Origin of the sequence: Brevundimonas sp. UBA5936, assembly GCA_002430835.1 — a bacterium.
Classification (GTDB): domain Bacteria; phylum Pseudomonadota; class Alphaproteobacteria; order Caulobacterales; family Caulobacteraceae; genus Brevundimonas.
Genome location: DJDA01000043.1, coordinates 1 through 42,610 on the forward strand (window position 1 = coordinate 1; position 42,610 = coordinate 42,610).

At 67.8% G+C, this 42,610-nt stretch carries 40 protein-coding genes; 20 read left to right on the forward strand and 20 right to left on the reverse strand.

Annotated elements, in window-relative coordinates:
- The 11 genes from B2Y21_RS04275 to B2Y21_RS04325 all read left to right on the forward strand — a co-directional run.
- On the forward strand, positions 1-1,266 hold a 1,266-nt coding region (locus B2Y21_RS04275), incomplete at its 5' end, for a purple acid phosphatase family protein (RefSeq protein ID WP_292057309.1).
- A gap of 77 nt (positions 1,267-1,343) precedes the next feature.
- The gene (locus B2Y21_RS04280; protein ID WP_292057311.1) at positions 1,344-1,712 is read left to right on the forward strand and encodes a hypothetical protein; all 369 of its coding nucleotides are present in this window, start codon (positions 1,344-1,346) and stop codon (positions 1,710-1,712) included.
- Positions 1,713-1,890: 178 nt separating this feature from the next.
- Positions 1,891-2,838, forward strand: coding sequence for an ACP S-malonyltransferase (gene fabD / locus B2Y21_RS04285; RefSeq protein WP_292057314.1), 948 nt, complete (start codon positions 1,891-1,893; stop codon positions 2,836-2,838).
- A 5-nt stretch (positions 2,839-2,843) separates the two neighbouring features.
- Positions 2,844-3,458, forward strand: a complete 615-nt coding sequence (locus B2Y21_RS04290; RefSeq protein ID WP_292057316.1) for a rhomboid family intramembrane serine protease — start codon at positions 2,844-2,846, stop codon at positions 3,456-3,458.
- The gene (fabG, locus tag B2Y21_RS04295) at positions 3,445-4,185 is read left to right on the forward strand and encodes a 3-oxoacyl-[acyl-carrier-protein] reductase (protein WP_292057318.1); all 741 of its coding nucleotides are present in this window, start codon (positions 3,445-3,447) and stop codon (positions 4,183-4,185) included. The genes B2Y21_RS04290 and fabG overlap by 14 nt, the downstream gene beginning before the upstream one ends.
- Positions 4,186-4,370: 185 nt before the next feature.
- Positions 4,371-4,610, forward strand: coding sequence for an acyl carrier protein (locus B2Y21_RS04300; protein ID WP_003165440.1), 240 nt, complete (start codon positions 4,371-4,373; stop codon positions 4,608-4,610).
- A 118-nt stretch (positions 4,611-4,728) separates the two neighbouring features.
- Positions 4,729-6,009 (forward strand): beta-ketoacyl-ACP synthase II, encoded by a 1,281-nt coding sequence (gene fabF / locus B2Y21_RS04305; protein ID WP_292057321.1) that lies wholly within the window; start codon positions 4,729-4,731, stop codon positions 6,007-6,009.
- 1 nt (position 6,010) lies between these two features.
- Positions 6,011-7,207, forward strand: a complete 1,197-nt coding sequence (gene mltG / locus B2Y21_RS04310; RefSeq protein WP_292057322.1) for an endolytic transglycosylase MltG — start codon at positions 6,011-6,013, stop codon at positions 7,205-7,207.
- Entirely contained in the window at positions 7,204-8,088 is an 885-nt protein-coding gene (locus B2Y21_RS04315) for a YicC/YloC family endoribonuclease (protein ID WP_292057324.1), read from the forward strand. Before mltG ends, B2Y21_RS04315 begins: the two co-directional genes overlap by 4 nt.
- Complete coding sequence (gmk, locus tag B2Y21_RS04320) at positions 8,078-8,719, forward strand: guanylate kinase (protein WP_200166821.1); 642 nt, start codon at positions 8,078-8,080, stop codon at positions 8,717-8,719. Before B2Y21_RS04315 ends, gmk begins: the two co-directional genes overlap by 11 nt.
- Before the next feature lie 5 nt (positions 8,720-8,724).
- Positions 8,725-9,177 carry a nucleoside deaminase gene (locus B2Y21_RS04325; RefSeq protein WP_292057327.1) on the forward strand — a complete coding sequence of 151 codons (453 nt, stop codon included), beginning with the start codon at positions 8,725-8,727 and terminating at the stop codon, positions 9,175-9,177.
- A 131-nt stretch (positions 9,178-9,308) separates the two neighbouring features.
- Here the strand turns inward: B2Y21_RS04325 and B2Y21_RS04330 are convergent, their stop codons facing one another.
- From B2Y21_RS04330 to B2Y21_RS04365, 8 genes are all read right to left on the reverse strand, one after another.
- Positions 9,309-10,457, reverse strand: coding sequence for a pyridoxal phosphate-dependent aminotransferase (locus B2Y21_RS04330; RefSeq protein WP_292057330.1), 1,149 nt, complete (start codon positions 10,455-10,457; stop codon positions 9,309-9,311).
- On the reverse strand, positions 10,454-11,260 hold the full coding sequence (rsmA, locus tag B2Y21_RS04335) for a 16S rRNA (adenine(1518)-N(6)/adenine(1519)-N(6))-dimethyltransferase RsmA (protein ID WP_292057332.1): 807 nt from the start codon (positions 11,258-11,260) through the stop codon (positions 10,454-10,456). Before rsmA ends, B2Y21_RS04330 begins: the two co-directional genes overlap by 4 nt.
- The gene (locus B2Y21_RS04340; RefSeq protein WP_292057334.1) at positions 11,257-11,667 is read right to left on the reverse strand and encodes an endonuclease domain-containing protein; all 411 of its coding nucleotides are present in this window, start codon (positions 11,665-11,667) and stop codon (positions 11,257-11,259) included. Before B2Y21_RS04340 ends, rsmA begins: the two co-directional genes overlap by 4 nt.
- A 61-nt stretch (positions 11,668-11,728) precedes the next feature.
- Positions 11,729-12,748, reverse strand: coding sequence for a 4-hydroxythreonine-4-phosphate dehydrogenase PdxA (pdxA, locus tag B2Y21_RS04345; RefSeq protein WP_292057336.1), 1,020 nt, complete (start codon positions 12,746-12,748; stop codon positions 11,729-11,731).
- Positions 12,745-14,106 carry a peptidylprolyl isomerase gene (locus B2Y21_RS04350; protein WP_292057338.1) on the reverse strand — a complete coding sequence of 454 codons (1,362 nt, stop codon included), beginning with the start codon at positions 14,104-14,106 and terminating at the stop codon, positions 12,745-12,747. The genes pdxA and B2Y21_RS04350 overlap by 4 nt, the downstream gene beginning before the upstream one ends.
- Positions 14,107-14,217: 111 nt before the next feature.
- Positions 14,218-16,713, reverse strand: coding sequence for an LPS-assembly protein LptD (locus B2Y21_RS04355; RefSeq protein ID WP_292057340.1), 2,496 nt, complete (start codon positions 16,711-16,713; stop codon positions 14,218-14,220).
- Between the two features lie 40 nt (positions 16,714-16,753).
- On the reverse strand, positions 16,754-17,857 hold the full coding sequence (gene lptG, locus B2Y21_RS04360) for an LPS export ABC transporter permease LptG (protein ID WP_292057343.1): 1,104 nt from the start codon (positions 17,855-17,857) through the stop codon (positions 16,754-16,756).
- Positions 17,854-18,987, reverse strand: a complete 1,134-nt coding sequence (locus B2Y21_RS04365) for an LptF/LptG family permease (protein ID WP_292057345.1) — start codon at positions 18,985-18,987, stop codon at positions 17,854-17,856. Before B2Y21_RS04365 ends, lptG begins: the two co-directional genes overlap by 4 nt.
- A gap of 157 nt (positions 18,988-19,144) precedes the next feature.
- On the opposite strand from B2Y21_RS04365, the gene B2Y21_RS04370 reads away from it, so the two are divergent.
- Genes B2Y21_RS04370 through B2Y21_RS04385 form a run of 4 tightly spaced genes read left to right on the forward strand, consistent with a single transcriptional unit; the run spans position 19,145 to position 21,764 of the window.
- Positions 19,145-20,620: a leucyl aminopeptidase gene (locus B2Y21_RS04370; RefSeq protein ID WP_292057347.1), complete on the forward strand. Its 1,476-nt coding sequence runs from the start codon at positions 19,145-19,147 to the stop codon at positions 20,618-20,620.
- Between the two features lie 27 nt (positions 20,621-20,647).
- The gene (locus B2Y21_RS04375) at positions 20,648-21,109 is read left to right on the forward strand and encodes a DNA polymerase III subunit chi (RefSeq protein WP_119411811.1); all 462 of its coding nucleotides are present in this window, start codon (positions 20,648-20,650) and stop codon (positions 21,107-21,109) included.
- Between the two features lie 8 nt (positions 21,110-21,117).
- Complete coding sequence (locus B2Y21_RS04380) at positions 21,118-21,447, forward strand: hypothetical protein (RefSeq protein ID WP_292057351.1); 330 nt, start codon at positions 21,118-21,120, stop codon at positions 21,445-21,447.
- 17 nt (positions 21,448-21,464) lie between these two features.
- Positions 21,465-21,764, forward strand: coding sequence for a hemolysin (locus tag B2Y21_RS04385; protein WP_292057352.1), 300 nt, complete (start codon positions 21,465-21,467; stop codon positions 21,762-21,764).
- 124 nt (positions 21,765-21,888) lie between these two features.
- Here the strand turns inward: B2Y21_RS04385 and B2Y21_RS04390 are convergent, their stop codons facing one another.
- Together B2Y21_RS04390 and B2Y21_RS04395 are read right to left on the reverse strand one after the other, a co-directional pair.
- The gene (locus B2Y21_RS04390) at positions 21,889-22,131 is read right to left on the reverse strand and encodes a DUF2164 family protein (protein WP_292057355.1); all 243 of its coding nucleotides are present in this window, start codon (positions 22,129-22,131) and stop codon (positions 21,889-21,891) included.
- On the reverse strand, positions 22,131-24,017 hold the full coding sequence (locus B2Y21_RS04395; protein ID WP_292057357.1) for an ABC-F family ATP-binding cassette domain-containing protein: 1,887 nt from the start codon (positions 24,015-24,017) through the stop codon (positions 22,131-22,133). The genes B2Y21_RS04390 and B2Y21_RS04395 overlap by 1 nt, the downstream gene beginning before the upstream one ends.
- 103 nt (positions 24,018-24,120) lie before the next feature.
- Here B2Y21_RS04395 and ndk point away from each other — a divergent pair, with 103 nt between their 5' ends.
- Positions 24,121-24,540: a nucleoside-diphosphate kinase gene (ndk, locus tag B2Y21_RS04400; RefSeq protein ID WP_087139197.1), complete on the forward strand. Its 420-nt coding sequence runs from the start codon at positions 24,121-24,123 to the stop codon at positions 24,538-24,540.
- 125 nt (positions 24,541-24,665) lie between these two features.
- Positions 24,666-24,878 carry a hypothetical protein gene (locus B2Y21_RS04405; RefSeq protein ID WP_040346808.1) on the forward strand — a complete coding sequence of 71 codons (213 nt, stop codon included), beginning with the start codon at positions 24,666-24,668 and terminating at the stop codon, positions 24,876-24,878.
- An 83-nt stretch (positions 24,879-24,961) separates the two neighbouring features.
- Here the strand turns inward: B2Y21_RS04405 and B2Y21_RS04410 are convergent, their stop codons facing one another.
- Both B2Y21_RS04410 and purN read right to left on the reverse strand, forming a co-directional pair.
- Positions 24,962-27,019: a M13 family metallopeptidase gene (locus B2Y21_RS04410; RefSeq protein ID WP_292057360.1), complete on the reverse strand. Its 2,058-nt coding sequence runs from the start codon at positions 27,017-27,019 to the stop codon at positions 24,962-24,964.
- Positions 27,020-27,134: 115 nt separating this feature from the next.
- Positions 27,135-27,719: a phosphoribosylglycinamide formyltransferase gene (gene purN, locus B2Y21_RS04415; RefSeq protein ID WP_292057362.1), complete on the reverse strand. Its 585-nt coding sequence runs from the start codon at positions 27,717-27,719 to the stop codon at positions 27,135-27,137.
- A 203-nt stretch (positions 27,720-27,922) separates the two neighbouring features.
- Between purN and B2Y21_RS04420 the strand changes: the two genes are divergently transcribed.
- Positions 27,923-29,515 (forward strand): S10 family peptidase, encoded by a 1,593-nt coding sequence (locus tag B2Y21_RS04420; protein WP_292057364.1) that lies wholly within the window; start codon positions 27,923-27,925, stop codon positions 29,513-29,515.
- Between the two features lie 243 nt (positions 29,516-29,758).
- On the opposite strand, the gene purM is transcribed toward B2Y21_RS04420, so the two are convergent.
- Positions 29,759-30,796 carry a phosphoribosylformylglycinamidine cyclo-ligase gene (purM, locus tag B2Y21_RS04425; protein ID WP_292057366.1) on the reverse strand — a complete coding sequence of 346 codons (1,038 nt, stop codon included), beginning with the start codon at positions 30,794-30,796 and terminating at the stop codon, positions 29,759-29,761.
- Between the two features lie 81 nt (positions 30,797-30,877).
- Between purM and rnd the strand changes: the two genes are divergently transcribed.
- Complete coding sequence (gene rnd / locus B2Y21_RS04430) at positions 30,878-32,032, forward strand: ribonuclease D (RefSeq protein WP_125899783.1); 1,155 nt, start codon at positions 30,878-30,880, stop codon at positions 32,030-32,032.
- Positions 32,033-32,038: 6 nt separating this feature from the next.
- Here the strand turns inward: rnd and B2Y21_RS04435 are convergent, their stop codons facing one another.
- From B2Y21_RS04435 to B2Y21_RS04450, 4 genes are all read right to left on the reverse strand, one after another.
- On the reverse strand, positions 32,039-32,407 hold the full coding sequence (locus tag B2Y21_RS04435) for a VOC family protein (protein WP_292057367.1): 369 nt from the start codon (positions 32,405-32,407) through the stop codon (positions 32,039-32,041).
- Between the two features lie 12 nt (positions 32,408-32,419).
- On the reverse strand, positions 32,420-33,910 hold the full coding sequence (locus tag B2Y21_RS04440) for a Ppx/GppA phosphatase family protein (RefSeq protein WP_292057369.1): 1,491 nt from the start codon (positions 33,908-33,910) through the stop codon (positions 32,420-32,422).
- A complete protein-coding gene (locus B2Y21_RS04445) occupies positions 33,910-36,141 on the reverse strand; it encodes an RNA degradosome polyphosphate kinase (RefSeq protein ID WP_292057371.1) in 2,232 nt (743 codons plus the stop codon). The genes B2Y21_RS04440 and B2Y21_RS04445 overlap by 1 nt, the downstream gene beginning before the upstream one ends.
- Before the next feature lie 128 nt (positions 36,142-36,269).
- Positions 36,270-36,929 carry a DnaA ATPase domain-containing protein gene (locus B2Y21_RS04450; protein WP_292057372.1) on the reverse strand — a complete coding sequence of 220 codons (660 nt, stop codon included), beginning with the start codon at positions 36,927-36,929 and terminating at the stop codon, positions 36,270-36,272.
- A 196-nt stretch (positions 36,930-37,125) separates the two neighbouring features.
- On the opposite strand from B2Y21_RS04450, the gene aspS reads away from it, so the two are divergent.
- A complete protein-coding gene (aspS, locus tag B2Y21_RS04455; RefSeq protein ID WP_292057375.1) occupies positions 37,126-38,958 on the forward strand; it encodes an aspartate--tRNA ligase in 1,833 nt (610 codons plus the stop codon).
- Between the two features lie 64 nt (positions 38,959-39,022).
- Here the strand turns inward: aspS and B2Y21_RS04460 are convergent, their stop codons facing one another.
- From B2Y21_RS04460 to B2Y21_RS04470, 3 genes are all read right to left on the reverse strand, one after another.
- Positions 39,023-39,931 carry a pentapeptide repeat-containing protein gene (locus B2Y21_RS04460; RefSeq protein ID WP_292057377.1) on the reverse strand — a complete coding sequence of 303 codons (909 nt, stop codon included), beginning with the start codon at positions 39,929-39,931 and terminating at the stop codon, positions 39,023-39,025.
- 65 nt (positions 39,932-39,996) lie between these two features.
- Entirely contained in the window at positions 39,997-40,491 is a 495-nt protein-coding gene (locus tag B2Y21_RS04465) for a pentapeptide repeat-containing protein (protein WP_292057379.1), read from the reverse strand.
- An 85-nt stretch (positions 40,492-40,576) separates the two neighbouring features.
- A partial coding sequence (locus tag B2Y21_RS04470) for a TSCPD domain-containing protein (protein WP_292057381.1) occupies positions 40,577-42,610 on the reverse strand: 2,034 nt, incomplete at its 5' end.

The following is a 42,610-nucleotide window of genomic DNA, read 5'->3' on the forward strand; positions in this document are numbered from 1 at the left end:
CCGGCCGCCGACGCCGCACGCGGCGCCGCCGTCGCCTGGCGCACTGATGCGCGCCAGACCGCCGCCGAGGCCCAGATCGCCGAGGAGATCGACGGCCCCCTGTTGGGCTTCGCAGCCCGCACCGTGGCCGGGACCACGGCGCCGATCGAGAACGAGAACGGCCGCGCCCTCTATCATCAGGCGCGCTTTGACGGGCTGAAGCCGGACACGCGCTATGTCTATCGCGTGCGCGCCGCCGACGGCTGGAGCGAATGGCTGCCGTTCCGTACGGCCAAGGCCGAGTTCGCGCCCTTCCGTTTCATCTATCTGGGGGACACCCAGAACGACATTCTGGAGATCGGCTCGCGCGTGATCCGTTCGGCCTTCAAGGAAGCTGGACCGGCGGCCCTGGTCGTCCACGCAGGCGATCTGGTGGCCCAGCGCGAGGTCAAGGTTCACGACGACGAGTGGGGCGAATGGACCGAGGCGGGCGGTCGCGCCTTCGCCATGACGCCGCAACTGCCCGCCAGCGGCAACCATGAATACGTCGACCATGTGCTGCCGAACGGCGAGGAATCGCGCGTTCTCGGCCCGCACTGGCCGCTGCAGTTCGCCTTGCCGGACAACGGCGCCGAGGGGGCCAAGGCGACCAGTTACTACGTGGACTATCAGGGCGTGCGCTTCATCGTGCTGGACGGCACGGCGGCGATCGACCTGGGGGCTGGGGAAAGCCAGACGCGCTGGCTGGACAAGGTGCTGGCCGAAAGCCCGGCACGCTGGAACGTCGCCCTGTTCCACCAGCCGATCTACACCTGCGCCCGACCCGAAGACACCGAAGAGCTGAAGGCCGCCTGGAAGCCGATCTTTGACGCCCGCAACATCGATCTGGTGCTGCAGGGGCACGACCATTGCTACGGCCGCGTCTCCAACCCGGTCGGGGCCGAGGCGTCGCGCGCTGACAGCGCGGCGGGGCGTCCGCAGGGGCCGGTCTATGTCGTCTCCGTCACCGGCTCCAAGATGTATGGGCTGAACGACCGGGCAGACACGCAGCCCGTGCGCGCGGCCGAGAATACAGAGCTGTATCAGCTGATCGACGTCGAGGCGGACCGTCTGTCGTTCCGCGCCTTTACGGCGACGGGCGGGCTGTATGACGCCTTCACGCTGGAGCGGCAGGCCGATGGAACGAAGCGATTGGTCGAGACAGAGGACACCCTGCTGGCCCTGCGTCGTTGCGACGGCGCGGCGGGCCCGGACGACCGACCCTGCACGGCGGAAATCAAGGACTGAGGGGGAACTTCGACGCGAACAGCGGCATTGGCTTGATCAACGGCGACGCCTGTCGCCTTAACGCTCAAGGGGGATTTGTGCGTATCACCATCCTGGCCTGCATGGCCGCCTTCGTCGCTCTGGCCGCTTGCGGCAACGCCGCCCAAAGTCAGAACGATCCAGGTCGCTCTCCTAGCGGAACCTACAAGGTCACGATGATGGACGGGACTGCAGTCGACGTCGATCTGAAGGCCGACGGCTCCTTCACCATGTCGGAACCCGGCGGTCCGGTGGCGCGTGAAGGAACGTGGCGTCGCGCCGATGGGCAGTTCTGCCTGAATGATACGGCGCGCCCGCGCGAGGTCTGCATGGATGAAGCGCCTGTGGGCGACAATGGCGGCTTCGATCTCAGCGGGCGAGGCAAGGTGGTGATGCAGTTCCGTCCCATGGCGGCTGCAAGCCGCTGATTGAGATAGAGCGCCTGGCCCGAGCCGTGTCTGTCGGCCTCAGCGCCTTGCAGCCAAAGCGCTGGATCCCGGCGTCCGTCGGGATGAGCGGGGGTGAAACGGTGGCGTTCTTCTTGCCGTAGGGGAGGGATTCGCCTACCCCTCGCGGCTTGATTCAACGGATGACGGACGATCCCGGATGAGCCTCGCGCTTCTCTTTCCCGGTCAGGGCAGCCAGTCGGTCGGCATGGGCGTCGCCCTGTCTGACGCCTTCGCCAGCGCGCGCGAGGTCTTCGCCGAGGTGGACGACGCCCTGAACCAGAAGCTGTTCGAGCTGATGCGCGAAGGGCCGGACGATCAGCTGACCCTGACCGAGAACGCCCAGCCCGCCCTGATGGCCGTCTCGGTCGCCACGGCGCGGGTGCTGAAGGTCGAGTTCGGCGTCGACGTGGCGCGCGCCGCCTACGTCGCCGGTCACTCGCTGGGCGAATATTCGGCCTTGGCCGCTGCGGGCGCGATCAGCCTGTCGGACACCGCGCGCCTGTTGAAGCTGCGCGGTCAGGCCATGCAGCGCGCCGTGCCGGTGGGCAAGGGCGCGATGGCCTCGCTGATCGGCCCCAAGACCGATCTGGCGCTGGCTGAAGAAGCGGCCAGGGCCGGTTCGGCGGCGGGCGTCTGCGTCGTCGCCAACGACAACAACAAGGGCAACGTCGTCATCTCGGGCGACAAGGCCGCCGTGGATCTGGCCATCGAAAAGGCCAAGGAATTGGGCGCGCGCGCCATCCCGCTGAACGTCTCGGCGCCCTTCCACTGCCCGCTGATGCAGCCTGCGGCCGATGAAATGGCCGCCGCGCTTGCTGATGCCAAGATCATCGCGCCCGTCGTGCCGGTGGTCGCCAACGTCACCGCCCGCCCGGAAACCGACGCCGAGGTCATCCGTCGCCTGCTGGTCGAGCAGGTCACGGGCCGTGTGCGCTGGCGCGAGAGCATGGAGTGGATGGCGAGTGAAGGCGGCGTGACCCGCTTCGTCGAGGTCGGCTCGGGCAAGGTGCTGACCGGCATGGCCAAGCGTATCGCCCCCGACGCCGAGGCCCTGGCGCTGAACACGGCCGAAGAGCTGGAAGCTTTCGCGAAGTCGCTGGTCTGAGCGATTTGACGCGGGGGGCTGCGATCATCTGGGCTTGGGCGGCGAGCATCGTCGTCGTCTGGATCGTTGTGGCCGCTGATCTGGGGCAGCCGCTCTGGATGCGCCAGCATTCGATCGCGCTGACCGTCTATGGCGCGTTCGAGGGACAGACGCTGACCTTGGCTGGCAGTTGGAAGCTGCTGGCCTCGCAATGGCTGCATGTGAAGTTTCCGCACATGCTGTTCAACGTCGTGATCATCGGCCTCGTCGGCGCCGCGCTGGCGCGCCGATGGCCCTGGCCGCTGGTTCTGGCGCTTGGCTTGGTCGGCGGCGCCTGCGGGCAACTTACAGCGGCCTTGCTGCAGCCGACCGCCTATGTGTCGGGCGCTTCCCAAGCCTACCTAGCTCTATGTGGGGCGGGGCTTTTGCTGCTGGAGCGGAAGAGCATCGGTTGGTGGGCGGCGGTCGCCGGGGTGGCGGTCAGTGTTGGGCTGGACCTGTTCGTCAGCAGCCATACGGGTGTAAAGCCCGGTCATTTGGTATCTTTCGTCGTCGGCTTGGTTGTCGGCGGCGCGTCTCTATTCTTGAATAAATATCGCGCTGAAACGGCGATGCTCGGAGAATCTGATGTTCAACCTTAGCGGCAAGACCGCCCTCGTGACCGGCGCCACCGGCGGCATCGGCGGGGCCATCGCCCGCGCCCTGCACGCGCAAGGGGCTACTGTCGTCCTGTCCGGCACGCGCGAAGCCGTGCTGGCCGATTTGGCCAAGGAACTGGGCGAGCGCGCCCACTTCGCCACCGCCAACCTGTCGGATCCGGAATCGGTCGATAATCTGGTGAACGCGGCCGAGACGGCGGCGGGCGCGCCGCTGGACATCCTGGTCGCCAACGCGGGCATCACCAAGGACGGCCTGCTGATGCGGATGAAGGACGAGGACTTCCAGTCGGTCGTCCAGATCAATCTTGAGAGCTATTTCCGGCTGACCCGCGCGGCGGTGAAGGGGATGATGAAGCGCCGTTCGGGCCGCATCATCGGCATCACTTCGGTGGTCGGCGTCACCGGCAACCCCGGCCAGACCAACTATTCCGCCTCCAAGGCCGGGATGATCGGCTTCTCCAAGTCGCTGGCGCAGGAAGTCGGCTCGCGCGGGATCACGGTTAACTGCATCGCGCCGGGTTTCATCGCTTCGCCGATGACGGACGTGCTGAACGACCAGCAGCGCGAGGCCATTCTGTCCAAGATTCCGGCCGGACGTCTGGGCGCGGGCGACGAAATCGCCTCGGCCGCCGTCTATCTGTCGTCGGATGAAGCGGCCTACGTCACCGGCCAAACGTTGCACGTCAACGGCGGCATGGCGATGATCTGAACCCGTTGTGCGGCGTCATCACGACGCGCAACAGACTATTTCCACGCCGTCACCCTGTGCTAAAGGGCACGGACGTCTTTCGGGGGTGAGTCTCATTGAGGCTTGATCCCGGCAGGCAGCCGTGACACGGCGAAACAACCCAAGACCCGCCTTCACGGCGATTTCAAACAGGCAGAGAGACACTCATGTCCGACACCCTCGAACGCGTCCGCAAGATCGTGATCGACCACCTGGACGCCGATCCGGACAAGGTCACCGAGAAGGCTTCCTTCATCGACGACCTGGGCGCCGACTCGCTCGACAACGTCGAACTGGTCATGGCCTTCGAAGAAGAATTCGACGTCGAAATCCCGGATGACGCCGCTGAGCACATCCAGACCGTCGGCGACGCGGTGAAGTTCATCGACGAGAAGCTGGCCGCCTGATCCGGCTGCGATTCGTCGCACTTACCAGCTGATGGCCGCTGTGACGGACCCCTAGCGGGACCGTCCGGCGGCCATTAGTGTTTCTGGTTACTATTCTGACCAAGAAGGAGCGCGAACCATGCGCCGCGTCGTCATCACGGGCCTTGGCCTGGTCACTCCGCTCGGTTCGGGCGTCGAGCACGTCTGGCAGGGCATTCTGGACGGCCGGTCGGGCATCCGCCCGATCACCGCTTTCGACACCGAAGGTTACGGCTGCACTATCGCCGGCGAAGTCCCCAGCGTCGACGGACGCGGCGGCGGCGAGGCCGGTCAGCCCGGCGTCTTCGATCCCGATCAGGTCATGTCGGCCAAGGACCGCAAGCGCGTCGACGACTTCATCCTGTACGCCATCGCGGCGGCGGACGAGGCGCTGGCCGACGCGAACTGGAAGCCGGAATCCGAAGACGACAAGGAAGCCACCGGCGTCATGGTCGGTTCGGGCATCGGCGGCCTGGGCCCCATCGCCGACACCGCCATCGTGCTGAAGGAACAAGGCGTCCGCCGGGTCAGCCCCTTCTTCATCCCCTCGGCCCTGATCAATCTGGCGTCGGGCCAGATCTCGATCCGCCACGGCCTGAAGGGCCCGAACCACTCGGTGGTCACGGCCTGCGCCACGGGCGCACACGCCATCGGCGACGCGGCCCGGATGATCGCCCTGGGCGACGCCGACGTCATGGTGGCGGGCGGCGCCGAAAGCTCGGTCGTGCCGATCGGCATCGCGGGCTTCCTGGCCTGCAAGGCGCTGTGCACCGCCTATAACGACACGCCCGAGAAGGCGTCGCGCCCCTATGACCGCGGCCACGCGGGCTTCGTCATGGGCGAGGGCGCGGGCGTCATGATTCTGGAAGAATACGAACACGCCAAGGCGCGCGGCGCCAAGATCTACGCCGAGGTCGTCGGCTACGGCATGAGCGGCGACGCCTATCACATCACCGCCCCGTCGGAAGACGGCGACGGCGGCCTGCGGGCCATGAAGGCGGCGCTGAAGCGCGCCGGGATGCAGCCGTCGGACCTCGACTACGTCAACACCCACGGCACCTCGACCATGGCCGACTGGATCGAGCTGAAGGCGGTCGAACGGCTGGTCGGCGACCACGCCAAGGATCTGGCCGTGTCGTCCACCAAGTCGATGACGGGCCACCTGCTGGGCGCCGCCGGGGCGATCGAGAGCATCTTCTCGGTCCTGGCCATCCGCGACCAGATGGCGCCGCCGACCATCAACCTGGACGACCCGGAGATGGAGACGCCGATCGACCTGATCCCGCACAAGGGCAAGGCCAAGAAGATCGATGTCGCCATGTCCAACAGCTTCGGCTTCGGCGGCACCAATGCGGCCGTGATCTTCAAGAAGGTCGACTGACTTGGCCAAGGCTCCGTCCCCCCGCACCCCCAAGGTTCGCATTCCCAAGTCGCGCGTTCCGAAAAAGGGCGGCGGGGGCGGGGCGGGGCGTTCCGGCCTCGGCGTCGGCCTGATCACCGCCGCCGGGACGCTGGGCCTGTTCCTGGTCGCGGCTCTGGTAGCGTTGTGGGCTATCTATTGGGGACCGGGGCCGAAGGCGGCGGAAGGGGAGGCGACCATCGTCACCCTGCAGTCCGGGGCGGGCGTTCCGGCTATCGCGGCCAATCTGAAATCGGCGGGGGTGATCCGCTCCACCGACCTGTTCCGCGCGGCGATCAGCCTGACGGGCGCCGACCGCAAGATCCGCGCGGGCGAGTATGAGGTGCCGTCGGGCGCCTCTCTGGCGACGGTGGTGGGCCTGCTGGTCGACGGCAAGGCGGTGCGCCACTACGTGACCCTGCCCGAGGGCTGGTCCAGCGCCCAGGCGGTCGACATCCTGATGAAGCAGCCGGTCCTGACCGGCGAGGTCGAGGTTCCGCCCGAGGGCAGCCTGTGGCCGGAAACCTATGAGGTCACGCGCGGCGAGACCCGCGCCGCCGTCGTCGCCCGGATGCAGCGCGCCGCCAAGACCAAGCTGGAGACCCTGTGGGCCGCCCGCTCGCCCGCCACAGTGGTCACGACGCCGGAAGAGGCCGTTATCCTGGCCTCCATCGTCGAGAAGGAGACGGGCATCGCCTCCGAACGCCCCGAGGTGGCGGCCGTCTTCACCAACCGCCTGCGTCTGGGAATGCGGCTGGAGAGCGATCCGACCATCGTCTACGGCGTGACCAAGGGGCGGCCGCTGGGGCGCGGCATCCTGCTGTCGGAACTGCGCAATCCGACGCCGTGGAACACCTATCTGATCGACGGCCTGCCGCCGACGCCCATCGCCAATCCGGGCGAGGAGGCGCTGAAGGCTGTGCTGAACCCGCCGCGCTCGGAATATGTCTTCTTCGTCGCCGACGGCACGGGCGGCCACGTCTTCGCCCGCACCTATCAGGAGCATCTGCTGAACGTGGCCCGCTGGCGCGAGATCGAGCGTCGCAAGGCCGGTCTGGCGGCGGGTGAGAGCGCGCCGGAAACCTCGCCTGCGCCGATGACGGATGAGGCCGCCGGCCCGGCCATCGCCATCCCGCCGGGCGCCAAGGTCATTCGCGTGCCGACGGAGGCCGGACGATGAGTCAGATTTCAGGCATGACGGGCTTCGGCCGGGCGGACGGTGCGCTGGACGGCTGGACCTGGACGGTCGAGGCGCGCTCGGTCAACGGGCGCTCGCTGGAGACGCGCTTTCGCGGTCCGCATGGCTTCGACAACCTTGAGCGGCTGGCCAAGGCGGCGGCTCAGGCGCGGCTGAACCGGGGGCAGGTGACGCTGGGCCTGCAAGCCAAGCGCGCCGAGGGAACCGAGCCCGCGCCGCGCGTCAATGAGGCGGTGCTGGCGACCTATCTGCGGCTGGCGAACCAGTTGGCGGAGGAAGGGGCGACCCCGCCCTCGGCCGACGGCCTGCTGGCCCTGCGTGGCGTGATCGAGGTCGCCGAAGAGGACGAGGACGCGGAAGGCCGCGCCGCCCTTGAGGCCGCCATGGCCGCCACGGTCGAACAGGCGCTGGATGCGCTGAAGGCCTCGCGTCAGCGCGAGGGCGAGCAACTGACGCCGGTCATTCATGACTTCGTCGGAACCATCGAGGCGCTGGTCGCCCGCGCTGAGCTTGAGGCGTCGGCGCAGGTCGAGGCTATCCGCGAGCGCTTCACCCGCCGCATCAGCGAACTGGCGCCCGACGCGCCCGGTCTGGATGAGCGCGTCTTCCTTGAGGCGGCGGCGTTGGCGACCAAGGCCGACGTGCGCGAGGAGCTCGACCGGCTGACGGCCCACGTCGCCTCGGCCCGCGCACTGTTGCAGCAACCCCCCGCCGGTCGAAAACTCGACTTCCTGATGCAGGAATTCATGCGTGAGGCGAACACCCTCTGTTCGAAATCCGCTACGACCGCGCTCACCGGAATCGGCCTGGAGTTGAAGGCCGTCATCGAGCAGCTTCGAGAACAAGTTCAGAATGTCGAATAACCGCACCCCCCGCCGTGGCGTCCTGCTGATCGTGGCCAGTCCGTCGGGGGCCGGAAAGACCTCGCTGTGCCGCCGCCTGATGGCCGACCACAAGGGGCTGGAGCTGTCCGTCTCCATGACCACCCGCGACATCCGTCCGGGCGAGGTGGACGGCCGCGACTACAACTTCGTCAGCAAGGAGCAATTCCAGCGCCTGGTCGACGCCGACGCCTTCCTGGAATGGGCGGATGTGCACGGCAATCGCTACGGCAGCCCGGCCGCTCCGGTCGAGCGCGCTCTGGCCGAAGGGCGCGACGTCCTGTTCGACATCGACTGGCAGGGCGCCCGCGACGTGGCCGCCAAATGCCCTGGCGACGCCGTGCGGGTCTTCATCCTGCCGCCCAGCCTTGAGGAGCTTCGCCGCCGTCTGGTGACGCGCTCTCAGGACGCCGAGGACGTGATCGAGCGCCGCGTCGCCAACGCCAAGGGCGAGATCGAGCACTGCGACGACTTCGACTATGTGCTGGTCAACGAGGACTTCGACCGGTCCTACGCCGAACTGGCCCACATTTATCACGCCGAGCGCAGCCGCCGTCACCGCAACCTGTGGGTCGACGGCTACAAGAGCGCGCTGCTGAAGGAAGTGGTCTGACGCCCATGGGCGAGGCTGAACACCGCTTCTGGTTGGCTCAGGCTGTCGATCTGGCGTTGGAGAACGTCAGGGCGGGCGGTCGGCCGTTCGGGGCGGTGCTGGTCAAGGACGGCGTCCTGATCGCTAGAGGCGTCAACCGGATGCTGGCGACCAACGATCCCAGCTCTCATGCCGAGATGGAGGCCCTGCGTCAGGCAGGACCGGCGCTGGGCGGCGTCGACCTGTCGGGCGCGGTGCTCTACGCCAGCGGGCACCCGTGCCCCATGTGTCTGGCGGCGGCGGTGATGACGCGGGTCAGCGCGGTCTACTACGCCTTCAGCAATGCGGACGCCGAGCCCTACGGCTTCTCCAGCGCGGCGACCTATCAGGCGCTGGGCGTGACGCTGGACCCGCCGCCCTTGCCGCTGACGCAACTGGACGCGCCCGGTCGGACAGCGGCGGAGCTGTACGGGGCCTGAGCGCCCACTTTCGTCACCCTCGGGCTTGTCCCGAGGTCCATATACGCCGACGGCAGACGTTAAAGCGCGACTATCTCAGGTCTGCGTTTATGGATCCCCGGCACAAGGCCGGGGATGACGGGGGAAGAGGGTTAGCCCTGCGCCGCTTCTTCGGTTCGCGCGGCGAAGAAGGGCTTCAGACGGCTGAGGGCGTCCTCGATCTCGGGCGTCGAGACGGCGAAGCTGAAGCGGATGAAGCGGTTGCCGTTGACCGGGTCGAAGTCGACGCCCGGCGCCGTGGCCACGCCCGTCTCGCGCACCAGGGTCTCGCAGAAGGCCATGCTGTCGTTGGTCAGGTGGCCGATGTCCGCATAGATGTAGAAGGCGCCGTCCGGCGGGGCGATCGAGCGCAGGCCCATGGCGGGCAGGGCCTTCAGCATCAGCTCGCGGTTGGCGCGATAGACGTCGATGTTGGCTTCCAGTTCTTCTTCGCAGTCCATGGCGGCCAGGCCGGCGAACTGGCTGAGCGTCGGCGGCGTCAGGAACATGTTGCCCATGCGCGCGCGGGCCTGCTGGACCTCTTCTTCCGGCAGGATCAGCCAGCCCAGGCGCCAGCCCGCCATGCTCCAGTATTTGGAGAAGCTGTTCACGATCATGGCCTTGTCGTCGAACTGCAGCATGCAGGGCGTGTCGTGGCCGTAGGTGATGCCGTGATAGATCTCGTCCGAGATGATGCTGATGTTGCGCTCGCGGCAGACCTCGACGATGGCCTTCAGCTCGTTCTCGGCGATGACGGTGCCGGTCGGGTTGGCGGGGCTGGCGATGATGACGCCCTGGGGCGCCGGGTCCAGATCGCGCAGGGCCTGGGCCGTCAACTGGAAGCGCACGTCGGGGCCGCAGTCGATCTCCTGCGGGATGATGTGCAGGGCCTTCATCGTGTTGCGGTAGGCGACGTAGCCCGGGCGGGCGATAGCTACGCGGTCGCCGGGGGCGAAGCGCATGTTCAGCGCCACCACCAGGGCGGGCGAGGCACCGGCCGTCATGATGACGCGCTCGGGGTCGATGACGACGCCGTAGCGGTCCTTGTACAGCTTGGCCACGCGGGCGCGCAGCAGGGGGCTTTCCCAATAGCCGCCGGCCTCGGCGTCGATCACGCGGTGCGCCTCGGCGATGGCGCGGCTGGGGGCGCCGGTCGAAGGCTGGCCGAACTCCATGTGGATGACCGACTGGCCCTTGGCCTTCATCTCATGGGCGATGCGGCTGATGGCGATGGCGCGGAAGGGTTCGATTTCTACTGTCATGTCAAAGCGTCGGCCAATCTGAGGAAGCCCGCCACGTCGATGGTCTCGGCGCGGGCGTCGGGTTCGATTCCAGCGGCTTCGCACAGGGCGGCGCCGCCAAGTTGTTTCAGGCTGGAGCGCAGCATCTTGCGACGCTGGCCGAATGCGGCCGCCGTGACCCGTTCCAGCCGCTTCAGGCGGTCGGGGGCGGGGCGCTCGGCGAAGGGTATCAGATGCACCACGGCCGAGGCCACCTTGGGCGGCGGCGTAAAGGCGGCGGCGGGCAGGTGCATGACGATGCGCGCCTCGGCCACGGCCTGGCTGATGACGGCCAGGCGGCCATAGGCGTCCTCGCCCGGCTGGGCCACCACGCGCTCGGCGACCTCCTTCTGGAACATCAGGGTCAGGGCGCACGGCGTCCACGGCCCCGTCAGCCACTTGATCAGCAGCGGCGTGCCGACGTTGTAGGGCAGGTTGGAGACCAGATGCGCCGGTCCCTCGACCAGATCGGCTTCCTTCACCTTCAGGGCGTCGGCTTCAACGATGGTCAGGCGGCCCGAGCCGTCGTCCAGTTCTCCCAGCAAGGGGATGAAGCGCGGATCCTTCTCGACCAGCACCACCTTGCCCGCGTCGCTTTCCAGCAGGGCGCGGGTCAGACCGCCGGGGCCGGGACCGACCTCGATGACGGCGCGGCCCTCGAACGGTCCGGCGTAGCGGACGATCTTCCGCGTGACGTTCAGGTCCAGCAGAAAGTGCTGGCCGAAGCTCTTCTTGGCCGACAGGCCGTGGGCGTCGAGCGTTTCACGCAGGGAGGGCAAGGTCATTTTTCCTTCTCCCCTCGGGGGAGAAGGTGGGCGGCGGAGCCGCTCGGATGAGGGGGCTGCATCCGCATCTGCACGGCGCGTGCGCGGATCGCGCCCAATAGGACATTGGGGTCGGACAGAAAGGCTTCATTGCCCGATCTCAGCACCATGAATCCTGCCTGCTCCAGTCTGGCGTCACGTTCAGCCTGCGCCTCATGAAGCTTATGGACGCCGCCGTCCAGTTCTACGACGAGTCGAATTTCCGTGCAGGCGAAGTCACAGATCACGCCGCCGACGGGCGTCTGGCGACGAAACTTGAGATTATCGAGGCGACGGTCGCGGACAAGACGCCAAAATATTTCTTCGGCGTGAGTGAGGGTTTGGCGCTGGCGGCGGGCGCGCTTGGTCCTGTCCGGCGTTTGCCACATGGTTGGCCGCCCCCTCATCCGAGCGCCTTCGGCGCCCACCTTCTCCCCCGAGGGGAGAAGGCTATCGGTTGGCGCGGGCGGACGCCATCTCGGAAGCCAGGCGAACGGCGGCGATGAAGCTGTCGGCGCGGGCGACGCCCTTGCCCGCGATGTCGAAGCCGGTGCCGTGATCGGGCGAGGTGCGGACGATGGGCAGGCCCAGGGTGGCGTTGACCCCGCCCCAGAAGTCCAGCGTCTTCACCGGGATCAGCGCCTGGTCGTGATAGAGGCAGACCACGGCGTCATACCGCGCGCGCGCCTCTTCGTGGAACAGGGTGTCGGCGGGCAGGGGATCGGTGATGTTCAGCCCTTCGGCGCGCAGGGCCTCGGCGGCGGGACGCAGCACCGTCACCTCCTGCAGGCCGATGGCGCCGCCTTCGCCCGCGTGGGGGTTCAGCGCGGCCAAGGCCAGACGCGGGGCGCTGATGCCGAAATCGCGCTTCATCGATTCGTGGACGACGCGGGCGACGCGGGCGACGCGCTCGCCCGTCACCAGTTCGGGCAGCTGGTCGATCGGCACATGGATGGTGACGAGGCAGGCGCGCAGGTTCTGCGCCGTCAGCATCATCACCGGGCCGCGCGTGCCGCTGAACGGGACGTCGGCGGTCAGTTCGGCGATGAACTCGGTGTGGCCGGGAAAGCGGAAGCCCGAGGCGTACATGGGCGCCTTGGCGATCGGCGCCGTCACCAGACCGCAGCCTTCGCCCGACAGCACCAGATCGACGCCGCGCTCGATCCAGTCGGCGACGGCGACGGCGTTGGCGGGTTCAGGCTGGCCCGACGTCACGGGCGCAGGGGCCGGATGGTGCAAGACGGGGATAGCGCGGCTGAAGACAGTCACAGCGTCCGACGGGCTGAGCACGGCCTCGACCGGTTGGCCCTGAGACTTCAGCACTTCGGCGTCGCCGACCACGACGAAGGGCACGACCGGCGGCAAGGGGCCGGGCGCGGAGCCCAGCACCGACCAGGCGCGCGCGATGATTTCCGGCCCCACCCCGGCGGGGTCGCCCATCGTGACGATGAGCGGCCGGATCATCGTCATTGCTTGATTTCGATCAGGGCGTCGGCCCGCAGGTCGCGCAGGTAGCGGCGGCCCAGCATGGCGTAGTTCTGGTTCTGCAGGCGGGCTTCGACCTGTTGCGCCGAGGGGGCGTCAGGACCGCCCAGGCGGCGATCGCAGACGGCCAGCAGGTGAACGCCCAGCGGGGTGCGGACGGCGGTGCTGATCGAGCCGACTTCGGCCGAGCGGGCGACCTGCTGGAACTGCGGCAGCAGGTCGGCGACGTCGCTTTCGCCCAGATCGGCGCCCAGCATGCCCGGCTCGGAGCGGGCGCGGGTCAGGATGTTGTCGCACGTCAGTTGGCCGCGCAGGGCCTCGAGACGCTGGGTCGCGGCGGCCACCTGGGCCTCATCGGCGTTTTCCGGCAGCTCGACCATGACCTGCTTCATCTTGACCATGCTGGTCGAGGCGCCCGAGCGCTTGTCGCGCATGTAGAGGATGTAGACGCCGCCATCGACCGGGATGGGATTCGACAACTGGCCGGCTTCCAGCGTGTCCATGACGGACTGCAGGGCGGGCTGGACCGTGCCCTGCACCACCCAGCCGGCGTCGCCGCCGCGGGCGGCCGAAGGGGCGGCCGAGAACTGGCGCGCCACGGCCATGAAGGGGGCGCCCTGGATCATCTGCTGCACCAGTTGGCGCGCGCCGTTCATGGCTTCCTGCATGCCGCCGACGCGGGCGGCCTCCAGGTAGATTTCACCGATCAGATATTGAGGCTTGGTCGCCGATTCGGTCATCTGGCGCATGGTCTGGTCGACCTGGCTCTTGCCGACGCGGGCGCGGTCGCGGAAACGGCCGCCGACCAGTTCTCGCCAGCCGATCTCGGTGCGCATCTGCTCGCGGAAGGCGGGGATGCTGATCCCGCCCTGTTCCAGGAAGTTGATGTAGCTGGCCGGGGTGGCGCCCGCCTGGCGAGCCATGTCGGCGATTTCCTGATCGATTTCGGCGTCGCCGATCTTGAGCTGCTCGAACTTTGCCAGTTCGGCCGCCTGAAGGTGCTGGTCGATCAGGTCGTTCAGCGCCTGTTGCTGGATGGCGCCGATGTTTTCCTCGGTCGGCTGGACCTGGGTCATGGCCATCAGCACCAGCATCCGCTGGCGCAGGTCGAAGCCGGTGATGATGCGGTCGTTGACCGTGGCGATGATGCCGTCGGACAGGCGGAACTGCGGCGCGGGGGCCGTGCGCTGGGGCGCTTCCTCTGCGGCGGGGTTCAGCGCGCCGGCGGCCGGAACCTGAGGGGCGGCCTGGGCGGCGGGCGCAGGCGCGGTCTGAGCCGAGGAAGGCTCCACGGCGGCCACGACCATAAGGGCGGCCAGGGCGGCTCCCGTAGAGTAACGCATCAAACCCATCGTCAGTCCTGATTCCCTAAAGCGGTCCCGAGCCGGTCGGCGGCGTTGGCCGCGCCACAGCGCCAAGGCGCACGTTCCACTAAGCCGCAATGCGCGCCCTGCCTACCGCATATCATTGCGATCATAGCCTGAAGACCCAAAAGTGGCGAGGTTAAGACGGATGTAAACGCCTTCCGCCGGGCCGGTCGGCCGCACGCGCGTGTTGTCGCGGCGCCAGCCCAGTTCGATGCGGAAGCAGTCGTCGTCGAACAGCAGGCCGACCTCCGACCGGGTGATGATGTCGCGCTCCAGGTCGGCGATGCCGTTCACCGCCACGCCCCAGTTGCCGTAGATGAACTGGTGGCCGGAGAGCTGAACGAACTCGTAGTTGCGGTTGTCCGGGCCGTTCAAGGGGTTCGAGTTGTCTACGATATAGCTCAGGCTGGCCAGGTTGCGGCGTCCCCAGCGGCCGTCCACGGTCGCCTCTGCGCGACGAACCGCGCCATTGCCGTCAATGGTGGCGTGGAACCAGCCGCGCATCCGGTCCGAAGGGTTGAACGACCCCTGAACCACCCAGTCCGAAGTCCGACCGGCCAGACCTGAAGGATCGTAGAGGCGCGTCGGATCGTCGGGGATCGGCGTCAGATACTCGTCCTGATCGTCGGCGCGCATGCTGCGGCCGATGAAGAGACTGGCCGAGCGCACCTCGTCCCAGCGCAGGGTGGCGCGGGCGCCCGCCGTGAAGCGCAGACCGCCTTCCAGCAGATCGTAGCCGGGGAAGCGGTCCATGCGGAACAGCGACAGGTGGTCCAGCTCGGTGATCTGGCTGTCTTCGTTCGGGATGCGTCGGTCCAGGTCGGCCTTGTTGGAGATCGACAGCTGGGCCATCGGCTCCAGGATCAGGTCTGACGAGGCGCTGAGGCGGCGATACAGGGGATAGCTGACGTCGACGCCGGCGCTGGCGCGCGCGCGGGTGTATGTCTCGTTTTCGACCCCCATGGCGGGCGGCAGGTCGTCCACCGAATAGACGTCGGCGCGCAGGTCCACGAACGGCTCCCAGCGCACGCCGATGGGCGAGATCATCGCCCGGCGCCATTCCGCCTGGCCGGTGACGCGGCGACTGTCGACGCCGGGCAGGCCGTCGGTCGGGCCGCCCGGAATCAGCTCGGGCGCCAGGGTCGGGAAACCGACATAGGCGTCGCGGGTCAGGGCCACGGCCGAGCCGCGCAGGCGCAGGCGGCCGCCGAAGACGGGGCCTTCCGGCTCCCACCGCGCCTCGATCAGGGGCGCGACCAGAGGCAGGGTCTTGTCGTCCTCGAAGACGTTCAGGGCCGGGGTGACGGGGTCGAACTGGGCCACCCGCAGGCTTTGCATGGTGAAGGCCGCAACCGACAGATAGGAGCGCTGGGTCTGACGCTCGGCGTAGATCTGGCTGATCAGGCGGCGGCTGTCGCCGTAGTAGAGGCCGTTGTCCTGATAGGTGTCGCGCACGTCGTAGCGGTCGAACAGGGTCTTGTCCGACACGCGCTCGGCCGTAAAGCCCCAACGCCAAGGGCCGTCGGGATCGAAGGCGCCGTGGGCCAGCAGATAGCTGCGGGCCGTCGTGTCGCCGAAGCGGACGTTGCTTTCCGCGTCGCCGTCGCCGTCCAGATCGAAGTCGCCGAAACTGCGGCCGTAGGTGGCGCCGCCGCGGGCCACGATCATGCCGTCCGTGAACCGCTTGCGCCATTGCAGGTTCAGCAGGGGCGCGACCTTGGTGTTGAACTGCGGGCTGACCAGAATGTCTTCGGACGGCGAGATGACGTGCAGATAGGGCAGCTCGAGCGAGACGCCCCGCCCGGCCTGATAGTCGCCCCACGGGACCAGGAAGCCAGAGGCGCGGTCCACCGTCGGATCGGGGTGCGAGAAGGCGGGCAGGTAGAAGATCGGCACCCCGCCCAGGCGGAACACCACGTCACGATACAGGATCGCGCGCAGTTCTTCGTTCTGCACCGCCTTGGAAGCTTGGATGGAGACGCTGGGCGTCTTGGCCGCGCCGTCCACGGTGCAGATGGGGCAGGGGGTGAAGATGACGCGGTTCAGCTCGCTGACCGTCTCGGAGCGGCGCACGGCGGTGGCGGCCATCAGGCTGGAACCGTTCGACAGACGCGTGGCCAGATCGACCGCCACGCCCGCCTTGAGGTCCGAATCCAGCTCGATGCGCTGGGCGTGGACGACCGAGCCGTCCGGCGCCGTCAGTTCTGCGTCGCCCGAGGCCGTGGCGATCTGGCTTTGCAGGTCATAGGTGACGTCCTTGGCGCGCAGGCTGTGGTCCTGGAAACGCGCCATGACCCGGTCTTCGGCCGAGCCCTGGGCCGAGACGACGTCGCCCTCGCGTTGGGCGGAATCGGCGTCCATGTAGACGGCGTCGGGCGTCAGGCCGTCAGCGCCCGGCGTTTGAGGCGTTGATTGGGGCGTTTGGGCGGTCGCTGTCTGCGCCGCAGCCGAGGCGGGCGCCGCCTGGGCCTGGGCGGCCTGGGCGAACGCCAGCTGAGACAGGGGCGCGCCTATGACCAACGCCGCGCCGGTCAGCAGCCGAAGGCGCAGGGCTCCCATGCGGGGGAGACGGCGATGGGTCATGCGGTGTCCACTCATTACCGGCCGGGCGGAAACCGCTCGATTAGCCGTCTTCGGTATAGAACAGCAAGGTAAAGGCGGCGAGAGCCGTCAATATAGGCGGCAGCCAGGCGGCGACGATCGGGGGAACGACCTCGGCCGAGCCCATGGCCGAAGAGAACTGATTCAGGAAGAAGAAGGCGAAGCCCAGCACCACGGCCGCCACCGTCATCCGCGCCAGATCGCCCAGCCGCATCAGCCGCAACGAGAAGGCCGCCGCCAGAATCGACATGGCGCCGAAGATCAGCGGCGTGGCCAGAAGCTGTTGCAGCCGCAGCTGGTAAGCCGTCGAGGCGAAGCCCGCGTCCTCGATCCGGCGAATCTGATTGGGCAGGGACCAGAAGGGCGTGGACTGCGGCCGGGCGAAGCGCTGGAAGGCCTCTTCGTCGGCCAGGTTGGACGGCAGGTCCAGGGTGGCGTAGCGCACCGCCCGCTGGCCCGTCTGCGCGCCTGCCGCGTCGGTCAGGCGCCAACGCCCGGCGTTGAGCGTGGCCGTGGCGGCGTCGATCCGTTCGGTGAAGACGCGACGGCCGGTCGAGGTCGTGGTGTAGATGAAGAAGGTCGCGTCCAGCAGCCGCCCGCTGGCCTGTTCCTGACGGCCGCCGCGAATGATCATCTGACGGTTGGCGTCGCCTTCGCGCAGCCAGACCGCCTCGCCCGATTCGCTGCCGGGGACCGATCCGGAGATGCGCGCGCGCTCGCGCTGCCAGACGCCGTCGCCCGCCGCCGCCATAGGGCCCAGCACCGTGACCGTCAGCACGCCCAGCGCCACCGCCGCGCCCGCCGCCGGCAGGACGAAGCGCCAGGCTGATACGCCCGCCGCCCGCATGGCGATCAGCTCGCTGCGTCGGTTCAGGCTGACGAAGGCGCCCAGCGTCCCGAACAGGAAGACGAAGGGCAGAAGCTGCACGATCACCGACGGCGACTTGACCAAGACCAGGCCCAGGATGCGCCCGCCCGACAGCTCGCCGGACGAATTCAGCCCGCGCGAGACCTCGACGAAGTCGATCAGCATCACCAGGGCGGCGATGACGGCCAGCGCCACGCCCAGCGACTTCATCTGCTGGATCAGCACATAGCGTTCGATGCGGCCGAGACGGAGCTTCATGCAAACCTCGCCTTCAGGCGTTCCAGCGGCGCCCAGGTGCGACGACGGCGCGGCTTCAGCGCGCGGAACAGGATGCGCAGGGCCAGGAAGGTGGCGGCCAGCGGCACGACGTATTGCAGGATGTTCAGCGCGCCGTTCCAGGCGCTGCCGGCCACCAGGCCGTAACCGATGACGCGCAGGACCAAGAAGGCGCCCGCGGCCCTGGCGATGCGCCCGGCGTAGCCGCTGCGGCTGAAGGCGCCGCCCAGGATGGCCGCCAGCGCAAAGGCCATGGCCGCCAGGGCGTAGAGGGGCGAGGCCAGGCGCGAATGCCCTTCGGCCGCCAGTTCTCCGCGCGTTCCGGCGCTCTCCAGCAGGGCGGGGGTCGGATCGAAGAGGTCCGTCAGCCACAGGTCCGACGGCTTGAAGCGGATGCGTTCGGAGGTCTTGGCGTAGGGCGATAGGTCGAACACCTGCTGGTCGAACGACAGCTGGTTCAGCACCTCGCGCGAGGAATAGCGCTGCATCGAGCCGTTCTGCATGGTCAGCACCGGCAGGCCGTCGACGCGGCCGAAGCGGGCGGTCTCGGCGTCCCAGGTCGTGACCGTCTTGCCGTTGTCCAGGTAGACGAAGAGGTTCTTCATCAGGCCGTTCTGCTCGATCTGCTGGACGTAGACGGTCAGACCGTCCGGCCCCTGGACGAAGCGGCCTTCCTCGACCAGCAGGGCGGCCAGGTCGGTGCGGATGGCGAAGGCCTGGCGGCGGCCCTCGCGTTGGGCCCAGGGCTGGACGAAGACGTTCACCAGCAGGGCGACGACTGTGACGATCAGGGCGATCTGCAGGGCGGGCCGGATCAGGGCCCAGCGGCTGACTCCGGCGGCGTAGGCGGCGGTCAGCTCCTGTTCGCGCTGCAGCCGCGTCAGGGCGATCAGGGCGCCGACGAACAGGCCGATGGGCAGGATGACGGCGATCAGCTGCGGCAGGGCCAGCAAGGTCAATTTGACCATGACCCAGACGCTTTGGCCGCGCTCGACGATGACCTCCAATTGGTCAAGGCTCTGACTCAGCAGGCCTATCCCGGCCAACGCCGCAACCGCCGCCACGATGGGCAGGCCGATCTGGCGGAAAAGATACCTCTGAATCAGGGTCATGCGGCGGGTAAGGTCGTATAATCGGCTGCGAACGTGTTGCAGCCCAGGGCGATGCGAGCCATGTAATACACATCCGGCCGCCCCGACGAAACCGTCGCCGCGACCATGGCAAATTCAAGCGTCACCGGGGCATGATTTCTCGGTCTGGAGTCAGTTTATGAAAATCGAATTCGTCGCTTCGTCGGGTGCAGCCGAAATTCTCGCCGTGCTGGCGCATGAAGGACGAGCCCTTGCGGGCGCCGGTTCGGCGCTGGATCAGGCCGCCTCGGGCGCCCTGGCCAAGGCGATGAAGAACAGCCGCTTCACCGGCGCGGCCAACAGCACCCTGAACGTCGCGGCTCCGGCCGGGATCGACGCGAACGCCGTCCTGCTGGTCGGCGCGGGCGCAGCGGACAAGCTGGACGATCTGGCGGTCGAAACCGCCGCCGCCGCCGCCTATCAGGCGACCAAGCTGTCGGGCGCCGAAGTCCTGACCATCGAGGCGTCGCATCTGTCGCCGGAACTGGCCGCCCGCGCCGGTTTCGCCGTGCGCCTGGCCGCCTACCGCTTCGCCAAATACCTGACCAAGCAGAAGGCCGACAAGATTCCGTCGGTGACGACCGTGCGCGTCGTGACCTCGGACGTGAAGGCCGCCGAGGCCGCCTTCCAGCCGCTGTCGGCCGTGGCTGACGCCGTGCTGTTCTCGCGCGATCTGGTGTCGGAGCCCGCCAACATCCTGTACCCGGCCGAGTTCGCGCGCCGCGTGAAGGAGCTGGAGGCCCTGGGCGCCAAGGTCGAGATCCTGGGCGAAGCCGAGATGGAGAAGCTGGGCATGGGCTCGCTGCTCGGCGTCGGCCAGGGCTCGGTGCGTGAAAGCCAGCTGGCCGTCATCCAGTGGAACGGCGGCAAGGAAGGCGAGGCCCCCATCGCCTTCGTCGGCAAGGGCGTCTGCTTCGACACCGGCGGCATCAGCCTGAAGCCCGCCGACGGCATGGAAGAGATGAAGTGGGACATGGGCGGCGCCGCCGCCGTGGCCGGCCTCATGCACGCCCTGGTCGGCCGCAAGGCCAAGGTCAACGTCGTCGGCGTCCTGGGCCTGGTCGAGAACATGCCGGACGGAAACGCCCAGCGTCCGGGCGACGTCGTCACCTCCATGTCGGGTCAGACCATTGAGGTGCTGAACACCGACGCCGAGGGCCGCCTCGTGCTGGCCGACGCGCTTTGGTACACGCAGGATCGCTTCAAGCCGAAGTTCATGATCGACCTGGCCACCCTGACGGGCGCCATCATCATCTCGCTGGGCCTGGAGTACGCGGGCGTCTTCACCAACAGCGACGAACTGGCCGCCAACATCGCCGACGCCGGTCCGAAGGTAGGCGAGAAGTCCTGGCGCCTGCCGATCCCGGCGGAATACGAGCGTCACATCGACAGCCCGATCGCTGATGTGAAGAACATGGGCAACGGCCGCGCCGGCGGCTCGATCACCGCCGCCCTGTTCCTGCAACGCTTCACCAACGGCACGCCGTGGGCGCACATCGACATCGCCTCGACCGCCTGGGTGAAGGACTCCAAGAACCCGACCGTGCCGGACGGCGCCGTGGGCTATGGCGTGCGTCTGCTCGACCGCATGGTCGCCGACCACTACGAAGGCTGAGACACGTCCTTGAAGGGATAGGGCCGGGTGTCTGACGCCAAGCCGGAAATCTGGTTCTACCACCTGGAGCGCTCGACGCTGGACCAGGTGCTGCCGACCCTGCTGGAGCGCACGCTTCAGCGGGGCTGGCGCGCCTTGATCCGGGGCGCGACCTCGCACCGGCTCGACGATATCGACGAGCTGTTGTGGACTTATCGCGACGACAGCTTCCTGCCGCACGGACGGGCCGATGGCGACCATGCCGCGCGCCAGCCTGTGCTTCTGTCCGAATCGGGCGAGAATCTGAATGGCGCTCAGGCGCTGTTCATCGTCGATGATTCAGAGCTTGGGGCCACGCAGGAGTTCGCACGTTGCTTCATCATCTTCGACGGTCGGGACGAGCAGGCGCTGAACCATGCGCGCGGACGCTGGCGGACGCTGAAGGCGGACGGCGCCGACCTGGCCTACTGGAAACAATCGGACGAGGGCCGCTGGGAAAAGGCGGCCTGATCCTGGGCGTGGGCCTGGTCGCCCTGTCGGCCTGCGCTTCGCCGCCTGCCCGGCCCGTCGGCCAGCCGACCGCGCCTGTCCGGACGCCGGTCTCCTCGACCGAGCGGCCTTATCTTTCCGAACCGGGCGTTCGCAGCATCGACGGCGATATGTGCAAGGCTGGCGAGCTTCAGTGGCTGGTCGGGAAACCGCGCAGCCAGATTCCCGTTCCGGTGGATGTGGTGAACCGTCGCGTCGCTTGTACGACCTGTCCCGTGACTGAAGATTATTCGCCTTACCGCTTGAATATTTTCTATAATCAGCAGACGGGCCTGGTCGAACAGGTTCGCTGCGGCTGATCGAAAAGGACGCCGCCATGAAGACGATTCTGACTCTGAGCGCCGCTGTGAGTTTCCTCGCCCTGGCCGCCTGCGCCCCGACCCAGGGCGGCGCGACGCCGACGCCGGGCGGCGAGGCGATCCCCGTCGCCTGCAAGGCCAGCGACTATCAGGAGTATGTGGGCCGCAATCGCTCGACCATTCCGACCGCGCCCGATGGCCGCATCTTCCGCGTCCTGTGCAGCAGCTGCGCGGCGACCATGGACTATCGCGAGAACCGCGTGACCTTCACCTACGACGACAAGACCAACGTCGTGACGCGCGTCAGCTGCGGCTGAGTTCAACCAGTATCCGCTCATCCCGGCGGAGGCCGGGATCCAGTGCTTTGGCTGCAAACGCGGCGGATGAAGTTCTCACTGGCCCCGGCCTCCGCCGGGGTGAGCGGAAAGCAGGGGCTGGGGCTTAGCGCTCCAGGCCGTAGAGGGCGTCGGCGACGTCCTCTACCTTCTGGCGCACCACGGTCTCCGCGTCGCGCAGGCCGCGGTTGTAGAACAGGCGGCCGATGTCGCGGCCGATGAACTCCACCAGCATCTCGGCGGGCAACTGGCCGACCTCCACCTCCATCTCGTCGCGCAGGTAGGCGCGCAGACGGGCGGACGCCTCCTGCATCTCGTCCTTGGTCAGCAGGGGCGGCGCCTTGCTCATCAGGACACTTCGGCCAGGGCTTCTTCGGCGGCGATCCAGTCGATCTCGGCCTGATCCAGGTCTGACTGGGTCTTGGCCCGCGAGCGGGTCAGGCCTTCCAGCTTCTTCGGATCATTGACGGCGGCGTTGGCCAGGTCGTCGTCCAGACGCGCCAGGTCGGCGGTCAACTGGGCCATCTTCTCTTCCGCCTTCTTCACCGCATGGCGCAGGGTCGAGGGCGAGGGGCCCTTCTTCTTCTCAGCCTTGGGCGCGACGGCAGGCGCTGACGCCTCGGCCACGACTTCCTCATGCTTGACCTGGCTGGGCTTCATGCCCGCCTGCTTGGCGCGGTCCAGAACGAACTTCTGATAGTCGTCCATGTCGCCGTCGAACGGCTTCACCGACCCGTCGGCGGCCAGCCACAGGCGGTCGGCCACCAGCTCCATCAGCGAGCGGTCGTGGGTGATCAGGATGACCGCGCCCGTATATTCGTTCAGCGCGTCCAGCAGGGCGCGGCGGCTGTCGATGTCCAGGTGGTTGGTCGGTTCGTCCAGGATCAGGATGTGCGGCGCATCCATCGCCACCAGATTCAGCAGCAGGCGCGCCCGCTCGCCGCCTGACAACGACCCGACGGTGGTCTCCTGCTTCTCGAACGGCAGGCCGAACTGGGCCAGGCGGCTGCGGCGGCTGCTTTCCGAGGCGTCCGGCATGGCGCGGCGGATGATCTCCAGCGGCGTGTCTGTCGGGTCCATCGCCTCGATCTGGTGCTGGTGGAACCAGCCCACGCGCATCTTGCCGTCGCGGTGGAACTCGCCCGTCTCGATGGTCAGGGCCTTGGCGATCAGCTTGGCGAAGGTCGACTTGCCCGCCCCGTTGACGCCCAGCAGACCGATGCGGTCGTCCAGATCCATCCGCAGGTTCAGGTTCTTCAGGATCGGCTTGCCCGGCTCATAGCCGACGTTGGCCTTCTCCAGCCGGATCAGCGGCGGGGGCAGGGGGCGTTCGGGCGAGGGCAGGGTGAAGGGGGCGACGCGCTCTTCGGGCGGCAGCTCGATGCGCTGCATCTTCTCCAGCCGCTTGACGCGCGACTGGGCCTGGGTGGCCTTAGAGGCCTTGGCCTTGAAGCGGTCGATGAACTTCTGCAGGTGGGCGCGCTCGGCGTCCTGCTTGGACTTGTTGGCCTCCATCAGGCGCAGCTTCTCGGCCCGCGTCTTCTCGAAGGTGTCGTAGTTGCCGGTGTAGAGGTCCAGCTTGCGGTTCGACAGCTGCAGGATGTGGGTGCAGACGCCGTTCAGCAACTCGCGGTCGTGGCTGATGATCAGGGCCGTGTGCGGATAGCGCTTCAGCCGCTGCTCCAGCCACAGGGCGCCTTCCAGGTCGAGGTAGTTGGTCGGTTCGTCCAGCAGCAGCATGTCCGGCTCGGCGAACAGGGCGGCGGCCAGGGCGACGCGCATCCGCCACCCGCCCGAGAACTCGGCCATCGGGCGGTGCATGTCCTCCTGACTGAAGCCCAGGCCGACCAGGATTTCCGAGGCCCGCGACGGGGCGCTGTCGGCGTCGATCTCGATCAGCCGGCCCCAGATCTCGCCCATCTCTTCCGGTTCGGCGGTTTCCAGCCGGGTCAGCAGGTCGTGGCGCTCGACGTCGGCTTCCAGAATGGTGTCCAGGACGCTGACCGGCGTGGCGGGGTGTTCCTGATCGACCGAGCCGATGCGGGCGGTCTTGGGCAGGGAGATTTCGTCGCCGTTGGCGGCCAGTTCGCCCAGGATCAGCTTGAACAGAGTGGACTTGCCGATGCCGTTGCGGCCGACCAGGCCGACCTTGGACCCCGGCGGCAGGCTGACGGAGGCGTCGTCCAGGAACTCGCGGCCCCAGGCGTTGTAGGTCAGGTTTTTGATCTGCAGCATGGGAACCGGAAAGAAAAAGGCTTACGCGCGGGGATATTGGAAAGATGTGCGGCGCTCGCTATAAGCCGCCGACCCTCAAACTCCCAAACAAGAAGTCACTCCCATGACCGAACGTACGTTCTCGATCATCAAGCCGGACGCCACCCGCCGCAACCTGACGGGCGCCATCAACGCCGTCATCGAAGGCGCTGGCCTGCGTATCGTGGCTCAACGCCGCGTCAAGCTGACCGAAGCCCAAGCCAAGAAATTCTATGAAGTGCACGCCGAGCGTCCCTTCTACGGCGAACTGGTCTCGCAGATGATCGCCGAGCCGGTCGTCGTGCAGGTGCTGGAAGCCGAAGGCGCCGTCGCCAAGTACCGCGAAGTCATGGGCGCCACCAACCCGAACGACGCCGCTGAAGGCACCATCCGCAAGCTGTTCGCCCTGTCGATCGGCGAGAACTCGGTCCACGGTTCGGACTCGCTGGAGAACGCCGGCATCGAGATCGCCCAGTTCTTCACGGACGCCGACATCGTCGGCTAAGGGTTGAAACAGGCCTCTCTGTGAGGCTTGGCACAGCGATAAAGCGGCCCGCTCCCGGAACCGGGGGCGGGCCGTTTCGTTTTCATGGTCACGCTGTCTCTCGAAGAAGAACAAGGATGACCGCCATGAAGACGATGCTGAAACTCGCCCCGGTGATCGGCCTGACGGCCTTGCTGGCCGCCTGCGGCACCACCACGGAACAACGCGCCGCCACGGGCGCCCTGGGCGGCGCGGTCGCCGGTCAGGCGATCGGCGGCAACACCGGCGCGACGGTCGCCGGCGGCGTCATCGGCGCCGTCGCAGGCGCCGCCACCACGCCGAAGAAGCCCCACGAGTAAGGCTTTCTTCGCAAGGCGAAACAAAAAGGGCGTCGGCCGCGAAGCCGACGCCCTTTCCTTTTGTCCGTCGCCGGCCGCGCCGCTTACCAGATGCGGGCGCGCTTTTCAGGGGCGATGTACTCCGCCTGATCCGGGGTGACGCCGAAGGCGGCGTACCAGGCGTCGATGTTGCGCGGCGGGGTGGCGGCGCGCGCCATGCCGGGCGAGTGCGGGTCGGTGGTCAGCTGCTCTTTCAGAGCCTCTTCACGCGACTTCTCACGCCACACCTGAGCCCAGCCCAGGAAGACGCGCTGCTCGCCGGTCAGGCCGTCGATCACCGGGGCCGGCTGGCCGTTCAGGCTGCGCTTATAGGCGTCCAGCGCCATCAGCAGACCGCCCAGGTCGGCGATGTTCTCGCCCATGGTCAGCTCGCCGTTGATGTGCGTGCCGGGGACCGGCTCCTCGGCGGCGTAGATGGCGCCCAGCGTCTTGGCGCGTTCCTCGAAGCGGGCGGCGTCCTCGGGCGTCCACCAGTCGCGCAGCACGCCGTTGGCGTCGGTCTTGCGGCCCTGATCGTCGAAGCCGTGGGTGATCTCGTGGCCGATCACGGCGCCGATGCCGCCGTAGTTGACCGCCGGATCGGCGTTCGGGTCGAAGAAGGGCGCCTGCAGGATGGCGGCCGGGAAGACGATCTCGTTGCGCGGCGGGTTGTAATAGGCGTTCACAGTCTGGGGCGTCATGCCCCATTCCAGCGGATCGACCGGCTGGCCGATCTTGCTGCGGTTCCAGGCCCAGTCGAAGGCGGAAGCGCGCTCGACGTTGCCGTAGAGGTCGCCCGCCGTCAGCTCCAGCCCGTCATAGCTGCGCCATTTCTCGGGATAGCCGATCTTCACGCCGAACTTGGACATCTTCAGGATGGCCTGCTCGCGGGTGGCGTCGCTCATCCAGTCCAGGGCCTTCAGGCGCTCGGTCATGGCGGCGCTGAGATTGGCGACCAACTGCTCCATCTGCGTCTTGGACGAAGCCGGGAAGTGCAGGCGCACGTATTCCTGGCCCAGAACCTCGCCCAGCTGGCCGTCGACCAGGGCGACGCCGCGGTTCCAGCGCGGACGGTTCTCGGGCTGGCCGCGCAGGGTCTTGCCGCGGAACTCGAAGCGCGAGTCGACGAAGGCGTCGGACAGATAGGGGCTGGCCTGATCGACGGTCTGGAAGGCCTGCCAGGCCTTCAGCGTCTCGATCGGGGTGTCGGCGAACATCTGGGCGATGCCGGGGATGGCGGTGTTCTCCATCAGCACCAGGGTCGGCACGCTTTCGACCTTGGAGGCCTGCAGGAAGGCGGTCCAGTCGAAGCCCGGCGCGAAGGTCGACAGTTGCGCGGCCGGGGTCGGGTTGTAGATCTTGTCGATCTGGCGGCGCTCGACCGTGGTCCAGTGCTTCTCGGCCACCTTGGTCTCGAAGGCCAGGATGTCAGCGGCGGCCTGGGCCGGGTTGCTCCAGCCAGCGGCGGTCAGGGCGCGGGCGACATAGACGACATAGGCTTCGCGCTGCGTGGCGAAGTCAGGCTTCAGATAATAGTCGCGGTCCGGCAGACCCAGGCCGCCCTGGCCCAGATAGGCCGAGTTGACGTTGGGGTCTTGCAAGTCCTCGAACACGGCCACCCCGAACAGGGAGCCGCCGAAGCCTTCGTGGCTGGCGCCCATCAGGCGGGCCATGTCGCTGTGGTTCGCCACGGCGCGGATGGCGGCCAGGTCGGCGGCCAGGGGCTGGGCGCCCAGTTGGTTGACGCGGGCCTCGTCCATGAAGCTGGCGTACAGGGCGCCGACCTTGCGGGCGTTGTCGTTGATCGGATTGGCGGCGCTGGCCTCGATGATGGCGCGAAGCTGGGCCTGCGAGTTCTCATACAGGACGTCGAACGGACCGAAGCGGGCCTTGTCGGCCGGAATCTCGGTGTCGCGCAGATAGACGCCGTTGGCGTAGGCGTTGAAGTCGTCGCCCGGCTTCACCGTCAGGTCGCGGCCGTCCAGGTCGAAGCCCCAGGGCTTGATCTCTGGCGTGGTCGAGGCTGTGGCCGAAGCGTGGGCGTGTTGGGCCAAGGTCGGTTGAGCCGTGAAGGCGAGGGCGAGGGCCATGGCGGCGGCGCCCATCAGGCGAGTTTTCATCATCGGGTCTTTCCCAGTGGTGCAGACGTGCGCGATTGCGCCATCGGGACGGCGCATCCGTGCTTGCGGGCAACCTGCGCGGGCTGCGACCGGCTGTCGCATTAAAAATCGTTAAGGATTACGGGCGGCGGACGAAATCGGCGAGCGCTTGGGGATAAAGGCCGTGCTCCGCCGCCTTGACCCGTTCGGCCAGGATGTCGGGCGTATCGCCCGGCAGGATCGGCACGCGCGCCTGGCCCAGGATCGGGCCTTCGTCGACGCCCTCGGTGACTATGTGGACGGTGCAGCCCGCCTCAAGGTCTCCAGCCTCGATGGCGCGGGCGTGGGTGTTCAGGCCGGGATAGAGCGGCAGCAGCGACGGGTGGATGTTCAGCATCCGACCCGCCCATTTCCCGACCAGCCACGGGGTCAGCAGGCGCATGTATCCGGCCAGGGCCACCACCTGAACGTCGCGCTCGGTCAACAGGGCGTCGAGGGCGCGCTCGTGCGCCTCGCGGTCCTTGCCGAAGGGCTTGTGCTCGACGGTCAACGCCTCGACGCCCGCCGCCTCGGCCTTGGTCAGGCCGCCTGCGCCCGCGATGTTGGAGATGACGACCACGACTTCATACGGCGCGTCCGCCGCCTGACCCGCCGCGATCAGGCTGGCCATGTTCGAGCCGGTTCCCGAGATAAGGACGGCGACGCGGGTTTTGGCGACGGACATGGGCGGCTCGTGCGTTGAAAAAGGCGCGACTGCCATGCGGCCCCGACGGCGACTTAGCAAGAGGGACTGCAAGGCGAAGGGGAGGGCGTGTCGCCGCCGAACGAATATCGACCAACTGACGCAAACTCCGTTGCTTCTTCGGAAACGGCGGCGCTAGCGTCGATCCGCCGGAGAGTCCGGCATCCTAGGGGGGAGTATCCTATATGCGTCGTCTGTTGACCGCCGCCTGCGCTGCGGCCCTGTTGGCCGCGCCGGCCGTTTCCATGGCTCAGGAAGCCGCGTCCAGCGGCGGTTCGGGTCCGATCCGCTCGGCGGCCGAACGTCTGCGCAACGCCAACGCCGAACAGATCGAGAAGAACTGGGCCCGCGCCAGCGCCGATGAGCAGACGGTGACGACCAGCCACTCGATCACCGCCCACGGCCGCGCCATGCGCTACAAGGCCACGGCGGGCACCCTGACGGTCCGCAACGACGCGGGCATGCCTACGGCCAGCCTCTTCTATGTGGCCTATACGCTGGACGGCCAGCCGGTCGGTCGTCGCCCGATCACCTATATGTTCAACGGCGGGCCGGGTTCGCCGACGGTGTGGCTGCACATGGGCGCCTTCGGCCCGATGCGGGTCCAGACTGACGCTCCGGTGGTCGAGCGTCCGGGGCCGTTCAACCTCGCGCCCAACGACATGACCCTGCTGGACAAGACCGATCTGGTCTTCATCGACATGGTCGGCGCCGGCTATTCGCGCCCGCTGGGCGAGACGCCGGGTTCGGCCTTCTGGGGCGTGGATCAGGACGCGGACACCTTCGCCCGCGCCATCATGCGCTACACGACCAAGTTCGACCGCTGGTCCAGCCCGAAATACGTTCTGGGCGAAAGCTACGGCACCCTGCGCGCCGGCGCTCTGGTGCATCAGCTGGAAAGCCGCGGCATGTCGCTGAACGGCGTGGTGTTGCTGTCGTCGATCATGAACTACGGCGTGCGCCAGCCGGGCTATCCGCAGAACTTCGTCACCCTGCTGCCGACCTATGCGGCGACGGCCTGGTATCACAACAAGATTCCGAACAAGCCCAGCTTGGAGGAACACGTCCAGCGCGCCCGTGAATTCGCCATCGGCCCGTACTCGGCCGCCCTGTCGAAGGGGCATCTGATCTCGGACGCCGAACGCGCCCAGATCGCCCAGCAGATGAGCGCCCTGATCGGCATTTCGCCGGACGTTCTGGATCAGGCCAATCTGCGCCTTGAACTGAGCCCCTTCCGCAAGGAGCTGCTGCGCGACCGTCGCCAGACGGTCGGCCGTCTGGACACCCGCTACCTGGGCATCGACGCCAATGCGGTCGGCGGCTCGCCCGAGGAAGACCCCTCCAGCAGCGCCATCACCGGCGCCTATTTCAGCATCTTCCGCGACTATGTGGCCACGACGCTGAACTACCGCACCGACATGGACTATCGCCAGTCGGCGCGCGGCCTGCCGGGCTTCGATTGGGACTGGAGCCACCGCCCGCCGGTTGGCGGCCCGCAGACGACGCCGAACACGGCGGTCGACCTGGCCACGACCATCCGCCGCAATCCGCACCTGAAGGTGCTGGCGCTGAACGGCTACTACGACGCCGCCACGCCCTTCTTCAGCACGGAGTACGACCTGGCCCAGATGATGCTGGAGCCGCACCTGCGCGGGAACCTGGAGTTCACCTACTATGAAGGCGGCCACATGATGTACACGGCCCGCCCGGCGCTGGAGCAGCTCTATACCGACATGGCCAAGTTCTACGACGAGACGCAGAACGGCGGCCTGCGCTGATCTTGGCGGCAGTCTGAACAAGGAAGGCCCCGGTCAACGCGATCGGGGCCTTTTTGTTGGCTGAAACCCTTCATGCCCGCTCATCCCGGCGGACGCCGGGATCCAGTGCTTTGGCTCAGGACGCGGCGCTTGCGGTTCTTACTGGGCCCCGGCGTCCGCCGGGGTGAGCGGAAGAATCGTGGACGCAAAAAAGCCCCCGGTCTCGTGGACCGGGGGCTTTTGTCTTGTCGGAAGGCTGCCGCCTTACGCCGCCTGCAGCTGCCCGCAGACAAACGCCGTCTCGCCTGCGTTCAGCAGGGCGGCCAGCACCGGCTCGACGTTCTCGGGCGCGACGATCAGGATGAAGCCCACGCCGCAGTTGAAGGTGCGGCGCATCTCGTGGTCCGAAATGCCGCCCGTCTCGCCCAGCCACTGGAACACGGCGGGCATCGGCCAGGAATCCCAGTCGAAGCTGGCCTCAAGGCCTTCGGCTATGCAGCGCGGCGGGTTTTCGATCAGGCCGCCGCCCGTGATGTGGGCCGCGCCCTTGATCAGGTCGGCCTTCATCAGCGGCAGGATCGGCTTCACATAGATGCGGGTCGGCTCCATCAGGGCCTGGGCCAGGGTGCAGTCCTTGGCGAAGGGGGCGTCGTCGCCCCAGGCCAGGCCGGACTTCTCGACCACCTTGCGGATCAGGGAATAGCCGTTCGAGTGCGGACCCGAGGAGGCCAGGCCGATGATGACGTCGCCCGGCTTCTGCTGGTCCAGATAGGGCAGCACCTTGCCGCGCTCGACCGCGCCGACGGAGAAGCCAGCCAGGTCGTAGTCGCCGCCCGAATACATGCCCGGCATTTCGGCCGTCTCGCCGCCGACCAGGGCGCTGCCCGACTGGCGGCAGCCCTCGGCGATGCCCGCCACCACGCGGCGCGCGGCGTCCACGTCCAGCTTGCCCGTGGCGTAGTAGTCCAGGAACATCAGCGGCTCGGCGCCTTGCGCCAGCAGGTCGTTGACGCACATGGCGACCAGATCGACGCCCACGCCGTCGTGGCGACCGGTTTCGATGGCGATCTTCAGCTTGGTGCCGACGCCGTCCGTGGTGGTGACGATCAGCGGGTCTTCAAAACCGGCGGCCTTCAGGTCGAACAGGGCGCCGAAACCGCCCAGCGAGGCCTCGGCGCCGGGGCGGCGCGTGGACTTGGCCAGGGGCTTGATCGCATCGACCAGCTGCTCTCCGGCGTCGATATCCACGCCTGCGTCGGCGTAGGTCAGACCGTTTTTCAGGGCCTCAGGGGTGTCGCTCATCGGTCACGGCTCGAAATCGGGGGCGAAAATATGTCGCGGCGCTCTTGCCACGACGGCGTCGCGCGGGGCTATAGCATCGGAATGACGCCAATCACCACCAATGACGCGCTGATCGCCTTCTGCGATCGTTTGGCCAAGGCCCCGTACATCACCGTTGATACGGAATTTATGCGGGAAACGACCTACTGGCCCAAGCTCTGCCTGATTCAGGCTGCGGCTTCGCCTACGGACGCCGCCATCATCGATCCGATGGCGGAGGGGCTGGATATGACGCCCTTCCTCGACATCCTGCGGGACGAATCGATTCTGAAGGTCTTCCACGCCGCCCGACAGGATGTGGAGATCTTCAACAAGCTGGGCGCCATGCCGCGTCCGCTGTTCGACACCCAGGTCGCCGCCATGGCCGCCGGGTTCGGCGATCAGGTCAGCTATGAAGCCCTGGTCCGCCAGATGCTGCGCCAGGAGCTGGACAAGGGCAGCCGCTTCACCGACTGGGCGCGTCGCCCGCTGTCGGATGCGCAGCTGACCTATGCGCTGGGCGACGTGACGCACCTGTCGGCCCTCTATCCCAAGCTGCGCGACCGGCTGCAGAAGGAAGGCCGTCTGGACTGGGTCATGTCCGAAATGAGCGCGGTCACGGACCCGGCGCTCTACGACACCTCGCCCGAGAACGCCTGGAAGCGGCTGAAGCCGAAGAAGTTCAACGCCAAATATCTGGCCGCCTTTGTCGCTGTCGCCGTCTGGCGCGAGCGCGCGGCCCAGGAGCGCGACCAGCCGCGCGGCCGCATCCTGAAGGACGAGGCCATCGACGAGATCGCCGTCCAGGCGCCGACCGACCCGGACGCCTTCAACCGCCTGCGCTCGGTGCCCAAGGGCTTCGGCGGCTCGCGTCTGGGGCTGGAGCTGGCGGCGGAACTGAAGCGCGTCCTGGCCGACCCGGAAGCCCATGCGCCCAAGCTGGAGCGTCCGGCCAATAACCAGCCGGCGCCGCCCTCGGTGGTGGAGCTGCTGAAGGTGCTGCTGAAGGCCAAGAGCGACAATGCGGGCGTGGCGGCCAAGCTGATCGCCACCGTCTCCGATCTGGAGAAGATCGCGCTGAACGACAACGCCGACGTCGAAGCCATGAAGGGCTGGCGCCGCCAGTTGTTCGGCGAGGACGCGCTGAAGCTCAAGAAGGGCGAGATCGCCCTGGTGCTGAACGGCGCCCGCGTCGAAGTGGTCGAGATCGAGGGCTGAGGGACGTCAGGCCGGCGGCGGCGGCGCCGGCTCCCACAACTCGATGGGGTTGCCCTCGGGGTCGTGGATACGCACGAAGCGACCGATCTCTGGCACGTTCCAGTCCGGGTCGGCGCGCACCTCAATGCCCGCTGCCTGGAAAGCCGCGACCATGTCGTCCAGATCGGTGACGCGCAGGTTCAGCATCCAGCGATGGTCGGCGGCGAAATAGTCGCTGTCTTCCTTGAACGGCGAGAAGACCGTCGGCCCCGCTTCCTGGTTCCAGATGTAGACGCCCTCCGGCGCCCCGACGCCCAGGTGGTCCAGATACCATTTGGCCAGACCCTCAGGGTCTTTCGAGCGGAAGAAGAAGCCGCCGATTCCGGTCACGGGCATGAGGGTCGCTCCTTAGATTTTCAACGCCAGGTCCATCGCTTCGGCCAGGGCCTTGGCCCGGCGTTTCGTCTGTTCGCCCAGCAGCATGTCGGCGTAGCCGTTGGCGGCGGTGACGCGCAGGGCGCCTTTCTCGACCGTGGCCGTGGCGTTGGCGAGAAGCTGCGGCGAGCGGCCGGACAGGTCGCAGGCCAACCGCATGGCCAGCCCCAGGGCGCGGGCGCGCTTCTGGCCTTTTTCAGACAGCAGGCGGTTGACCGTGTCCGGCGCGGGCGTGCGCGCTTCGCCGCCATAGCGGGCGTTCATCGCTACGGCCATGAAGGCGCGTTCGGCGTGGGTCTGGCCCGGAATGGGCGACCACAGCACCTGATCGAACACCAGGTTGGTGCGGTGGTCCGGGTGCAGGCGCGCGCCCAGGTCGGCCAGACGGCACACCGAGGACGTCAGCAGGGCGTCGCGTTCCTCGCCGAACACTTCAGGCAGGGCCGAGGCGACCGACTGAAGCCAACCGTCCAGCGCGCGGGGCAGGGCGGGGTCCACGCCCTGGCGGCCGCCCCAGGCCGAACATCCGGCCAGCAGGGGATCGACGGCTCGCATGGCGGGCTCCATGCCGTCATACAGCAACCCCTCGCGCACGCCCCAGGCCGAGAAGATGATCGAGCCAAGCCCCAGTCGGTCGATCAGCCCCTCCAGCACCAGGGCGGCGTAGGGCAGGGTCTCGGCGCGGCGTTTGGACAGGCCGGGCAGCTTCTCCAGCGAGGCGCGGGACTGACGCGCGACCAGTCGGGCCATATCGCGGGCGTCGGCGGCGTTCAGCACGTATTGGTGGACGATGCGGATCGGGTGCTCGACCATCGCCATATGCATCTGGGCCAGGCTGCGCCATGCGCCGCCGACGGCGTAGAGCGTCGAGGTCGCATAATCGTCCTGGATCGGTTCCAGCCGTTTGGCGATGCGACCGCGCAGGCGATCGGCGTCGAAGCCTTTGGCGTCCAATAGGGCGAAGGGGCCCAGGGGCAGGGTCACGCCCTTGCCGCGCGGACCGTCGCCGATGCGCGTCAGCTCCAGACTGGCGCCGCCCATGTCGGCGGCCACGCCGCGCGCGCCGGGATCGCCCGCCAGCACGCCCAGCGCCGAATATTTCGCCTCTTCCTCGCCGCTCAGGACGCGGATGCGCAGCCCCGTCTCGGCGGCCACGCGCTCGCAGAACAGGGGGCCGTCCTCGGCCTCGCGCACGGCGGCGGTGGCGGCGACCAGCACCTGATCCGGCTGGACGCCCTCGATCACGGCGGCGAAGCGGCGCAGCGCGGTCATGGCCATGACCACGCCCGGCTCTGACAAGCGTCGGGTGGCGGCCAGGTCACGCCCCAGACCGGCCAGCACCTTTTCGTTGAACATGGTCCAGACCGCCCGGCCCTCGAGCCGGTACAGCACCAGGCGCACCGAGTTGGAGCCGATGTCGATGACGGCGATCTGTTTCGACTCGTATTCTCGCTCGGGGCTCATCAGCGGCGCTTCCGCGGCTTGAGGCCTGGATAGGACAGGGCGCCGGGCAGGGTCTTCACCTTGCGGCCGCGCCCGGACAGGCTGGGGTTGGTCATGAAGTACTTGTGCGCCGAGAAGGGCCGCTCCGACCCGCTGGGGATCACCCGCCGATACGAGCCGTCCGAGGCCAGAACCCAGCTCTGGGCGTCGTCCTTCAGATTGGCGACCATGATCTGGTCCAGCACCTGATCGTGGACGGTAGCGTTCAGGATCGGCGTCATCACCTCGACCCGGCGGTCCAGGTTGCGCGGCATCCAGTCGGCCGAGGAGATGTAGACCCGCGCCCGGTTGCTGGGCAGATCGTGGCCGTTGGCGAAGGCGACGATGCGGCTGTGCTCCAGGAAGCGGCCGACGATGGACTTGACCCGGATGTTCTCCGACAGGCCCGTCACGCCGGGACGCAGGCAGCAGATGCCCCGGATGACCAGTTCGATGCGCACGCCCTGCTGGCTGGCGCGATACAGGGCGTCGATGATCTCCGGGTCGACCAGGGCGTTCATCTTGGCCCAGATGGCGGCGGGCTTGCCCTTGGCGGCGGCGGCCATCTCCTTGCCGATCATCTCGATCAGGCTGGTCTTCATGTTCAGCGGCGAGACGACCAGGGCTTCCAGCTCGTCGGGCTCGGCGTAGCCGGTAATGTAGTTGAACACCCGCGTCGCGTCGCGGCCCAGCGCCTGGTCGCAGGTGAACAGGCTCAGGTCCGTGTAGATCTTGGCCGTGACCGGGTGATAGTTGCCGGTGCCGAAGTGGCAGTAGGTGCGAAGGCTGTCGCCCTCGCGCCGGACGACGACGCTCATCTTGGCGTGGGTCTTGTACTCGACGAAGCCGAAGACGACGTGGACGCCCGCCCGCTCCATCTGGCGCGCCCAGCGCAGGTTGGCCTCTTCGTCGAAGCGCGCCTTCAGCTCGACCAGGGCGGTGACGTTCTTGCCGTTTTCGGCCGCCTCGATCAGGGCGGCGACGATGGGGCTGTCTTTCGAGGTGCGATAGAGCGTCTGCTTGATGGCGATGACGTGCGGGTCGCGCGCCGCCTGACGCAGGAACTGGACCACCACGTCGAAGCTCTCGAACGGGTGGTGGATCAGCATGTCCTTTTCGCGCACCGCCGCGAAGATGTCGCCGCCGTTGTCGCGCACCCGCTCGGGGTAGCGCGGTTCATAACCCTTGAACTTCAGGTCGGGGTGGCCGCCGGGGATCAGTTCGGACAACTGGGCCAGCCCCAGCATCCCGTCGACCAGCACCACGTCCTGCGGCTGGGCGTGAAGCTGGGCGATGATGAAGTCGCGCAGGTCGTCCGGCATGTCCGCCTGGATCTTGATGCGGACGACCGAGCCCATGCGGCGCTGTTTCAGCGCTTCCTCGAACTCCATGACCAGATCTTCGGCCTCTTCCTCGATCTCGATGTCGGAGTCGCGGATCAGGCGGAACAGGCCCTTTTCCAGGATCTCGCAGCCCGGAAACATGTGGTCGATGAACAGCAGCAGCAGGTTTTCCAGCGAGACATAGCGTGTGCGCCCGGGCGTCGAACGCCCGTCCGTCGCCAGCGCCCAGAAGCGCCGCACCTGCGTCGGCACAGGCACCAGAGCATAGAGGACGCGGTTGTCGCTGTTGCGCCGCAGCTTCAGCGCCAACGAGAAGCCGAGGTTGGGCAGGAAGGGGAAGGGATGCGCCGGGTCGATGGCCATCGGCGTCAGGACGGCGAACAGCTGGTTCAGGAACTCGGGTTCCAGCCGCTCACGCTCGGTTTTGGTGATGCGGGCGCGTTCGACGATCTCGATACCGGCGGCGGCCATCTCCTTGCGCAGGACGCGCCACTGACGCTGCTGTTCGGCCATCAGGCCGCCTGCCGCCGCATTGACCTGCTCCAACTGTTCGGCGGGGGTCAGGCCGTCGGGCGAGACCACGCGGACGCGCTCGCGCACTTGTCCTTTCAGACCGGCGACGCGGGTCATGAAGAACTCGTCCAGGTTGTTGGCCGAGATGGAGAGGAAGCGCACCCGCTCCAGCAGGGGGTGGCCCTCGTTCGCCGCCTCTTCCAGCACCCGGCCGTTGAAGGCCAGCCAGGACAGCTCGCGGTTGATGAACCGCTCGGGCGAGGCCATCAGCGCCTCGGACAGCTCCAGCTGCGGGGCGCGCGAGGAAGGGACTTCCTCGCCGGTGGTGTCGACGGCGATAGGCGCGAGATCAGTCATGATTCCGTTGTCGCTCGCGCCTGTGACGGCTGCAACCGCGATTGTGTCGCGGCGGGTGAGACTTTGGAACGCCAGGTATAATTCTGCTCATCTAGGCGTCCGCCGGGATGAGCGGGGAAAGGGGAGGACTACTCCCCGTCCAGCACCTGCCGGGCCAGCACGCGCGTCACCGGGCGGTGCAGGGCGTCCAGGCGGTCGACCACGGCCTCGGCGGCGTCGGCCGAGCGGTCGATGCGGCGGACCAGATAGTCGATCAGTTCATCGGCCGGGGTGATGTTCCGGCTGGCGAAGGCGCGGCGCAGCATGGCGGCGAAGACCACGTCGTCGGGCGCCTCTATCCCCACGGTGCGGATGGCGTTCAGGCGCGAGCGCAGGTCGGGCAGGTCAGTGGCCCACGATGCGGGCGGATCGCGCGACACCAGCAGCAGGGCGCCGCCGCCCGACTGGGTCAGGTTGATGAGGTGGAACAGGCTCTCGTCGTCCGCGTCTTGGGCGCGGTCCAGCAGGACGGGGCGGCCCTCAAGCTCCAGCGGGTCGACCAGGGCGGCCTCGGCGCCGTGCAGGGCGATGGCGCCGGTGCGTTCGACCCAGGCGGCGGCCAGGTGGCTCTTGCCGCAACCCGCCGGGCCGAACAGGGCCAGGATGGCGCCCGGCGCTTCCGGCCAGGTGGTCAGGGCGGCCACGCCCGCGGCGTTCGCTTCCGAGATCGCCAGGTCGGAGGCGCGCTGCGGTGTCTCCTGCTGCAGCGGCAGGCGCAGTTGACGGATTTCGGCGGCCGAGGCGTTCATGAGGACAGACCCTAGCCGGGCCGAGCCGTGGGCGTCTCTGTTGATAGGGCGGGATCACGGGGACAACCTGTCCGCCGCTGTGGATGGCGCGTCGTGGGCGATTCAGCCGCCAGCCTTGACTTTCGGGGGCGATGATGGGCCTTTCCCCGCTCCTAATTCACGCTGTTCGACAGCCGTTTTCAGACGAAAATCCGATATGCACGCCTATCGCTCCCATACCTGCGGCGCCCTCCGTTCGACGGATGCGGGCGCGAATGTTCGTCTGTCGGGCTGGATTCACCGCAAGCGCGACCACGGCGGCCTGCTGTTCATCGACCTGCGCGACCACTACGGCCTGACCCAGCTGGTCCTGCACCCCGAGACGCCGGGCTTTGACGTCGTCGAGCGCCTGCGCGCCGAAAGCGTCATCAAGATCGACGGCGAAGTGGTCCTGCGCGAAGGCTCGACCGTCAACGCCAACCTGCCGACCGGCGAGGTCGAGGTGCGCGTTCAGTCGGTGGAAGTGCTGTCGGAAGCCGCCGAACTGCCGCTGCCGGTCTTCGGCGAGCCGGAATACCCGGAAGAGATTCGCCTCAAGAACCGCTTCCTGGACCTGCGTCGCGAGACGCTGCACCGGAACATCGTCCTGCGTTCGCGCGTGATCCAGTCGATCCGCAACCGCATGTGCGCCCAGGGCTTCCTCGAGTATCAGACGCCGATCCTGACGGCCTCGTCGCCGGAAGGCGCGCGCGACTTCCTGGTGCCGTCGCGGATGCACCCCGGCAAGTTCTACGCCCTGCCGCAGGCCCCGCAGCAGTTCAAGCAACTGCTGATGGTGTCGGGCTTCGACCGCTATTTCCAGATCGCGCCCTGCTTCCGCGATGAAGACCTGCGCGCCGATCGTTCGCTGGAATTCTACCAGCTCGACGTGGAAATGAGCTTCGTCACGCAGGAAGACGTCTTCCAGGCGATCGAGCCGCTGATGCACGGCCTGTTCACTGAATTCGGCGAAGGCAAGCCTGTGTCGCCGATCGACGGCGTGCAGACCTTCACCAACGACTTCGGCCAGACGATGGAGCACAAGGGCTTCGAGCGTCTGACGTTCGAACAGTCGATGAAGTGGTACGGCTCGGACAAGCCCGACCTGCGCAACCCGATCAAGATGCAGGACGTGTCGGACCACTTCCGCGACGGCGGTTTTGGCCTGTTCGCCAAGATCCTGGGCGCCGACGCCGCCAACGCCGTCTGGGCCATCCCGGCGCCGACCGGCGGTTCGCGCGCTTTCTGCGATCGCATGAACTCCTGGGCGCAGGGCGAGGGCCAGCCGGGCCTGGGCTACATCTTCTGGTCGGACGACCAGCAGTCGTGGGGCGGCCCGATCGCCAAGAACCTGGGTCAGGAGCCGGCCGAGGCGCTGATGTCTTCGCTGGGTCTGGGCAAGGGCGACGCGGCCTTCTTCACCGCCGGCCTGCCGTCGGTCTTCGCCAAGTTCGCCGGTCTGGCCCGCACCCGCGTCGGCACGGAGCTGAAACTGGTCGACGAGGAGCAGTTCAAGTTCTGCTGGATCGTCGACTTCCCGATGTTCGAATGGTCGGAAGAAGAGAAGAAGGTCGATTTCAGCCACAACCCCTTCTCGATGCCGCAGGGCGGCATGGAGGCGCTGGAGATGCAGGATCCGCTGACCATCCGCGCCTATCAGTACGACATCGTCTGCAACGGCTATGAGCTGTGCTCGGGCGCGATCCGGAACCACAAGGCCGAGATTATGCTGAAGGCCTTCGAGATCGCCGGCTATGACGCCTCGGTGGTCGAGGAGCAGTTCGGCGGCATGCTGAACGCCTTCCGCTACGGCGCGCCGCCGCACGGCGGTCTGGCGCCGGGCATCGACCGCATCGTCATGCTGCTGGCGGGCGAGCAGGCTATCCGCGAGGTCATCGCCTTCCCGCTGAACCAGCAGGGCCAGGATCTGCTGATGAGCGCCCCGGCCGAGGCCGAGGAGCGTCAGCTGAAGGAGCTGTCGATCCGCACCCAGCTGCCGATCAAGATCTGATCGCGGCGACAGCGCTGAATTGGAAAAGGGAGGGGGCGACCCCTCCCTTTTTTGCGTCCGGTCCTCAGTTGCCCGAGGTGATGACCAGGTTGCGCTGACGCGGCGGAATGGGCGGAACAGGCGGCGTCGGCGGCGCGGGCGGCGTGCGGATGACGCGGACGCCGCCACGGCAGTTGCGGGCCGTCAGACCGCCCGGGAGGCGGGTCGAGGCGTCGCCGCAGGCCTCTTCGACCTGGCCGGCGGTCAGGCCGCGCGCGCGGGACAGGTCCAGGCCGCGAATGTCGGTGCGGCGCAGGGAGGCGTCGCGGAAATCGGTGCGATTGAAGCTGCCGCCGGACAGGCGTGCGCTGTCCAGGTCGGCGTCGCGGAAGGTGGCGTTGTCGAAGTTTCCGCCCGACAGGTTGGACGCCTTGATGTCGGCGCCGGTGAAGTCTGCGCCCCTGGCGTTCACATTGGCCAGGGTGGCGCCGAAGATCTCCGCATCGTTCAGGCGGGCGCGGACCAGGACGGCGCTGTTCATGTTGACGCCCTGAAGCTCGGCGCCGGTCAGATTGGCGCCGGTCAGATTGGCCCGGATCAGGACGGCGCCGGTCGCTTCTGCGCCCATCAGTTGGGCGCCGGTCATATTGGCGGTGGTGAAGGTCGAACCGACCATTTCGATGCCGCGCATGTCGGCCCGGCTGAAGTCGGCGCCGACGAAGTTCGAACCGACCAGTTCGGCGCCGCGCAGATTGGCTCCGACCAGGGTGGCGTTGGCGAAGTTGGCGCCGGTCAGGGTGGCGCCGGACAGGTCGCGGCCCGACAGTTCGCAACGGACGCAGCTGCCGCCCAGGGACACCATGCGGGCGACGTCGCGATCCTGGGACAAGGTCATGTCCACAGCGCCGGCCAGGGCGGGGGCGGCCGTCGTCAATCCCACAAGGGCTGAGGCGGCGAGGGCCAGACGGCGCAGGGGTGAAATGGATCGTTTCATCACCCCTCTTGAATGCGCCTTAGTCCGTAAAAACCCTACTTAAATCGTGGTAACGAAGGCGACGCTCAACAGGCGGGAATGCGTAGTCCCGAAGGCAGAACCGTGTTCTGGTCGCCGCAGGCCTGATTGAGCTGCGACTGGGTCAGGCCGCGCGCGCGCGACATCTCGGCGCCCGACAGATTGGTCCCGTTCAGCTTGGCTCCGGTGAAGGCGGCGCCTTCCAGATAGGTTCCGACGAAGCTGGCGTTGGTCAGGTCCGCCCCGGTGAAGTTCGAGCTGGACAGGACGGCGCCGTAGGCCTCGACGTCGCGCAGGTCGGCGCGGCTGAAGTTGGTGCGGTTCATCACCGATAGGCTGATGTCCGCCTGACGGACGCGGGCGCCCGCCAGGTTCAGACCCGTGCGCTCCAGGCCCGAGAAGTCGCCCTGGAACAGGTTGCAGCCGGGGCAGGAGGCGCCGCGGCGCACCTGGCTGATCTGAGAGGCGTTCTGCGCCGAGGCGGGCAGGGCCGTCAGCGTCAGGCCGACGGCGGCGAGAAGGGCGATTGCGGGACGGATCATGCGGATGGCTCCAGGCTTTGCCGCCTCGCAGCAAGAAGCGGGCCGCCGTTTCGGGACAGTGCGTCCCGTTTCAGCCCTGAACTTGTTAACCCTGAACCTTGGGAGAAGCGCCGCAGGCCCCGCATACGGGCGTCCCGTTCCGGTCCGACAGCATCAGGTCGCCGCACTCGGGACAGGGGCCGGCCTGCGCCTGCGGCGTGGTGCGTGGCGACGGCTCCTTCCGGCCGAAGGGAGCGACGATCAGATTGTCGGGCGCCGCGCCGCGGGCGAAACCCTTGGAGATGAAGCGGGCGGCGGGCACGGGCTGGGGCGCGTCGGTCGGGGCGCCGTCCATACCGTCCAGATTGGCGGCCTCGGGCGTGACCTGCGCCAGTTCGCGACGGTCCAGATAGGAGACGCCCAGCTCGCGGAAGACATAGTCGAGGATGGAGGTCGCCGAGCGGATGGAGTCGTTGCCCGTGACCCGTCCCGACGGCTCGAAACGGGTGAAGACGAAGGCGTCCACGAACTCGTCCAGCGGCACGCCGTATTGCAGGCCGATGGAGATGGCGATGGCGAAGTTGTTCATCATCGAGCGGAAGGCGGCGCCTTCCTTGTGCATGTCGATGAATATCTCGCCCAGTTCGCCGTCTTCGTATTCGCCGGTATGGATATAGACCTTGTGGCCGCCGACCGAGGCCTTCTGGATATAGCCCTTGCGACGGTCGGGCAGACGGCGGCGTGTGCGGTCGCGCTCGACCACCTTCTCGACCACGCGCTCGACGGTCTGGGGCGCGGCTTGCGGCGGGCCTTCGGCGCGGCGGGGAGCTTCGACCTCGGGCAGGGTCAGGCGGAAGCTGAGCGGGGCTTCCGCGCGGCGCAGGGCCACGGCGCGGCGATCGTCGCGCGCGCCGTCGGCGATGGCGCGGCTTATCTGCATGGCGTCGGAGCGCCAGTCCAGCAGGCGGGGGCGGGCGTCGGGGGCGTCGCTGAACGGCTCGATCGTCTGGCGCAGGGCCGCCTCGAGATCGGCGCCCGGCGTCGCCAACAGGGCTGTCAGCGACGGCGGCGCCTGATCCCAGTCCGACAGGTCCGGTCGGCCGAAGACATAGGCGGTCGCGGCTTCGATCTCTTCAGCCGTGAAGCATAGACGAGGCAGCAAGGCGCCTTCGTCCGGCGTCAGCCCCAGCACGTCGCCGATGAAGCCCGCGTCCAGCACCGGCGGAGCGAAGGCGGGGCCGAAGTCCTCGACCAGGGCCAGGGCGCGCTCGATGGCCTCCAGCTCCAGATCGGTGAAGCCCAGTTCGCGCAGGCGTCCGTGGCTCACGCCCGGCGCCTCGGCCAGGGTGCGGCGGCCGAACAGATGGCGCTCCGCCGCCTCGACCTCGCCGCCCGCCGCGACGATGGCGGCGGCCAGGGCGGGCCTCAGTCGCCGGGCGACCTCTTCGTCGGCGGTCTGGAACACATCCATCGCGCCGAACGGCGACAGGCCTAGCCGCAGGTCCAACTCGGCCTCGTCGACGAACAGGCCGATCACGGCGTTGCGTCGCCCGTTCGGCTCCAACGCGGCGGCGTCGCGCCCTTGCGCCTGAAGCACGGCGATGACGTCATCCTTGGCGGTCGCCCATTCGGGGCAGGGCGCCAGTCGGGCCGCCAGCTCGCAGGAGGTCTGACATGCCATGTCAGCGACGCGGCACCCGAGGGCGGACGCCTGCGCGACAGGGTCGGCCCCGTCCTGGCTGACCGCCCAATCCGCCAGGCCGCCGAGGCCCAGGGCGATGGGCCGCGCGGCCAGCGCTTCGGCCCGGCTCGTCTGGTCCAGTTCGATGTCCAGCGCCGTGATCCACAGGGCGACCAGCGCGTCCAGGGCGGCGTCGAAGTCCGCCCCGGCCAGCGCCGCCAGGGCGGGCAGGTTCAGGATCGCGCGCGCGCCCGTCTGGGCGGCAGTCATGGCCTCGGCGTCGGCGGGCGAGAAGACGACCACGACCGGGCCTTCCTGCGCGGCCTCGGCCACGGCGGCGGTTCGGGGATCGCCCGAGGCGGTCGTGTCGCGCGCCGCCAGCACGGGCAGGGCGGCGGGCTGTTCGGCGGCTTCGATCGTGAGATCGGCGGGCTCGCCCTGAATGGCGCGCAGGATGTC

Excerpts from the sequence above, each read along its gene's own strand:
- fabG (WP_292057318.1), top strand. The coding sequence starts at position 3,445 with ATGTTCAACCTTAGCGGCAAGACCGCCCTCGTGACCGGCGCCACCGGC.
- rsmA (WP_292057332.1), bottom strand. The coding sequence starts at position 11,260 with ATGACCTTGCCCTCCCTGCGTGAAACGCTCGACGCCCACGGCCTGTCG.
- aspS (WP_292057375.1), top strand. The coding sequence starts at position 37,126 with ATGCACGCCTATCGCTCCCATACCTGCGGCGCCCTCCGTTCGACGGAT.
- B2Y21_RS04445 (WP_292057371.1), bottom strand. The coding sequence starts at position 36,141 with ATGACTGATCTCGCGCCTATCGCCGTCGACACCACCGGCGAGGAAGTC.
- B2Y21_RS04350 (WP_292057338.1), bottom strand. The coding sequence starts at position 14,106 with ATGCGTTACTCTACGGGAGCCGCCCTGGCCGCCCTTATGGTCGTGGCC.
- B2Y21_RS04450 (WP_292057372.1), bottom strand. The coding sequence starts at position 36,929 with ATGAACGCCTCGGCCGCCGAAATCCGTCAACTGCGCCTGCCGCTGCAG.
- ndk (WP_087139197.1), top strand. The coding sequence starts at position 24,121 with ATGACCGAACGTACGTTCTCGATCATCAAGCCGGACGCCACCCGCCGC.
- B2Y21_RS04405 (WP_040346808.1), top strand. The coding sequence starts at position 24,666 with ATGAAGACGATGCTGAAACTCGCCCCGGTGATCGGCCTGACGGCCTTG.
- B2Y21_RS04340 (WP_292057334.1), bottom strand. The coding sequence starts at position 11,667 with ATGTGGCAAACGCCGGACAGGACCAAGCGCGCCCGCCGCCAGCGCCAA.
- B2Y21_RS04325 (WP_292057327.1), top strand. The coding sequence starts at position 8,725 with ATGGGCGAGGCTGAACACCGCTTCTGGTTGGCTCAGGCTGTCGATCTG.
- B2Y21_RS04460 (WP_292057377.1), bottom strand. The coding sequence starts at position 39,931 with ATGAAACGATCCATTTCACCCCTGCGCCGTCTGGCCCTCGCCGCCTCA.
- B2Y21_RS04395 (WP_292057357.1), bottom strand. The coding sequence starts at position 24,017 with ATGCTGCAGATCAAAAACCTGACCTACAACGCCTGGGGCCGCGAGTTC.
- B2Y21_RS04385 (WP_292057352.1), top strand. The coding sequence starts at position 21,465 with ATGAAGACGATTCTGACTCTGAGCGCCGCTGTGAGTTTCCTCGCCCTG.
- fabD (WP_292057314.1), top strand. The coding sequence starts at position 1,891 with ATGAGCCTCGCGCTTCTCTTTCCCGGTCAGGGCAGCCAGTCGGTCGGC.
- purM (WP_292057366.1), bottom strand. The coding sequence starts at position 30,796 with ATGAGCGACACCCCTGAGGCCCTGAAAAACGGTCTGACCTACGCCGAC.
- purN (WP_292057362.1), bottom strand. The coding sequence starts at position 27,719 with ATGTCCGTCGCCAAAACCCGCGTCGCCGTCCTTATCTCGGGAACCGGC.
- B2Y21_RS04435 (WP_292057367.1), bottom strand. The coding sequence starts at position 32,407 with ATGCCCGTGACCGGAATCGGCGGCTTCTTCTTCCGCTCGAAAGACCCT.
- B2Y21_RS04300 (WP_003165440.1), top strand. The coding sequence starts at position 4,371 with ATGTCCGACACCCTCGAACGCGTCCGCAAGATCGTGATCGACCACCTG.
- B2Y21_RS04365 (WP_292057345.1), bottom strand. The coding sequence starts at position 18,987 with ATGACCCTGATTCAGAGGTATCTTTTCCGCCAGATCGGCCTGCCCATC.
- B2Y21_RS04390 (WP_292057355.1), bottom strand. The coding sequence starts at position 22,131 with ATGAGCAAGGCGCCGCCCCTGCTGACCAAGGACGAGATGCAGGAGGCG.
- B2Y21_RS04440 (WP_292057369.1), bottom strand. The coding sequence starts at position 33,910 with ATGAGCCCCGAGCGAGAATACGAGTCGAAACAGATCGCCGTCATCGAC.
- B2Y21_RS04410 (WP_292057360.1), bottom strand. The coding sequence starts at position 27,019 with ATGATGAAAACTCGCCTGATGGGCGCCGCCGCCATGGCCCTCGCCCTC.
- pdxA (WP_292057336.1), bottom strand. The coding sequence starts at position 12,748 with ATGACGATGATCCGGCCGCTCATCGTCACGATGGGCGACCCCGCCGGG.
- B2Y21_RS04355 (WP_292057340.1), bottom strand. The coding sequence starts at position 16,713 with ATGACCCATCGCCGTCTCCCCCGCATGGGAGCCCTGCGCCTTCGGCTG.
- B2Y21_RS04465 (WP_292057379.1), bottom strand. The coding sequence starts at position 40,491 with ATGATCCGTCCCGCAATCGCCCTTCTCGCCGCCGTCGGCCTGACGCTG.
- rnd (WP_125899783.1), top strand. The coding sequence starts at position 30,878 with ATGACGCCAATCACCACCAATGACGCGCTGATCGCCTTCTGCGATCGT.
- B2Y21_RS04315 (WP_292057324.1), top strand. The coding sequence starts at position 7,204 with ATGAGTCAGATTTCAGGCATGACGGGCTTCGGCCGGGCGGACGGTGCG.
- fabF (WP_292057321.1), top strand. The coding sequence starts at position 4,729 with ATGCGCCGCGTCGTCATCACGGGCCTTGGCCTGGTCACTCCGCTCGGT.
- gmk (WP_200166821.1), top strand. The coding sequence starts at position 8,078 with ATGTCGAATAACCGCACCCCCCGCCGTGGCGTCCTGCTGATCGTGGCC.
- B2Y21_RS04420 (WP_292057364.1), top strand. The coding sequence starts at position 27,923 with ATGCGTCGTCTGTTGACCGCCGCCTGCGCTGCGGCCCTGTTGGCCGCG.
- B2Y21_RS04330 (WP_292057330.1), bottom strand. The coding sequence starts at position 10,457 with ATGACAGTAGAAATCGAACCCTTCCGCGCCATCGCCATCAGCCGCATC.
- lptG (WP_292057343.1), bottom strand. The coding sequence starts at position 17,857 with ATGAAGCTCCGTCTCGGCCGCATCGAACGCTATGTGCTGATCCAGCAG.
- B2Y21_RS04370 (WP_292057347.1), top strand. The coding sequence starts at position 19,145 with ATGAAAATCGAATTCGTCGCTTCGTCGGGTGCAGCCGAAATTCTCGCC.